The organism is Vallitalea okinawensis (assembly GCF_002964605.1).
GTDB classification, from domain to species: Bacteria; Bacillota; Clostridia; order Lachnospirales; family PQDH01; genus Vallitalea_A; species Vallitalea_A okinawensis.
Map to the genome: position 1 here is coordinate 519,045 of NZ_PQDH01000002.1, position 57,671 is coordinate 576,715.

46 protein-coding genes (1 of these 46 only partly in view) are annotated in these 57,671 nt (G+C 33.4%); 8 read left to right on the forward strand and 38 right to left on the reverse strand.

The window, feature by feature from the left end:
• Both C1Y58_RS07430 and C1Y58_RS07435 read right to left on the reverse strand, forming a co-directional pair.
• Positions 1 to 791, reverse strand: partial view of an MFS transporter gene (locus C1Y58_RS07430; protein ID WP_105615380.1) — the 5' portion only. It extends 553 nt beyond the left edge of the window; only the first 791 of its 1,344 coding nucleotides appear in the window; it begins with the start codon at positions 789 to 791; its stop codon lies off the left edge, out of view.
• A gap of 3 nt (positions 792 to 794) precedes the next feature.
• Entirely contained in the window at positions 795 to 3,023 is a 2,229-nt protein-coding gene (locus C1Y58_RS07435; protein ID WP_170311548.1) for a beta-glucosidase, read from the reverse strand.
• Between the two features lie 103 nt (positions 3,024 to 3,126).
• Between C1Y58_RS07435 and C1Y58_RS07440 the strand changes: the two genes are divergently transcribed.
• The gene (locus tag C1Y58_RS07440) at positions 3,127 to 4,329 is read left to right on the forward strand and encodes an AraC family transcriptional regulator (protein WP_157950004.1); all 1,203 of its coding nucleotides are present in this window, start codon (positions 3,127 to 3,129) and stop codon (positions 4,327 to 4,329) included.
• A 132-nt stretch (positions 4,330 to 4,461) separates the two neighbouring features.
• Here the strand turns inward: C1Y58_RS07440 and C1Y58_RS07445 are convergent, their stop codons facing one another.
• From C1Y58_RS07445 to C1Y58_RS07500, 12 genes are all read right to left on the reverse strand, one after another.
• Positions 4,462 to 4,731, reverse strand: coding sequence for a YcxB family protein (locus C1Y58_RS07445; protein ID WP_105615383.1), 270 nt, complete (start codon positions 4,729 to 4,731; stop codon positions 4,462 to 4,464).
• A 17-nt stretch (positions 4,732 to 4,748) separates the two neighbouring features.
• Positions 4,749 to 4,994: a hypothetical protein gene (locus tag C1Y58_RS07450; RefSeq protein ID WP_105615384.1), complete on the reverse strand. Its 246-nt coding sequence runs from the start codon at positions 4,992 to 4,994 to the stop codon at positions 4,749 to 4,751.
• A 45-nt stretch (positions 4,995 to 5,039) separates the two neighbouring features.
• Positions 5,040 to 5,567, reverse strand: a complete 528-nt coding sequence (locus C1Y58_RS07455; RefSeq protein WP_105615385.1) for a YehS family protein — start codon at positions 5,565 to 5,567, stop codon at positions 5,040 to 5,042.
• A gap of 224 nt (positions 5,568 to 5,791) precedes the next feature.
• Positions 5,792 to 6,799 (reverse strand): acyltransferase family protein, encoded by a 1,008-nt coding sequence (locus C1Y58_RS07460; RefSeq protein WP_105615386.1) that lies wholly within the window; start codon positions 6,797 to 6,799, stop codon positions 5,792 to 5,794.
• 167 nt (positions 6,800 to 6,966) lie between these two features.
• Positions 6,967 to 7,737 (reverse strand): helix-turn-helix domain-containing protein, encoded by a 771-nt coding sequence (locus tag C1Y58_RS07465; protein ID WP_105615387.1) that lies wholly within the window; start codon positions 7,735 to 7,737, stop codon positions 6,967 to 6,969.
• Positions 7,738 to 7,892: 155 nt separating this feature from the next.
• Positions 7,893 to 9,410, reverse strand: coding sequence for a response regulator (locus tag C1Y58_RS07470; RefSeq protein ID WP_105615388.1), 1,518 nt, complete (start codon positions 9,408 to 9,410; stop codon positions 7,893 to 7,895).
• Positions 9,410 to 11,179: a cache domain-containing sensor histidine kinase gene (locus C1Y58_RS07475; protein ID WP_157950005.1), complete on the reverse strand. Its 1,770-nt coding sequence runs from the start codon at positions 11,177 to 11,179 to the stop codon at positions 9,410 to 9,412. Before C1Y58_RS07475 ends, C1Y58_RS07470 begins: the two co-directional genes overlap by 1 nt.
• Positions 11,180 to 11,234: 55 nt before the next feature.
• A complete protein-coding gene (locus tag C1Y58_RS07480; RefSeq protein WP_105615390.1) occupies positions 11,235 to 12,071 on the reverse strand; it encodes a carbohydrate ABC transporter permease in 837 nt (278 codons plus the stop codon).
• Between the two features lie 11 nt (positions 12,072 to 12,082).
• Positions 12,083 to 12,958, reverse strand: a complete 876-nt coding sequence (locus C1Y58_RS07485) for a carbohydrate ABC transporter permease (RefSeq protein WP_105615391.1) — start codon at positions 12,956 to 12,958, stop codon at positions 12,083 to 12,085.
• 79 nt (positions 12,959 to 13,037) lie between these two features.
• Positions 13,038 to 14,381, reverse strand: a complete 1,344-nt coding sequence (locus tag C1Y58_RS07490; RefSeq protein WP_105615392.1) for an ABC transporter substrate-binding protein — start codon at positions 14,379 to 14,381, stop codon at positions 13,038 to 13,040.
• Positions 14,382 to 14,542: 161 nt separating this feature from the next.
• Complete coding sequence (locus C1Y58_RS07495; protein ID WP_157950006.1) at positions 14,543 to 15,478, reverse strand: glycine betaine ABC transporter substrate-binding protein; 936 nt, start codon at positions 15,476 to 15,478, stop codon at positions 14,543 to 14,545.
• Between the two features lie 104 nt (positions 15,479 to 15,582).
• Positions 15,583 to 17,895, reverse strand: coding sequence for a helix-turn-helix domain-containing protein (locus C1Y58_RS07500; protein WP_105615394.1), 2,313 nt, complete (start codon positions 17,893 to 17,895; stop codon positions 15,583 to 15,585).
• Between the two features lie 244 nt (positions 17,896 to 18,139).
• Here C1Y58_RS07500 and C1Y58_RS07505 point away from each other — a divergent pair, with 244 nt between their 5' ends.
• From C1Y58_RS07505 to C1Y58_RS07515, 3 genes are all read left to right on the forward strand, one after another.
• Positions 18,140 to 19,099: an ABC transporter permease gene (locus tag C1Y58_RS07505; RefSeq protein WP_207655724.1), complete on the forward strand. Its 960-nt coding sequence runs from the start codon at positions 18,140 to 18,142 to the stop codon at positions 19,097 to 19,099.
• 12 nt (positions 19,100 to 19,111) lie between these two features.
• Positions 19,112 to 19,987 carry a carbohydrate ABC transporter permease gene (locus tag C1Y58_RS07510; protein WP_105615395.1) on the forward strand — a complete coding sequence of 292 codons (876 nt, stop codon included), beginning with the start codon at positions 19,112 to 19,114 and terminating at the stop codon, positions 19,985 to 19,987.
• A gap of 129 nt (positions 19,988 to 20,116) precedes the next feature.
• Positions 20,117 to 21,712, forward strand: a complete 1,596-nt coding sequence (locus C1Y58_RS07515) for an extracellular solute-binding protein (RefSeq protein ID WP_105615396.1) — start codon at positions 20,117 to 20,119, stop codon at positions 21,710 to 21,712.
• 77 nt (positions 21,713 to 21,789) lie between these two features.
• Here the strand turns inward: C1Y58_RS07515 and C1Y58_RS07520 are convergent, their stop codons facing one another.
• From C1Y58_RS07520 to C1Y58_RS07580, 13 genes are all read right to left on the reverse strand, one after another.
• Positions 21,790 to 22,764 carry a DUF4003 family protein gene (locus tag C1Y58_RS07520; protein ID WP_105615397.1) on the reverse strand — a complete coding sequence of 325 codons (975 nt, stop codon included), beginning with the start codon at positions 22,762 to 22,764 and terminating at the stop codon, positions 21,790 to 21,792.
• A 99-nt stretch (positions 22,765 to 22,863) separates the two neighbouring features.
• Positions 22,864 to 23,283, reverse strand: coding sequence for a permease prefix domain 1-containing protein (locus C1Y58_RS07525; RefSeq protein ID WP_105615398.1), 420 nt, complete (start codon positions 23,281 to 23,283; stop codon positions 22,864 to 22,866).
• Positions 23,280 to 23,609 (reverse strand): PadR family transcriptional regulator, encoded by a 330-nt coding sequence (locus C1Y58_RS07530; RefSeq protein WP_105615399.1) that lies wholly within the window; start codon positions 23,607 to 23,609, stop codon positions 23,280 to 23,282. Before C1Y58_RS07530 ends, C1Y58_RS07525 begins: the two co-directional genes overlap by 4 nt.
• 95 nt (positions 23,610 to 23,704) lie before the next feature.
• Positions 23,705 to 24,310: a DUF6320 domain-containing protein gene (locus C1Y58_RS07535; protein ID WP_105615400.1), complete on the reverse strand. Its 606-nt coding sequence runs from the start codon at positions 24,308 to 24,310 to the stop codon at positions 23,705 to 23,707.
• The gene (locus tag C1Y58_RS07540) at positions 24,307 to 25,584 is read right to left on the reverse strand and encodes a condensation domain-containing protein (protein ID WP_105615401.1); all 1,278 of its coding nucleotides are present in this window, start codon (positions 25,582 to 25,584) and stop codon (positions 24,307 to 24,309) included. The genes C1Y58_RS07535 and C1Y58_RS07540 overlap by 4 nt, the downstream gene beginning before the upstream one ends.
• A gap of 8 nt (positions 25,585 to 25,592) precedes the next feature.
• On the reverse strand, positions 25,593 to 26,261 hold the full coding sequence (locus tag C1Y58_RS07545) for a hypothetical protein (protein ID WP_105615402.1): 669 nt from the start codon (positions 26,259 to 26,261) through the stop codon (positions 25,593 to 25,595).
• A 373-nt stretch (positions 26,262 to 26,634) separates the two neighbouring features.
• Positions 26,635 to 27,267 carry a flavodoxin family protein gene (locus tag C1Y58_RS07550; RefSeq protein WP_105615403.1) on the reverse strand — a complete coding sequence of 211 codons (633 nt, stop codon included), beginning with the start codon at positions 27,265 to 27,267 and terminating at the stop codon, positions 26,635 to 26,637.
• A gap of 148 nt (positions 27,268 to 27,415) precedes the next feature.
• Complete coding sequence (locus tag C1Y58_RS07555) at positions 27,416 to 27,757, reverse strand: winged helix-turn-helix transcriptional regulator (protein WP_105615404.1); 342 nt, start codon at positions 27,755 to 27,757, stop codon at positions 27,416 to 27,418.
• A gap of 307 nt (positions 27,758 to 28,064) precedes the next feature.
• Entirely contained in the window at positions 28,065 to 30,380 is a 2,316-nt protein-coding gene (locus tag C1Y58_RS07560; protein ID WP_105615405.1) for a glycoside hydrolase family 31 protein, read from the reverse strand.
• 1 nt (position 30,381) lies between these two features.
• A complete protein-coding gene (locus tag C1Y58_RS07565) occupies positions 30,382 to 31,752 on the reverse strand; it encodes a sulfatase family protein (protein WP_105615406.1) in 1,371 nt (456 codons plus the stop codon).
• A 36-nt stretch (positions 31,753 to 31,788) separates the two neighbouring features.
• Positions 31,789 to 32,655 (reverse strand): carbohydrate ABC transporter permease, encoded by an 867-nt coding sequence (locus C1Y58_RS07570; RefSeq protein WP_105615407.1) that lies wholly within the window; start codon positions 32,653 to 32,655, stop codon positions 31,789 to 31,791.
• 15 nt (positions 32,656 to 32,670) lie between these two features.
• Positions 32,671 to 33,564: a carbohydrate ABC transporter permease gene (locus tag C1Y58_RS07575; protein ID WP_105615408.1), complete on the reverse strand. Its 894-nt coding sequence runs from the start codon at positions 33,562 to 33,564 to the stop codon at positions 32,671 to 32,673.
• Between the two features lie 110 nt (positions 33,565 to 33,674).
• Positions 33,675 to 35,117: an ABC transporter substrate-binding protein gene (locus tag C1Y58_RS07580; RefSeq protein WP_105615409.1), complete on the reverse strand. Its 1,443-nt coding sequence runs from the start codon at positions 35,115 to 35,117 to the stop codon at positions 33,675 to 33,677.
• Positions 35,118 to 35,326: 209 nt separating this feature from the next.
• On the opposite strand from C1Y58_RS07580, the gene C1Y58_RS07585 reads away from it, so the two are divergent.
• From C1Y58_RS07585 to C1Y58_RS07595, 3 genes are read left to right on the forward strand one after another with little or no spacing between them, the layout of a single operon-like run.
• Positions 35,327 to 36,646, forward strand: coding sequence for a response regulator (locus tag C1Y58_RS07585; protein WP_105615410.1), 1,320 nt, complete (start codon positions 35,327 to 35,329; stop codon positions 36,644 to 36,646).
• A 5-nt stretch (positions 36,647 to 36,651) separates the two neighbouring features.
• Complete coding sequence (locus C1Y58_RS07590; protein WP_105615411.1) at positions 36,652 to 38,406, forward strand: sensor histidine kinase; 1,755 nt, start codon at positions 36,652 to 36,654, stop codon at positions 38,404 to 38,406.
• 35 nt (positions 38,407 to 38,441) lie between these two features.
• Complete coding sequence (locus C1Y58_RS07595) at positions 38,442 to 39,407, forward strand: cache domain-containing protein (protein ID WP_105615412.1); 966 nt, start codon at positions 38,442 to 38,444, stop codon at positions 39,405 to 39,407.
• 127 nt (positions 39,408 to 39,534) lie between these two features.
• On the opposite strand, the gene C1Y58_RS07600 is transcribed toward C1Y58_RS07595, so the two are convergent.
• On the reverse strand, positions 39,535 to 40,320 hold the full coding sequence (locus tag C1Y58_RS07600) for an SDR family NAD(P)-dependent oxidoreductase (protein WP_105615413.1): 786 nt from the start codon (positions 40,318 to 40,320) through the stop codon (positions 39,535 to 39,537).
• A 102-nt stretch (positions 40,321 to 40,422) separates the two neighbouring features.
• Entirely contained in the window at positions 40,423 to 40,815 is a 393-nt protein-coding gene (locus tag C1Y58_RS07605; RefSeq protein WP_105615414.1) for a hypothetical protein, read from the reverse strand.
• A 202-nt stretch (positions 40,816 to 41,017) separates the two neighbouring features.
• Between C1Y58_RS07605 and C1Y58_RS07610 the strand changes: the two genes are divergently transcribed.
• On the forward strand, positions 41,018 to 41,668 hold the full coding sequence (locus tag C1Y58_RS07610) for a TetR/AcrR family transcriptional regulator (RefSeq protein WP_105615415.1): 651 nt from the start codon (positions 41,018 to 41,020) through the stop codon (positions 41,666 to 41,668).
• Positions 41,669 to 41,873: 205 nt separating this feature from the next.
• Here the strand turns inward: C1Y58_RS07610 and C1Y58_RS07615 are convergent, their stop codons facing one another.
• The 9 genes from C1Y58_RS07615 to C1Y58_RS07655 form a co-directional block, all read right to left on the reverse strand.
• Positions 41,874 to 43,628 carry a sensor histidine kinase gene (locus C1Y58_RS07615; RefSeq protein WP_105615416.1) on the reverse strand — a complete coding sequence of 585 codons (1,755 nt, stop codon included), beginning with the start codon at positions 43,626 to 43,628 and terminating at the stop codon, positions 41,874 to 41,876.
• Positions 43,625 to 44,293 carry a response regulator transcription factor gene (locus tag C1Y58_RS07620; RefSeq protein WP_105615417.1) on the reverse strand — a complete coding sequence of 223 codons (669 nt, stop codon included), beginning with the start codon at positions 44,291 to 44,293 and terminating at the stop codon, positions 43,625 to 43,627. Before C1Y58_RS07620 ends, C1Y58_RS07615 begins: the two co-directional genes overlap by 4 nt.
• 159 nt (positions 44,294 to 44,452) lie before the next feature.
• The gene (locus tag C1Y58_RS07625; RefSeq protein ID WP_105615418.1) at positions 44,453 to 45,613 is read right to left on the reverse strand and encodes a copper amine oxidase N-terminal domain-containing protein; all 1,161 of its coding nucleotides are present in this window, start codon (positions 45,611 to 45,613) and stop codon (positions 44,453 to 44,455) included.
• A 34-nt stretch (positions 45,614 to 45,647) separates the two neighbouring features.
• The gene (locus C1Y58_RS07630) at positions 45,648 to 46,694 is read right to left on the reverse strand and encodes a hypothetical protein (RefSeq protein ID WP_105615419.1); all 1,047 of its coding nucleotides are present in this window, start codon (positions 46,692 to 46,694) and stop codon (positions 45,648 to 45,650) included.
• 165 nt (positions 46,695 to 46,859) lie between these two features.
• On the reverse strand, positions 46,860 to 47,765 hold the full coding sequence (locus C1Y58_RS07635) for a PhzF family isomerase (protein ID WP_105615420.1): 906 nt from the start codon (positions 47,763 to 47,765) through the stop codon (positions 46,860 to 46,862).
• 212 nt (positions 47,766 to 47,977) lie between these two features.
• A complete protein-coding gene (locus tag C1Y58_RS07640; RefSeq protein WP_242985356.1) occupies positions 47,978 to 52,951 on the reverse strand; it encodes a DNA repair ATPase in 4,974 nt (1,657 codons plus the stop codon).
• Positions 52,952 to 53,034: 83 nt separating this feature from the next.
• The gene (locus C1Y58_RS07645) at positions 53,035 to 55,056 is read right to left on the reverse strand and encodes a flotillin family protein (RefSeq protein WP_105615421.1); all 2,022 of its coding nucleotides are present in this window, start codon (positions 55,054 to 55,056) and stop codon (positions 53,035 to 53,037) included.
• A gap of 5 nt (positions 55,057 to 55,061) precedes the next feature.
• Positions 55,062 to 55,607, reverse strand: coding sequence for a hypothetical protein (locus C1Y58_RS07650; RefSeq protein ID WP_157950007.1), 546 nt, complete (start codon positions 55,605 to 55,607; stop codon positions 55,062 to 55,064).
• A 494-nt stretch (positions 55,608 to 56,101) separates the two neighbouring features.
• Entirely contained in the window at positions 56,102 to 57,664 is a 1,563-nt protein-coding gene (locus tag C1Y58_RS07655; protein WP_207655725.1) for a BCCT family transporter, read from the reverse strand.
• Positions 57,665 to 57,671 lie beyond the last annotated feature (7 nt).

The following is a 57,671-nucleotide window of genomic DNA, read 5'->3' on the forward strand; positions in this document are numbered from 1 at the left end:
CCAAGGTTATATGTGGCATAATAAATTGAAACAGCTGTAACAAGACCATCTACAATTGTTATAAAGATTTGACTTAACAATATTAATAATAAGGGTTTATTTATCAACAGAGATCTTAATATGTCCTTGACCTTTAGAGCTCTACTATTATTGTGAACTCGTTCTCTTGTTTTCAAAAACATTATAATCATACCAACAGCCATTATTCCAGCGTATAGCATGCCAACATAGCGAAAAGTTTCTTCCCCCCCTCCAAATACATCGAATAATGGTACAGTTATTACTGTTACCAATACGAAGCTTAATGGAGCAATTGCTTTACCTAAAGATATTATTTTCGTTCTTTCATAAGGATATCTCGTCATACTTGAAGTAAGACTCCAAAGAGGGATATCAGATATAGTATATATCATTCCAAATAGAATATAGGTTATATATGCCCATAAGACTTCATTTTTGAAAGGACTCGTTGTGAACAGTAGAAAAACACTAAAAAACATAGGTATTGCAACAAATAACAAGTAAGGACGAAACCTTCCCCATCTACTCTTAGTTTTATCCGTTACAATCCCCATGATAGGATCGTTAACTGCGTCCCAAAGTCTTGCAACGAAGAAGATTATTCCTACAGTGGTTGAAGAAATACCTATGTAGTCCGTGTAATAGATCATCACATAGGCACTTATATATGCAAATACAAGGTTCTGAGAAAAAACACCAAATACAAATGATCCCTTTTCCCCTTTACTCACTTCATATTGATTATCCATCCCTAGACTTCTCTCTGTCATTATCTAGCACCCCCTATGTTTTAATTGAACATTCAATTCGTAGATTAATTGATCTAATTGCTCATCCGAAACAAAACCTTTGGTAGCTTGACTTATATTCCTTAATGGCATATATTTTATAGAGTTTTCCAATTCCCGATGGTTAATTATATCTTCTTCATTGACCATTAATTGGCTACTAAGTTCATTCATTGTATAATTAATTATATCCAGTAGTACAGGTATTTGAAGTAGTGCGCCAACAGTAGTATTTCTTGTTACAACAGGGTATTTATAATCAAATGCATCGATATCTACTCTTTGCTGATAAACAATATTTCTTGAAGATTGACCGATATATATTGTATTTTCACCTGTAGCATATGCCCACTCATCTATATCTGAGTTAAAGTATCTAAAATCACTCAATGGAAGCTTGCATTGAAAATGATAGGTCTCATTTTTCTTAATAGTTACTTTATCGAAGTACTTAAGCTGTTTAACAGGCTGAATCGCTTGTTGTACATTAAGTCCTATATATATTTGTACGACCTCTGCTCCATCATAATTACCAGTATTTTCAATCTTACATGTTACGGAAATACTCTCTTCATCTTTTTCAATATCAAAATCACTGTATTGGAATTCAGTGTAACTTAAGCCATATCCAAATGGGAATAAGACTTCCAATTCTTTTTTATCATAATAGCGATAACCAACGAAGATTGATTCATTATACTCAACCCTTTTCTCACTACCACGGTGTAAGTAGCTTGGAGAATGTGCTAATTTAATTGGATAAGTCTCATTTAGCCTTCCACATGGGTTCTTTTTACCTAATAAAATATCTGCGATAGCTTTTCCTGTACCCTGCCCTGAGAGATTAGCTTGTAATATTCCATCAATCTGATTAACCCACGGAATTTCTACCACAGATCCTGTTTGTAAGACTAATATTATTGGTTTATTTAACAATATAAGTGACTCAATGAGATGTCTTTGACATAAAGGTAAATCTAAGTTCTCTCTATCATAAGATTCTGCTTCATCATTAGAGAATAGTCCAGTAAAAACAACGATTTTATCCATTTCTCTTGCTTCATCTAAAACATCATTGATCATTTTCTGATTAACTTCATGGTTATTTAGGGAATAACCTGGTAGATACTTGATTCCCTCAACTAAGAAATCACTGATAGAATCCATAAACATTGGATTGACTCTTGATGAACCACTTCCCTGATAGTTGTGCTTCTCCATTAAACTGCCTACATAAAGAACTTTATCAGTGGATTGTAGTGGCAACCTTTGATTTTCATTTTTCAGCAATACAATAGCTTCTGTAGCTACATCTCTAGCGAGTTCATGGTGCTCCATATAGTTAACGGGCTCTACTGCTTTTTTGATTGGATTATCACACCGTTCTCTTAATGTGTTGAGATTATTAAATGCTCGGTTGATTGCGTCTTCGCTAATATCACCTTGTTCATAAGCATCTTTTAGTTTATTGTAACTATAGTCACCTACGGTAGGCATTTCTAAATCCATACCATTAGCTATGCTCTTAACGATATCATTAACAGCAAACCAATCAGAAATAACTAACCCCTCATACCCCCATTTTTCTCTTAAGGTTTCTGTTAAAAGCCAATGATTCTCACAACAATGGGACCCCATCAACCTATTATAAGCACTCATTACTGTCCATGGATTAGAGCCATCAATAACATCTTTAAAAACTTTTAAATAGATTTCTTCTTGAGCTCTTCTATCTATTATTGTATCTATTGACATCCTATAAGCTTCTTGATTATTCCCAGCAAAGTGCTTTAACGATGAACCTACCCCATTCTCTTGCAATCCTTTGATATATTCACTACCTAGTTGACTTGCTAAATAAGGATCTTCTGAAAAGTATTCAAAGTTTCTGCCACATAATGGATTGCGTTTAATATTCACTCCCGGTCCTAGTAAAACATCTACTCCTTCACAAATGGCTTCTTTTGCAATAGCAGCTGATACTTGTTTAACTAGCTCTCTATTCCATGTGCTAGCAAGTGCTGATGCTGTGGGAAAACATGTAGCCTTCTTGCTATCAGTCATCCCCAAATGATCGCCTTTACCTTCTTGATACCTAAGCCCTGTTGGTCCATCTGAAAATACAATTTCAGCAATCAATTCACCATAGGTACGCCATTCATCTTTTCCATTTAACTGCCTTATCTTTTCATATATGTTAGTTTGACTACTCATTTTACTCTCTCCCTTCATCTACTACTAGCATACATAATTTATTCGTGATACTATTGTATATATCAACCGTTTATAGAACAAATCCATCTCCATGGAGGTTTTTATGATTAACTCTCTTACAGAAATACAAATGACTATAGAATTATTTTGGTTAGCCACAGGTTTACCTATCAGACTTTATAATGAAGAAAAACTACTAATTACTGAAAAACTACTTCCCTCCCAACAAAGCATATATGGTAAGTGTTTTGATGAAGTTTTAGAGCACTTTTTTTCATATAGCAAAGACATTCAGTTTTACACAAATCTATTTGCTGAACATTATATCTATCAGAACTTTACCTTTCAAGATAAAACTTATCATCTTGTTTGTGGTCCAGCCATCAGCCATAACTATGATGACCAATTTATTATGCAAACTTTGGAGAATGAACAGGTCTCATTTGCAAAACTTCAAACGTTGCGACTTTACTTCAACTCCCTGCCAAAATACTCTTCCATTGCTATGAGAAAAATTCAACCTTTGCTTTATCATCAATTAACAGGTAACTATATGACTTTAGATGACCTATTTAAAAGAGAGAGTATTCTGGATAAAATTGAGTTTCAGAATACATCCACTACAGATTCTCTTGGCTATCATCACTCTAGTATTAAATCTTATCTTATCCATGACGCTATAAAAAATGCTGATAGAGAGGCTCTTCATGAGATACTGCTTCTACCTGATGACGGTCCTTTCGGTATACTTTGTAAAAATAACCCACTTCGCTCCTATAAGAATCTTTTTATTACAACGGTGACCGAAACAACTTTAGCTGCTATAAGCGGTGGTGTGGATTCAGAAAGTGCCTACACTTTAAGTGATACTTTTATCCAATTTGTTGAAGAAGTAGAAACTTATGAGGAAGTAACTGACTTGTTTATAGATATGCTCAATGCATTCATTGATTTAGTAGAAAAAAGTAAACGCCTTACCTACTCAAAACCTGTCTATCTCACAGTTGATTACATAAACAAATATTATTCACAGAGGATAAGAATCTCAGAACTAGCTGCAAAAGTACATTTAAGTGAAAGTCATCTTCTACGACTATTTAAATCACAACTAGGAGTCAGTATAAAGGATTATATAACTCAGACAAGAATTGACAAAGGGAAAAAGTTACTTAAATATACCCAGTATAGTATAGCAACAATTAGTAACATGACGGGCTTTAATGATCAGAGTCATTTTACTCGAATGTTTAAGAAGCAAACTCAGTTAACCCCCAAAGCATACAGAGAATCTATTCAAGTAATTTGAATCTATCGCAACTTATTTGCAGTACAAACGTGGCTATGTTACCCTATCAAGTATATGTAGGAAAATATGATTCCTTGCGAGTAAACGTAGTACTTTTCCTCAATATAAAAACAACCCCTCAAGTCCTTACTTTTAGGGTTGTTTTGATTCACTATGATACTTTTCTATGTTCCTAATTAATTTTTCTGTTTCCACATCTGTACTAAGAGCAGACAATGGTATAATAATGGCACTGATGGCACTGTCGTAAACTAATATATGTTTATCAGATATCACAACTCTATCAACAGTAGTCCATTTTATAGCTGTTTGCTCATAGTCATTTGAACGATTAATCCCCTCTTCATTTACTAATAAAGTCGTCTCTGCTAGCAAGCTTCTATTATTACCTTCTGATAACATTTTTAAAACCTGCTTTCTTAATCTTTTTCAATAATTTTAGGGTAAAATATAAACCACAAAATACTGGTCACACTGAAAATAATACTCCAATACCATAATGGGATTTTTGTAATCTTATACACAGGATAAATCCCTATCAGAAATACAATAGGACCTATTAATCTCAGCAATAAAATAGATCTTTTTAGGGTCTTTGATGTTTTCATATGATAACTATTGAAATCAATAAAATCCTGCTCCGTCAATTTAAATATTATTTCCATAATCACGCCCCCTTTTAAAATAATATTGTAATTAACCACTCATATTTAACCCCTATATTTTATCGTTAATCCTTTTAAGAAATTTCTAATGTATCTATCACCACATACTCTATAATTCCTATGTTCTTTTTTTCTAAACAATGCACTTAATTCGCTCTTTGTTATTGAAACACCGGCTGATTCTAAGATCTCACTCATATCTTCACTGGTCAAGGATAAGGCAATTTTCAGCTTCTTAAGTAAAACATTATTTATACTTTGACCTTCTTTTGTTAGAAATTGTGGTCTATCTGCTTGTCCTGGCTTATTATCTTCTCTTCCTCTCTTAAAGATAATAAGACCATTTAAGAATGATTCTAACATAATATCATTACATTCTATATAGTTATCGTTGTCAACTATATCAGCATGACTATTAACATCAGAATGACTACTTTCTTCTGATTTTCTTAGTATTTTAAGTAAATCCTCTTTTGTCGTTTTAAGATTTCCAAGTTTAAAAATCTCAACCATTTCACTATCTTTTATATCGAGAGCATATCTCAGTCTTATGAGTATATCATTATTGTTCATACAAAAACCTCCAGTTACTATCTTTAAATATCATTTCATTATAGCATATTATGCTACATATTACGTAGTTTAAATTATTGAATGTTTTTGACTTAATTCATGAGATACAGTAAAAGCTGTACGTTATGCGTACAGCTAAACCGACTCCCCGTCATTATAATTCCCTTCAATGAATTAATGCTTTGTTGTATTTTTGCTTTTATCTATATTTAAATTGAGTTAATCTAAATTTTAGGAATCAACCGTCTTATTGAAGTGTATTTTATTAATACGTGAGTCAATGCAAGGACAATAAACCCTATCATAAGTGCTACAAAATCAATTTGCTCATTAGCACCTATTAGTAGCATGCTCCATCCATATATAACCCACTGAATGATATAGACATCTGTAACATTTTCACTCCAATAGAACAATAGCTTAGAAATTCTATTTTCCCTCATTATGGTTATCTTATTTATAAGAAATTCACAAACTAATAACCATAGAAAAACGAAACTTATAATCATAAAACTTGCTCCTAATCCATATCTGGAATAATCCGATGCTGGGAAAAGATCCAGTGTAAGAAAGCCAATGACTCCTATTGCAATACCCCAAACAAGCAAATGTTTTTTTGTTTGATTAGATAATGATACATGCAATAGGTGTGGGCTCAAATACATGCCTAACATTGGGTATATGCACCATGAAAAGAATGGAAAAGCTACATTACCGCCTGCACCCCATAAAAGGTCAAAGATAACGTTTCCACTCCCCCATAGATATGGTGAGACAAGTAAAATTACAACAATTAATACTGGGAATATAAATTTATTCTTAGCAAACTTTCTTAAAAAAGCCGCCATCATGAAAGAAAGTCCTGCAAGTTGTAAAATATCCACACCAAAAAACATTGATATAGCTCCTTGTTCTCCAGCTATTAGCATAGGAAGTGTAAAACGAAGTAAATTTAATGCATACCCCAATCCTAAAAGCTTAACTCCTCTTAAAAAGACATCTTTCGAACTTTTTTTTGATTTCATTATAAAAAGACCCATAATAAACATAAACACGGGAGCTGCTGGAGCAGTTCCTAAAAGTATAAAGATGTTCCCAATGATTGTATTGCCTTCTCCCCCAGTAAGTTCATGTATAATCATAGTATGTTGCATGATCATAAAGAATATAGCCAAGCCTCGCATAAAATCCAAATAATAAATCCGATTAGACTCTTTATAATTTCTATTCAAATTCCTTACCTCCTAGTGTACTGTAGTTAGTTACTTCATTTATTGATTATAAACCCTAGGTCAGACCTAGAGTCAATACTTAACTATTAACCTATTGCTATAAATGAAATCAATACAAAAAAAGAACAATTCAATTTTTAATATCGAATTGTTTATATATAGTCTATTTAATTTTCATTTATTAAAGCCTGTATTTCATAATATATGTGATGGTTATAGCATATGGAAAGCATGGTATTATCTTGAACAATAAGCTTCCCAGTAAGATTAAAACCATTATTATAAGCATATTTCAAAAAATCCCTTGCTACTTGAATGAAGACTTCATCCTTGTCTGCAAGAAAAGAATAACATAGATACTTTCCATCTTTTAGTTTATAAGAAGTTTCAGGACTATTCTTATCTACTTCCATACATATATATGCCCTATTGTCATCATAAAGAGTAATCATATCTGTTTGATATAAACTTGTAAACTCCTTAAAGTGATCATAGAATTCCTTAACTGTTGTTGTATCTTCATAATTGATATCATAGACTTGTTGAATATTTCGTTCTTCCATTTCTCTAATAATATAATCCTCTTTTGAGTTGCGCATATTATTTAATTTATCAACGAGATCCATGGTGAAATCTCTTAAAGTAGTAAGCTCTTTTATTTGCTCATTAAGATCAGTTACTTTAGAATTTAATAAATTAATATAGTCTTCTTCTTTATAATTTTTAAAACACTTATCAATATCAGCTACTGAAATATCAAATTTTCTTAAAACCAAAATATGAGCAAGTCTATATATTTCGTTGAATCCGTATAATCTGTATCCATTTTGTTCTACTCTTTTTGGCGATAGTATACCTTTTTCTTCAAAATATCTTAATTGATGGATAGATACATCCATCAATTTAGCAAGTTCTCCTATAGTAATTAAATCTCTCAAAAATACTTCCTCCCCAGATATACTCAAAACTTACTAAAAGTTAATTACAGCATATAGTATAGGTAAAACCATGTCAAGACACAAAAAGTAAAACTAGTAAATGATCTCTTTCAAAACAAAATCATCTACTAGCTTTAATAAACATCTATATTTGTTTAATTCCTAGTTTTATAGTTACTTGGACTCATCCCAGTTGATACTTTAAATGCTCGACTGAAGTAGTGAGGATCATTGTACCCTACCATAGCACCAACTTCACTTAAGCTCAGGTTAGGTTGGTGCATCATAATCTCTTTAGCAAGTTCAATTCTTTTCTTTGTAATGTATTTACTCATAGAAACACCTGTCATTTTTTTAAACAGGCGAGATAAATAAGTGTAATTATAATTAAAGCGCTCTGCAATATCTTCTACTCGATCTATGGTTATAAAATTAGTGTTAACATAGTCCAGTATTTCCTCTTGGATATTGTCACTATGATCAGTGGCTTTTCTAAAATAGTTATTCAAGCAAACCATCATTTTATCTTTTATATCACTGTGATCTCTCGTATAATGTAGTTTTCTAAAAAGCTCTATCCTTAACTTATCAGCTTCTTCTGTATCAAAGCCCTCCAAATATAACTCTAACACTTGCAACATACTAACAAGTGCTTTTTCATAGTGTTTCTGACTAATCTCAGCTTTTCCCATGTAATCGATGATGCCTAATAGTTCTTCTTGTATTTTGCTATAATTCTTGGCCTTTACTGCGGTTTTAAAATTTTGATCAATCCGTGATTTAATACTGTAGCGCAATTCGCTATCTACCACTTTTTCATCTTGCTCAAGTATAAAGAAGTTTACCTTTGTTGGTACTAATCGTTGATGTAGAAGGTTGCGTAAGCGCTGAGTATATCCCCATATCTCTTCTCTCACAATACCTTCTTGATGAGTACAAACAGTAATGGGCATGTTCCATAGCTTCTTTTCAATTTTTCTTATTATCCTTCTTGCTAAAGCTTTTGGATTGCAATCATGATCTTGACCCACAACAATAACTTTTTCGTTACTATAATACTCATCTACCAATACCCAATTAGGTAGATGAAGTTCTTCAAATAGCTCTTTCCAATCAGAACTGTTTATGTGATCATCATAATAACGTCTTATTTCTTCATCCATGGGATCATGGCACAGATTATTTAAACATATCAAAAAAACACAGTACTGAGAGTTGTTTAAAGAATTGTCCCCATTTTCAGGTATAATAATCTCTCTTTGACTATGGCTTCTTATAGTTGCTATTATATTTTTACGTATTTCTGCTATAACATCCACAATCTTCTCTTTAGCAATAGGCTTAAGTAGGTAGTTAAAAACACCATACTTTATGGCTTGTTGAGCATATTCAAAATGTGAAAATCCACTGATAATAACTACATATATGTTTGGAAATTGCCTCTTTATCTCCCTAGCCAATTCTAACCCATCCATCTTTGGCATCTTTATATCTGTAAAAACAATATGAGGTCGATGCTTTGAAATTAATTTTAAAGCATCCTCCCCATTATATGCCGTAGCTACTATCTGTGTGGCATCATCCAATGATAATATACTCTTTGAAATATTTTGAATGATTCTTTCTTCATCATCGACGATTATTATCTTTAATGGATAGAGCTGGTTCATCATTATCGCTCCACCTTTCCACCTATTTCAATACAACTACCCTCTTCTACTTCTTTATGAATCCTAAAATACATGCTTTCTCCATAAAGAAGTTGTAGACGAATATAGATATTCGGTAATCCCATACCATCAATTTCTAGACTCACTTCCCTGTAATTTTGCCCCATTTCCTTATTGAGTTCCATAATGTAGTGAATCGTATCATCATCAAATCCATTCCCATCATCCAAGACCTTAATACGCCAAAAATTATTGATTAAACTCCCGGAGATTTTTATATGAGCACCTAGGTCTTTTTTATACTTTAAACTATTCTCTACTAAAGGTTGAAGTATTAACTTTGGCACATAAATGTCCATCATCTCTAAAGGTATATCCCACTCAACATCAATCTGGGAAAACCGTTCTTTCATAATAGTCACATATTGATCTACATGTCTAACTTCTTCTGACAATAAGACTAAATCATCGCCATCAGTGGATATATATCTCAACATACTGGTTAGAGAGTGACATACGTTAGAGACTTTATCATGTTCTTGCTCTTGACTTAAAGCATCAATGGTCATGAGTGTATTATACATAAAGTGGGGTTTGATCTGAGATTGCAACGCTATAAGTTTTGATTGCACTTCAAATGATTCTAATTGTATAATTTCCTCTAAGGACGCTCTAAGCTTTTCTTGCATATTCTTTAGTGTTTTTTTCAATACGTCGATTTCATATATATCTGTATTAATGTCTTTAAAATTATATTCTTCTTTTTTTAAGTCTAATTCAATACGATCTACTTCATTGCAGATAGCATTTAAAGGTGTAGTTATTTTGATTGCAATACGATAAGTAATAAACATAAGCAATAGATTTAGAAGTATAAAGACACAAACAGCTATCATTAAGTACTGCTTCAAAGAAGTATTCATAAAGGTTCTTGGTGTTGAGGTAACCATATACAGATTAGATGAAAGTAATGAACTAACATAAATCATTTCATCCTCTTTTCTATAACGACCTAGACCAATGCCTTGACTGTCTTGAAAATCATCTAACTCTATAAAGTCATCTTTACCATAAATAACACGTCCATTTTCATCAAAAAGATATACCCTTATGTCTTCTTCGCTCTTACTCACAATATCTTCTATAATTGTTACTAACCTATTATAGGGTGCATGGACCTCAATATATCCTTCTGGTTTATGAAAAAGATTATTGATATTAATGGTTCGAATAACAGCAATGGTATCAGTTTGTTCATTAGATACAGTTTGATCATAGGACTTTACAATAGGATGCTCAGTAATATGATCTATATTTAATTGTCCATAAGGTGTGTACTTCTTATAAAAATGATGATCTTTATCCGTTTCAGTTATGAAGTAGTTATTCCCTAGCCAAGTGAAGTGACCCTCATTATCATAGATACCAACTTGATATTCTTTATCAATCATCTTATATGCCATTAAATAAAGGTCTTTAAAATAACCACTTACACTTTCTTTATTAGAATAGGCATCAGGTAAGTCCCTAATGGTTATCTCCTTAAATTGCTTGGAATTCACAAGAGTCATAGAGAAATCATTCATATCTACAAAGAAATTTTCTATATTTTTATTCATGCTTTCTAGGAGCTGTTCCTGCGTTACTCGCAATTTTTCATTAATATTATTGCCTATGTAAAATCCGAATACAATTAACAAGGTAGAAAAGAATAAACTATAAAAAATGATATATACTTTAAATAACTTTGTTGATAACGTCATCTTTTTCATAGAACCCTCACCTACCATAGAATAGTTTCTTTAAATATCTATTATAACATATTCTCTAGCCTTTAACAGCACCAGCAACCATTCCAGAAATGATATATTTCTGTCCAATTATATAAACGATGAGAATTGGTAGTATAGCATAAATAATCGTTACACTTACTAAGTTCCACTGAGCAGTAAAAGTCCCAAAGAAATTATAAACTTGCTGAACAATAACCGCTTTATCTGGGTCTGGCAATAGATATAGTGGTATAGTAAAGTCATTCCACGTACTTAAAAAGTTAATCATGATAACTGTTACAGTTACAGGCTTTAGCATTGGAAAAATTATACTGAAAAATATTCTGTAGCCACCTGCCCCATCCATTATCGCTGCTTCATCTAACTCTGTGGGAATGCTATTAATAAAACCATAATAGAGAAAAACACTTAAGGGTATAATTAACGCTGTAAATAGGATGATTACACCTAAACGTGTATTGTACAAGCCAAAGATACGCATAACTTTTACAACTGTCACCATATTGACTGGGAACATAAGTCCTAATGAAAAATATATATAAATCCAATGATTAATTCTTGTTTTATTTCTAGCAAGTACAAAGGCGCATATCGTTGAAAAGAAAACACTTAATGTTACAGAAGATACACTCAATATTAAGCTATTCATATAGGATCTTGGAATATTTCCAATTTCCCATACTGTTACAAAGTTCTCCCATTCAAAACTACTGGGCAAACTCAGACTCATGTTAAGTGCAGCATAATCAGTTTTGAATGCATTTAATACAACTATAGTAAAGGGGACTAACACTACTAAGGTTAAACACCATGCTAATAACTCTTTGACTATAAGGTATAATTTTCTAGCTAATTGATAATGTTGTTTCATGATATCCCCTCCTAGCTATCCACATCTTTATTAGTTACTTTTAAGGCAATTAATCCAAATATGGCTGTAATAACAAATACAATAACTCCATAGGCTGCAGACATACCGTAAAGTTTTTTACCAAACTCTTTGAAGACAATTGTATTAATCAATTCTGTTGATCCAGCTGGCCCACCACCTGTTAATACAAAAATGATATCAAAGGCTTTTAATCCTTGTGACAAGTTGAGTAGTAGATTAATTGCAAATGATGGTAGCATTCTTGGTATGGTAATATGAATGAGTTGTTGAAAAGCAGAAGCTCCATCGATAGAAGCTGCTTCATAATACACTTTATCAATGAGCTGTAAACCTGCTAGATAGATAACCATGTTAAAACCAGTTTGACGCCAGATTTCTACAAACATGGTTGTGCCTAATGCGGTTGATTTTGTCGTAAGCCAAGGAACTGTAATATGCCCAAGCCCAATACTCGTTAATAACTGATTAACAAAACCATTAGACATAAATAGAGAACCGAATATTAATCCAATAATTAATGGCGATAACATGGAAGGTAAAAAGAATATGGATCGCAATGTATTCTTTGTCTTCAAACCCTTATTAAAAAGTAACGCAAGATTGAATCCAATGACATTCTTAAAGACTGTTGTCACTAAGCCAAAATAGATTGTTCTAAATATGATAGCTGTTAAGGTTGGCGTTGTGAAAATCTTTTTAAAGTTATCGAAACCAATAAATTTTGCTACCTCACCTGATAACTTAATGGCATTCCAGTTTGTTAAGGAATAATAAAAGCCAAGAATTACTGGGAGAATAAAAAATACGCTGTAAAAAATCAATGCTGGAGCTGCAAATTCCCATCGATATATTTTTTTCTTCATCATTTTGTAGTTCCACTCCCAATCTATTTAGAAAAGTTTGTAAAAGAGAAGGGGATATTTCCCCTCTCTTCTCCTCTTAATCTTAGTTTGCAGCTGCTTCAAATAGAGTTGCTCGATAAGCATCCATATTGTCAACGAATTCATCAACAGTCATTGTTCCCTCAGCAAAGCCTTGGAAATATGAGTAAAGATCCGGATCCCAATAAAGTATCTCTTTCAACATCATGATAGGAATAAGTCCCTCTGAGCGATCAGCTATTTCAGCAGTGGCTGAGGTAGGTTTAACTGCTTTAACATCTTTGAATGCTGAACTGACAAGATCAGTTCTTGCAGCATAATAAGTCTCTAGATTCTCAGGTTCAGCAAGATAAGCTAAGAGTTGCTTACAAGCTTCAATATCGTTACTATGTTTGTTAACGTATTTAGAGATTCCACCACCATTAGAAACCCCCGTCTTGTTTCCAGCAATCGGTAATGGGAACATTCCCCACTCATCTGAACTTCCATTGGCTTCTAGTTCGGATACATATGCGCTATAAGTAAACATCATTACTGTATCACGATTCTGTAAGGAAATATAACTACCAAACCAATCTTCCGCTTGACCATCATTAGTATAATATTTAGGCTTTCCACCTTCCTTAGCGCCTAAAAAATCTTTCAATTGTGTTAGACCTTCTCTAAGTTTTGCACTTGATGCAAACTTATTATCAGGTGTTTCATTTAACTTCTTAATAAAATCGGGGTCTTCTTTATAAAGTACAGGTGTCATAGCATATAACCAACTTTGTGTATGCCAAACACCATTTATGTTTTCATATAAAGGTACTTTACCTAAATCTATTATTGTATCGCATAAAGTAACAAATTCGTCCCATGTATTTGGAATTACTAAACCATTTTCTTTAAAAAATGATTTATTATAAAGGACACCCTCGTAATCAACACCCCATGTACTAAAACCATAAAGCTTATCTCCTTCTGTATTAGCTGCAACAGCCCACTCCTCTAAATTAGCCACCCATGGCTCATTAGAAAGATCAAGAGCTACATCAGGAATACCTGCTGATACCATTTCAGAACCTGCTGGATACATGAAAATATCCACGGCACTACTTCCACCAGAAAGAGATGTTCCTAATAATGTTTGATACCCATTATCTGGTGTCAATAATACTTTAACTTCAATCCCCGTTTCTTCTTGAAACATATTGAAAAGTTCACGATCAACATCTTTGATCCAGTTTTGTGATGCCATCAAAGTAATTGAACCAGGTTTATCAACCTCTTTGACTACCTCTACTTCTTTAACAACTTCCTTTATTACTTCCTCTTTCTCAGGTGTAACTTCTTCACTTGTACATCCAATAAACATCGATGCGAGAAGTGTCATTACTATCAGCAAGCTAAAAAATCGCTTTGTCACTTCTAACTCCCCCTTTTGTTTAATTTTATAGCTTTATTCTAGCTTAAGCAATCTCTTATTTCCATACACAGGTTTTACCTCATAGGTGGATATTTTTTACCTGACAAAATTCTCCCAGAAAAAAGTATAAGAAAAGAGCCTTACGGCTCTATAAAAATTAATTATTCAACTAATCCTTTTGATTGAAGATACATTTTGGCAACTTCTTTTTTATCCATGTTTTCTATATCAACTAAATAGTTTAATTCAGTTATATCTTCAGCAGTCATGACACCTCCTAAACGATTAAGGGCATCTTTTAGTTCTGGGTGTTTTTCTAGTACATCTACGCGAATAACTGTGGCAGGTTCAGCAATTGGAAAATAGCTCCTATCGTCATCTAGTACTAGCAAGTCATACTCTTCAATAAAACCATCTGTTGTAAAGACAGGAATAACGTCCACTTCATCTGAGATTATGGCATCGTATTTATCTTCAAAATCTAAACTCACAGTTTTCTTAAAATCAAAGTCATACATTTCTGCCAGACCAGGATACCCCTCCTTTATGTCATAGAAATCAAATTCAGCTCCAAAAACTAGGTCTCTACCCTTCAAAGCTAAATCACTATAAGATAATATGCCTAATTCTTCAGCTTTAGATCTTTTCATGGCTAATCCGAATGAACTGTTATAGCCATAGCGATCTAACCATTCAATATTAAGTTCCTCCAAATATTTCGCTTTTACTCTATCATATAATACATCTGCGTTAGCTATTTGTATTTTTTGATCAAGGATATTGTACCATGCGTCACCCGTAAACTCGGGATACATATCGATTTCCTTATTTACTAATGCTGGATGAACAGCTAAAAATTCTGGACCAATTGCTAATTTCTGCTCCACATTAAGATCCGTATATTCTTCAATCAAGAGAGTAAGCATCTCACCTAGCAACTGCCCCTCAGTATTGGGTTTTGAGCCTACTATTACTGTATCTTCCACAGAATTTGATATTGATCCTACAATAACCATACCTTTTCTCTTATTGGCACAGAATAGAGTTGCTATAATCAATAGACATAAAAATACTAAGTAAAATGGTCTTTTATCCAACATAACACCCCTAAAGAACTTAATGACATGTTTGCATCAACTCTTAAATCCCTTACTTAATATTATTTGTAAAAATCCCAGATTATGAATGATCGAAAATAACATCATGAATTATCATTGACTATGGTTTTAGCTTTACGGTACATCCCAGGTGTCATATCGTACATTTTTTTAAAGCTTCGTATAAAATTCTGAGCATTATTATATTGTAGAGCCATAGCTATCTCAGCTATCTTCATATTAGTTGTTTTAAGCCATAGTTTTGCTTGTGCCATACGGTAGTTTTTAAGATATTCACTAAAATTAACACCCATTTCTTTTTTAAAGATTCGTCTCAAATAATTCGGATGATAACCTAATCTATTAGCACACTCTTCAATTGTTATATCTGTTTTAAACTCATTATTAATAATGTTAACTAATTGTTGGTAGATTTTTATATTTTTGTCCTTGTTATTGTTCTCTAATATTTTTATAACGTTGAAAACAACAGATCTTGATAGCCAGTCATTCATCTCTTTCTTATTTGTGAACTTATTGGTAATTTCAAAGATATCACCTTCTAGGCTGTTAAGAAACTGATCAGCTACCCCTATATTCTGCAGCATATTTAGGATTGCAATGACTAATCTTATGACATTAATTTTTAATTCAGTTGAATGTTGATCACCACATAAAATAGTATTAATAAACTCCTCAACATGAATAATAGAAGCAGTATAATCCTCTTCCCTAATAGATATAAGCAGTTGTTCTTCTAGTTTGGTTGGATAGTCAATATGACGCTTTTCAGTACGATGAACTTCATGATTAAATAATATTGAACTATAACCATATTGAATTTGGTAAAGCAATGCTTCCTTAGCCTCACTATATGCTTTATAAATATCTTGATAAGAATGATATGCATTACTTATCCCAAAACTAACCTGTATACCCAATTCCCTTAATATTACTTGTTGAATGTAAGTAACCCTGTTTTTAATTGAGTAATTATGATTCTTCACTGTTGGAGTATCACTTTTAAAGATAGTCACTTGATTAAGATCATCTACTATTGGTATTAGCATAATATGATCTTTTAATATTCTAGATATGATTTTGTTGATCATAAATAATAATCTATCAGAATCAATAGGTGTATAACCTGTATCTTCAAAAGTATCAATAGTGCAAACAACGATACTCATTAACTTCAATTCTTGATCATAGCCATATAAAGTCATTTGATTCTGTATTTCTTCTTCAGCCATGCGACCTTTTAATAATTTGATTATAAAATACTCTTTTAACTGACTTCTCATATTAATCAATTCTAATTCCATCGCTTCATTATTCGACTTGAGCAAACTAAATTGAGTATCAATCTGTTTTATCTCATCATATTTTCTGATGGATATCCTATTCTGATCTTCATCAACTACTGTATGCCATAGATTATTTATGGGTAGGTAAATCTTTTTTGATTCAATAAACGTGACGATAATAATTAGGATCATCATCATAAATACTAAAATGGCAATGGTTTGTCCTAATGTCTTTGCGTCCTTTGTCAATAATCCAACATCTGTAATTGATAAATATGTCCAACCATTATAAGCTGATTTAGTGTACTCAATACTGTACTGCTTTCCATTAACTTTCATCACATATGCGTCACTGTCTTTGTCAATGCTATTAAAGTCAATCTGTGATATAACATACTCATAAGATCCATAGCCCATATCACTTTGGACCGTAATAATCGCGTTATTTTCGTCTAAGAGCAGTACTTGCCTTCCTTCTGTACCATTACCAAGTAATTTCCTTAAAAAGCTGTTTGGAACTTCCAAGGCTAATAGACCAAAATCTCGCACTGCTGTAGGTGGTGTTTTTTTAATCAGAATGACACTGTTATTATCCTCATTTTCAATTTCAATATTGGCATGATAAGTAAATGGAAATCTACCTTTGTTTTGAACCCACACCGAATTGGATCCATTCAAAAGTTCATTAGCCGCTTGTTCCCAATCTACACCATACCCATCATCAATTACTCCCCTTGACGTCATCATCCAATTATGATTAACACTTACAAATGCAACATTCTCGACACCTGTATCTGGTATTAAAAGTGCTGACATTTCTAGACTTGTTGCATTAAGTTCTTCAAACAAGTTATAGTTGACATCATTTATAAGTAGTGACTGGAGATCTGGTCTCTGCACGAAAGGTAGTAGTGAACGATCAGCCCGAATAAGTACATCATTAACCCTCATCATTGTTTGATTGAGTAGAAGGTTATTATTTCGTGTAACTTGCTTCAAAATGATATTAGAAGAAAATACATATAATAAGCCTGCAATGACCACTGTTGGAATAATCCCCAATATCAAACCATAGTAGACTAGACTTTTGAAATATTTAGACTTAAACACTTTATTCCTCCCCCCCCAGGATTAACTGCACCTAATTAAATACTAACACCAAATAATCATAAGGCACAAGTGTCAAAAATGATTATGCTGGTTTAAAAATGACTATAAAATAGGCAAACTCTTCTCCCTATAAACAGGTATAAAAATGATTATATACAGTTATAAACTGCCTTGATATACTTGAAATACTTCAAAGCAATTTTTTCTAAATAGTACTTATCATATAAAAATAATAGGAGTGATCATGATTGTGATAAAAATGAGGGAAGTTTTAAGAGAGACAAACTATACTAGAATATCAAATTCATATTGTAAAAGCATTTATAAAGAGAGATGGATGTATATCATGCTGATTCCTGGAATTATATATTTTCTGTTATTTAAATACGGACCCATGTTTGGTCTCGTTATGGCTTTTGAAAACTATCAGCCTTACCTCGGCTTTATTAATAGTGAATGGGTTGGTTTTGAGCATTTTATACGTTTCTTTAATGAACCTGCATTTTGGTTACTTTTTAAAAACACCCTTATATTAGCTATCCTCAATGTTGTTTTTTTCTTCCCGACTCCCATTCTTTTATCTCTTTTACTTAATGAAATACATATTACTTGGTTTAAAAGGTTAAGTCAAACATTAATCTATATACCTCACTTTCTATCCTGGGTCGTTATAGCAGCCATCACCTATACATTTATGACTGTTGATGGTGGTATCGTTAATAATTATTTAACTTCCAATGGATTGGAAAGTATCAGTGTTTTAACGAACCCCACAGCCTTTCGCCCTATGATTTTGATTCAAGTTATTTGGAAAGAAGCTGGTTGGGGAACAATTATTTTCTTAGCAGCTATAACAGGTATTGATCCAGAGTTATATAGTGCTGCAGATGTTGATGGCGCAGGTCGCTTAAGAAAATTGTGGCATATAACCCTACCAGGAATTCGCTCGACAATTATTATTATGTTAATCCTTCGTATGGGCGCATTTCTCAATACTGGGTTTGAACAATTACTACTAATGGTAAATGCACTTAATCGAGAAGTTGGTGAAGTATTTGATACCTATGTATATACAGTTGGTGTTCAACAAGGTCAATTCAGTTACACTGCGGCTGTTGGTTTTTTTAAATCATTTGTATCCTTACTATTAATTATTAGTACCAATAACCTTGCCAAAATGTTTGGTGAAGAAGGCATCTATTAGGAGGGAATATTTATGGCATTAATACGTTCACTTGTATCAAGACTTTTTGACATATTTAACTACATATTACTAGGAACTATATCATTAACTGCGGTATTACCATTTGTTTACGTCATTGTAGCTTCATTTACCCCGCCTGAAATACTAGCAAAAAATCAGTTTATATTGATTCCCAAAGAAATTTCATTTGAAGCATACGAATACATATTTTCCACTAGCACCATTACAAGAGCTCTTTTAGTTTCTATTAGCATTACTATAATAGGTACATTTTTTAATATCATTATGACAGTACTCATGGCTTATCCACTAGCTTATAAGCCACTAAAAGGTCGTAAAATATTATTATTTATGATTACCTTTACAATGATGTTTTCTGGAGGAATTATTCCCTCTTATATGGTGATTCAAAAGTTGGGGTTAATGAATAGTTATGCAGCATTAATTTTGCCAAGTAGTATCAGTGCATTCAATCTTATAATTTTTAAAAACTTTTTTCAAGGATTACCTAACGAACTTTCTGAATCTGCAAAGATTGATGGATGCAATGACCTATTTATTCTATTTAGAATTATACTACCCATATCATTACCACTTATAGCTACATTTGTTATTATGTACGGGGTTGCTCATTGGAACTCATGGTTTGGTGCTGTCTTATATATGAATGATAGTAAAAAATGGCCTATCCAGGTAGTTCTACGACAAATCATAACTTCTGCATCAGGAATTGGTGATAGTGAATCAACAGAAATGGGGATAATTGTTCCTCCTCAAAGTGTCAGAATGTGTACGATTACAATAGCAACAGTACCAATCCTATGTATTTACCCTTTTTTACAAAAATATTTTACAAAAGGACTAATGATAGGCTCTGTGAAAGGGTAGTAAAACTTTACAAGAATCAAATAAATATTTATACTAATGTACATCAACTTAACTTTTGGATTTGAGATGTAGATGAGTATTGATATAGAAAATACCTGATGTATTCAGGTTGAAAATGGAGGGGTAAGAATGTTTAGAACTAAGGGCGTAAAGAGATTTTTATCTATTTTATGTACAACGATTTTACTTGTTATTATTTTGGCAGGATGTGGAAGTACAGATGAACAAGTCTTAGGTACATCTGATCAAAAAGATAATGGTACAGTTACAGAAACAAAAACGAGTGAAAAAGAAAATGTTGCACCTGAAAAGGCATCTATTATGATCCCACTATATTCTGCTGAGGCACCACCAAAAGATAGTCCTATATACGGAATGATTAATGAGATTACCAAAGCAGAATTAGATATTCAATTTATACCATCTGATTCTTATAATGAAAAAATAAACGTTGCCATAGCTTCGAATGAGTTACCTGATACCTTTGTTATAACTGATTTTAAGGGATCTACTTTTGTGAATGCAGCTCGTTCAGGTATGTTTTGGGATATGACTGATTATCTGCCTCATACACAATATCTATCTAAAAATTATGATGAAGTAACTCTATATAATGCTTCACTTGATGGGCGTCATTATATGTTACCACGTAGTCGAGTATTGGTTAGAAATTCAGTTAACTACCGAGTTGATTGGCTGGAGAAATTAGGCTTAGAAGCGCCTTCTACACCTGATGAAATCTATGAGGTAGCTAAAGCTTTTGCTGAACAAGATCCAGATGAGAATGGTATAGATGATACCATCGGATTTATTACTGGTGTCAGTCCTTCTAATTCAAGCATCGGAGGACTATCAAACATTGTAGTAGCTTATGGTGGACCATTTGTTTGGGGAGAAGATGACAATGGTGAGTTAAAACCAAACTTTTTCTTTCCTGCATATAAGGATGCTTTAGAGTGGTATAAAAAATTATACGATGAAGGTCTTTTAAACAAGGACTTTGCAGCAGTATCAGGTAACCGTATATATGAAATCATGAATGCAGAACAAGCTGGATTGAATATAGCCAATTGTGACGAGCTTGTTAATCGCTTTGATCCACTCTTAAAGCTTAAAGCAAAAGATAATCCCGATATAAAACTTGAAGATATTTTTGGTTTTACAGCTGGTCCATTAAGTAATAACGGTGGTGAGATAAAATTACCTGCAGGAAGAGGTTTTTGGGGTGGTTTTGCATTCCCGAAAACAACGTTAGAAACAGAAGACAGAATGTTAGAAGTTCTAAACATTGTCGATATGTTTGACTCACCTGAAGCTAAAGATTTGCTTCGGTGGGGTGTTGAGGGTATCCACTATGAACGAGTAGATGGAAAAGCAAAGCAAACTGATGACATTCCATTATATACAAAAGAGGTTGACCCATTTGCTCAGTTACTTGTTACTGGTAGATTAACACCAAACACCCCTGGTATATTACCATTTATGAGTGAGAAAGTTGAGATATATTATGCTGATAATGCTAAACATGCACTTTCTGACCTTACAGGTCCACTCATTTCAGATACAGCAGCACAAAAAGGTGCTCAACTTGAGAAAATTGTAAACGATGCTAGCATTAAATATATCATGGGGATTATTGACTTAACAGAATGGGAAAAGAGTATAGAAGAATGGCAAAAACAAGGTGGAGATGATATTATTAGAGAATATAATTCGCAAAAATAAATTTAGAAAGGCTAATAAATATGAAAACCATCCTAATCCAATAATTAGGATGGTTTTTAATACTCTTCATCTAGTATTTAATTTGATGCTGCCGCAACAGTTGCTGCTGAGATGGCAGTGATCATTGCCGCCTGTTGCGCTGCTATGATAGCTTCTATTGAGATGCTAAGTGTTGTGGATACTAACGTGTCGTTTGACTTATTCTCAATGTATTCACTCGTTATGATTGCTGAAGCAATTAATAAGTTCATGCCTTTCCCAAGCCACTTATAACCCTTTTGATTCTTTATAAAATTTAATACTTCAACGAGATCATCAAGTATTTCATCTTTTTCATCATCTAAGAGGCTTATAACACCTAAAGCAGGATAATATTCACTGTATACCTTCACACCTTGACTTTTTAAGAAAGCATATACTTTCTCACAACGAACTACATTATCTCTTATATCTTTGTCACTGAAAGCGAGTATATGGGAGAGCATCTGTAACCCATTACTTTTTCTAAACCCAAATTCATTAAGCATATCATAATACTTTTCTAATGCATTTAGTTGACGGTCTGCACTGGCTAGTAGTATTGCAAGCGCATAATCATCACCACTGGTGAGGAAAGGATGGTTGTCCTTCATCTCTCGGTAAATAGTCATCGCTTTTTTAGAAAAGTGATTTACATCTACTCCATCATATACATTTTCAAGGGTATATAGAGCAGTTGGTAGGTAACTCGAATTCTTAAAACCAGTAGATTTAAGTATTTTCTCGTTAGCTAACATGGAGTTAACTGCTTCAGTTGGATTTTTTTGACCAACACTGAGTAGTCCACTAATTACATAGCTGCTAACCCCTCTAAAGGGAGAAAACATCCCTGTTTCGCTCTTAATATACGATTTTATATCTTTAATCTTTTGTATATCCAATTCTTTTCCTCTTATAGCACAGTTTAGCGCAATGAGATGAGAGGCTAGGTCATGCTCCCACTTAAAAGCATTACGTAACGACTCAAAATTAGACATCATCAACTCTATCTTTTTTTCATACTCTAATTTCATTTATACCAAACCTCCAATTTTCGCTACATGATGACTCTATTTACTATTGTACCCTTACATCATAAATAATTTCTATTATTATACGTACATGAAAGCAAACTATTTCATATGATTATGTCGTTGCTCATACCAACGGTAGAACATAATAAATGGCCACCATATTATAACGAATAGTGGATATACAAACCAAATAACATTAGGTGTATAATAGAAATTCATGAATATCAATAATGAGATGATAAGACCTGCGGCGCAGATTGAGAACATGAGTCTCATAGAACTTTTAGTTGGACTGTTCTTTGTTGAGTATTGATCTATTAGTTCTTTCTTGATATCATCGATATCACCAAAGTCAATAAGTGCTTTATTAATAGCATCCTCTTCATCTTTTCCTTCATCCATCATATCCATAACTTTCTCTTCCAAATTCTGAATGATTTCTTCTACAATGCTCTTTTTGGTTTCACTATCTGGGATTTCTTTAAATAATTTATGAACATAAGATTCTATACGTTTCATTCCCAATCCTCCATAAAAATATTGATTACTTTTTTAGTTGTTTCCCACTCAATGATTTTTTCTCTATAATATGCCCTACCAAGTGTTGTTATGCGGTAATATTTTCTCTTCCGCCCATGGGTCACATCTCCATGATAACTTTTAATTAGATCTTTTTTCTCTAAACGTTGAAATACCGCATAAAGTGTGGCTTCTTTTATTTCAAACATATTCTCAGTACGTGCTAATATCTCTTTAGATATCTCATATCCATATCTATCTTTCTCGATAATCAATCGTAAGATGATTGCATCTAGATGACCTCTTATAGTATCACTACTTAACATACTTCACCTCCAAGCAAATTACTCCATCTGTTATAATTATTCTATCATCAATTACTCAACCTGTCAAAGTAATTAATAGTTTACTATCTTCTTGCCTAGACATGTAAAAACTTCTCTAATACTAATGTATAATCTCTACCAAAAATCATAGCCATCAGTGCAAGTGTACCAATGCCCCACACCAGAGCTACTATGCTTGGCCATGGAGTTTGGGATATATTTATCATGAACATAATATTTAAGGCTACTGCTATAAGTACTGTGTATATCTGTAAACCTACATATTGTTCCCATCCCTTATGTTTTATTAACATTGCTATAATAATGCAAGTAATCGCACCAATCAATAATAGAGGGATAATATAATCAATTGACCAATTTAATCTGCCGTCTCCCAAGTCTATTAGAACTACCATACCCATCATTACTAATACAATGAAGAATAACTTACTTGACCTCTTGCGATACTCATGTTGAACAATTTGCATGCATATACTTATTCCTAATAAGCCAGTAGCTACATATATATACCATGGAAAAATAGTCGTTAATAATAGACTAATTCCTAAAAACATACTTATTAATTTCAAGAGTGGGTATCTTATTCGTCTCTCGCAAAAATCCTGTTCATACATAGGGTACAAACACTCATCATATTTTTTGATATTAGAGTTATAGATTTGATTCTGATGTGATTTCATTTGTTCTCGCTCCTACCATTTGAATAAAGTTCTACTGTTAATCCTGATTCCTTTGTTAAGTAATCAAAATAATAATCAACAAGGTTATGTTCCTGCATTGCCCTAGAGATAGATACGACTAAATGATCATTGTAGGAACAGACAGCTGTATTGATATAATGAGGTTTTGATGCATATAGTACGCATTCAAAATGTTCCACATATGCTTTCATTACCTCTGGCATATGAATTATTCCAGGATTTGTTAATGTAGTGGTAACGACTTTCTTGCTTTTATAGGTACGAACCTGCTTAAGTAACAGATTTTTTATAAAATTTGGAGTTAGTCGTAAAACTATATTTTTTTCAAAACTAACGTTATGATGTATATGAGTATAGAGTGTTTCTTTCTTTAGACCTTCTTTCATCTGTTTTTTAATCTGCTGAATAATCTGATCCAGTGTCAAGTTATCTGATGGCTTTACTACCACATTAACAAAGTATGAAAAATTCCTCATAGTCTCTGAAGGAAAAATGCGCCTTAAGTTAACCGGGACAGCTACAACAATTGGTCGCTGCACTTTCATTCTTTGTTTATTCATATTATTTATGGTCATGATTAAAATAGCTGTCAAGTATACGGTTATGGTAGCTCCTCGCTTCTTAGCAATTTGATTCAACTGTGAGGCACTCATTCTTCCATGACTTACTATTATAGTATTTTCCCTCATTGGAGTCCCCACAATATGTTGAGCACCGACATCTCTTGGTCTAGGCTTAACCTGAATATCTGATTCATAATATGCTTTAAAACTATCTTCTAACTCTTCTCGATTAATCTGCTCTCCAGCCACTTTAATCATCTTATCTGGCTCCATATCTGGATACTCATATTTTATATATGCAAACACGAGTGCTTTCAGAAACTCTATCCCACCATAGCCATCTGTTAAAGCATGAAAACACTCCACTGCAATTCTTTTTTTATAATAAAATACTTTGAATAAATAACCATTATTTTCTTCTTTATCAATTGCCCTACATGGACTCGCTGATTCTAAATGGACCAATGGTTTATTCGGATTGGGTTCAAAATAGTACCAAAACAACCCTTTTCTCATAGACACCGCCATAGAAGGAAATCGTCCCATAATAGACTCCAGGGCTTTCTGTAATTGTTCTGGATTAATATTATCATATAAAATGGCAGCCAATCGAAAAGTAGCTGTATCTTCCTTTGTGGCAAATGCAGGATAGATTTTTGCTGCATTATCTAATCGAAACCATTTAGGCATATTTCTACTCATTTAATCATGCCTTTCTTCTTTGTAATGTGGTCATCTTTATGTTTCATATAACCAAAGCAATAGGTAACTAAAGGCCACCACATAGCAGCAAATATTGGATATATTGCCCATATTGTTGAGGGTGTTGATATCCAGTTAACAAGGATAAAAAATACTGATATTAAGAATGTACCAACTAGAGAAAAAAGCATATATCTTTTTTTAATCACACAATACCGAATCAGAGGCCACCATAAAAAAATAAATGTTGTGAAAATAGACCAAGGGTATCCTGGTGAAAGATATACATTAAGTACAATATAGTAAGCAATAATACTAGCACTTGATAATATCGTAAAACTGATTTTGTTACGCCATTTACCAGCATACATAATTATAGGCCACAACAGAATCGGATATGTCGCATAGAGAAACCAAAGATGTGCACTCGATGTCACATAATTTATGATTACTAAGAAAGTTACTAGGGATAATGCACTCACAAGAGATAAGGCATTATATTTCTTGGTGGCATAATGATAAACAATGATGGGCCAAAATATAACAACAAAACTAGGATATATACTCCAATGATCACTAGGGTTGACTATTTTGTTGATACTAATTAAAAAACCACTAATTAATAATGCTCCAACAATCGAAAAAACTACCTTAGATTTATTCATTTCCATCGACTCCATTTCAATATTTAAGAAAGTAATATTAATTACTCTATCTGATATAGTTATATTATCACTAATTACTCTATTTGTCAAAGTAATTTATATTTACTTCATGATTATTTCTACATAAACCCACTTCTTAATGGGCTTTGTATAGATAAATTATTATAATTATATTATTCTTTTATATATAGTAATTTAATTTTTATTACTCTTCCTCTTATAATTAACTGACTAATATAAGTTTTGACATTGACAAAAAAAACCCCTAAGCAGTTGAGCTAATTTTTATTAATTAGACCGTCTACTTAGGGAGTATCATATCAAAACCTTCAACTAACCCTCACTCTAAATAATAAGTGAGGGATGGTTATAGCTAGCGTATAAAATTAGTAAATGTTTTCTCTTCTTTTTCAGGTGATTTTATAGTACCCTTACCATTGTCAATCAACTTCATAATCCATGCCATATTTTTACCAAGTACTCTCATAATTTGAACACCTTCATCATCTTGCAACGCTTCTCCTGGTCGAGTGCCATGAATAACATTCCAGTAATTCGATGTAGGCATAATCATCTCTGAATAATTGATATAATTATTCAACTGATCAAAAGTAGGAATACCACCTGAACGTCTAACAGCAACAACAGATGTTCCTACCTTATGTCTTAACATTCCACCATTAACACCAGTAACATAAAAGGCTCTATCTAGAAATGATTTCATAGTGCCACCAATAGCTGAATAATGAACAGGAGATCCTAAAATTATCCCATCTGCATCTTTCATAGCTTGAATCCATTCATTAACCTCATCATTAATTGCACATCTTTCATTTTTGTTCTTCCAGCAATAGCCACATGCCATGCACCCTTTAATGCCCTTATTACCTACATGAATAATTTGGGTTTCTATCCCCTCTTTTTCAAGTTCATCTGTAACAATTTTGATTGCATGATAAGTATTTCCTTCTTTTCTCGGACTTCCATTAAATGCTATAACTTTCATTTTTTTCCTCCTTATATATCGTCAATCCTAAACAATAACGAATTCTCCGTTCATTCATCAATTATAAATTGTAGTAAGCATACATACAAGTACGCACTTTTATGTAAGATAACTTACCAAAAGGTTTGAATTGTTATAATCTTTAACTTTACTCTTCATCTTTACAATATAAATCATAGTGCTTTGTTGTCCAACTTTCAATCATCTTTAAAGCTGGATACAGCTCCTTTCCTTTTTCAGAAAGGTAATATTCTACTCTTGGAGGTACTTCTGGATAAACCACCTTTTCTATTAAACCATCAGCTTCTAAACTCCTCAACTGTTGATTCAATACTTTTTGACTTATACCATCAATTATTCTTTGAAGCTCTAAAAATCTTTTTGCACCATTCCCAAGGTGACATAGTATAACGACTTTCCATTTTCCCTTTATAAGATTAAACCCAAAATCTAATGCACAGACATATTCTTTACCATTATAACTGATCATGCTATCTGCCTACTTTCTGCCTACTCTCAATACTTTACCTTATTCTAACACACATACAATGAAATGCAAATTACTTCATGATAACCTCATACTATCTGAATGGTTTGATTGTCTATAGTACTATAAGTTTATGTTTTATTATTGAAATAAGCATATCAAGTATTTAATGTTTAAAGCTGAAAAACCCATGACATTATGTAATATCATGGGTTTCTTTGGTATAATAAAATATTAATTATTGAATTCAGAGTTAAGTAATCTTCATTTTTGACCATACTAAAATGATAACTGATGCTAATCAATATTCTTAATTATATCGAATAATCTCTGACAATTTAACTTTAACATAATGAATATCTTGATTTATCATTTCGCAATAGCTACTTTGTAATTCAAATATTTCATTATTTATTCTAAGTTGCTTATCGAGATGGTTGATGATCTTAATCTCTATATACTTATAATCTGATGTGAAATTGCAATTAGATACTTCTACATCTACAGTAAGTACGTTATTAACATAACACTGCTTTACTTCAATTAATTCATGTTTCTCCAAATAATCTATAGACATACCATCATCTTCATACTGAGAAAAACGACATCCCTGTTGGCTAGGGAATAGATAGATATCTAATTGATCACAATTACCATCGGATACATGATTCTGACTATCGTCTTTCATCGTTAAGATACTTCCTTCTTTCATAAACAATGGAATAGTCTCAAGGGGTGCATTCACATCTACTGTTTGTTGCTTTTCGCTATCATGAATTACTCCATTTCCTAGTTCCAACCATTTCCCTTTTGGTAAGACAACCCTTCGTTTATAGGTATCTTTTTCATATACAGGCGCTACTAATAAAGCATCTCCAAACATCCACTGATCCCAAATAGTTGCTAACTCCTTATTTTCACTATATGCCATAGCCATAGGTTGTACAGGTGGTACGGCTTTGGTATGCATCTTCCATATAAGCGAGTAAATATAAGGCATTAATCGCATTCTGAGCTGAAGGATATCTCTTGCAATGGATTCAGTAGATGTACCATATAACCAAGGCTCTTTTGGAAATCTTCCATGTGTTCTTGCTACGGCAATAAAACATCCGAATTGTAGCCAACGGATAAACAGATCTTTCTTTGGCTCTCCCTGAATACCACCGATATCCATCGTCCAAAATGGTAAACCTGACATAGACATTTCCATTCCCGCCATGATCTCAGAACGCAGATCTTCCCAGGTACTTTCATGATCACCAAACCACACCAAACCATAACGCTGACTTCCTGAAGTTGCAGCTCTTGTTAAGCCAAACATCCTCTCATTAGGTTTAGCTTCTCTCATAGCTTCAACTACCGTCTTATTGTACAGTAATCCCCATATATTAGCCATTTCCTCAGGATACATACCATTATAAAACTTCCCACCATAGACATTCCAGTTCATGAAATTTTCATTCATGCCCTTACCTTCACCACCATCAACCATGAATCCTTTAGTTCCTTCATCTATCAATGGTCTTATCTGATTTTTCCAGTGTTCTATATGGGCTGGATTACTAAAATCTTTAGCTTCAATATTGCATGTGGTATTAACATGTGTAATCAGCTTTATATTCATTTGATCCAGTTCTTCAATCATGGCTATAGGATCTGGGAAACATTCATAATCCCACGTAAGGTCTGTTACTTCATTAGGTCTATATACCCCTCGCCACATGAGGTCAAGAAAAAGAACATCGCATGGAATATTTTTTTCTCGGAACTTTTTTGCATTATCTAGAACCTCTTCCTGTGTTCTATAACTATATCGACCATTCCAATACCCTAGTGACCATTTTGGCGGCATAAAAGGCATACCAGTTAGCTGATGATAGCTATACAGGACTTCTTTATAATCACCAAAAAATAAATAAGCATCCAACACATCAGATTTAGGTACTATGATTTCCACTTCATCACCGTTAAAATTGAAGGAAGTATCCCATTGTGATGTATTTACAAACACCCCATAACCTTGACTACTCATATAAAAAGGAACAGATTTACCATCCCATGTATTTTTTTCAATCTTATGCAGAATAGTATTCTCATTTAATGGATAACATCTCCTGAGTCCAGTTCCATAGAAATGCTCTTCACTCTTTTTGCTCATATCCCAGAACAGTTCTCTCTCATTCCAACATATAGTACTACCATCAAGAATGCAGTATGTATTCCAATCAAATTTATCTTCATCTTCTTGCATTACAACTTTTAGGTCAAAATTATCTTTAGATATGCATACTAAATATTTTTCAATTTTCACCTGAATTTCTTCGTTATTATCTTTAATAATTTCAAATTCACATTCTTTTAGGCACGTATTCTCAATCATATACGGCTGATTCTCACCTAAAGGATAAGGTTGACTTTCCTGACCTGTTGTTGATAAATATAAGTGCACTGAATCGTTCACTAAAAAATCCATTCTTCCGATTGCACCCGAACTACATGTAAAGGATAATCCTGTTTTAGTCACTTGACTATCAACAATACTCCCAATTTCCTTTATACTAAATCTCTCTCGTTTAAAAGGTGTACTTATACCTACACCTTCAAGCACGTCAATTACAGCCATCTTAAACCTCCTTCGTCAATTCTGGTAAATCAAAACTGTCTTCCGTATCTGTAATCCATTGTTGTAGTCTATCATTCAGTTCTATTCTTTTTTCTATAAATTTTGAGTTATGAGCAAGGTTGACCTGCTCATAAGGATCTTCATTAAGGTTAAACATTAACCATGGTGTTCTTTTGAAGCAAATATACTTCCAACCATCTTTAGTCACGATTCCTCTCCACGGTCTATCTACACTGTTATGATGACCCGTCGGTATAACCGATTGTAAATAAGCACTGTCCGGCTCCTCATCAATCCTTCTACCTTTTATACGATAGTGGGCATAATCCGTTCCTTCCATCCAATCAGGTACATCTAAACCACAGAGTCCTAATGTTGTTGGTGCTATATCCACATGATTAATCGGTACATGGCAATCTCCATTTAAGCGACCATTATACCTTGCAAGTTCTCCACCAATGATAAAGGGTATGCTAATCGATTCTTGCATAGGTGACATTTTAAGGTACTGTCCATGACTACCATGCATATCTCCATGATCACTGAAAAATACAATATGTGTATCATCAGTTAAGCCAAACTCATTTAATGCCTCTCTTATTCGACCTAAATTATAATCCAAATTCTCAATTTGAGCATAATAACCTGCTAAATCTTCTCTGGCCTTTTCCTGAACATTCTTGATATTGGGAACATTTCCTCTTAACTTGATACGTCCTGGTGTATAATTCTTTTGAAATTTTGCAGGTGCTACATAAGGATTATGTGGTGGCTGTACTGAAAGAACAGCAAAAAATGACTCACCATCTTCTTGTTTTTCTTTTAAATAATCAATTAACATATCCGATAAAACATCTGTTTCATAGCCATCTAACTTAAATGACCTTGTTTCATCACCATCTCCACCATGTACCCATGTATCCCATGGTGAGTTGTTATTATCATAACCAATCCATCTTTTAAATCCACCACGACGTTCTGGCGGAACAATATGCATAGCTGCACGTCCGTCATGAATTTTGTCATTACAATCCTTCAAGCGCATATTAAACTCTTCAAATCCATCTAAGTGCCATTTACCAAAATAAGCAGTATGATAACCTTGATCATTGAAGGCATGAGCAATGGTCTTATGATTAGTATCTAATGGATATTCATGACCCGGAACACACTTATGTGGATATTTACTTGTTAACAAAGAGCCTCTAAATGGACAGCAAAGCGGAAATCCAGATACAGCATTTTTAAAATTAACACCTAGGCGTGCAAGATTATCAATATTAGGTGTGTAAATATTAGGATCGCCATTAATTCCTAGAGCTTGACCGCGGTGCTGGTCTCCAAAAATCCAAATTACATTTTTCTTGTTCATTTTTTATTCCCTTCTTTGAACGTTTATAGTTTTGAATTAACCTTTTATGCCTCCTAATTGAATACCATTTATCATATTCTTTTGAAAAATCGAAAATAAAATAACTGGAGGTACGATTGTAAAAAACAGAGATACTACTATATAATCATCAGGAAATGTTGACATACTGAATAATTTAACCATAACTGTTTTAACATTTTCTTTTCTTAATATTAAATAAGGCATCAAGAAGTCTGACCACGCAGCATTAAGTGCAAAAATAGTGATAACAGTGTTAACCGCCTTACTCATTGGCGTTATGATATGGGTGAATATTTTGAGTTTGGAACAACCATCAATCCGAGCTGCTTCAATGTAGGACTTAGGAATTGCATCAAAAAATTGCTTATAAAGTATACAAAAATATGCATTTGCACCGACGCCCAGCATTAGTGGAATATAGGAGTTTAGCAACTTCACATCAACAATATTTTTGAATAAAGTCATCATACTGACTGTGGTTGGTATCATCATACTCATGACAACCAGATTAAATACTACCTTGCTCCCTTTTGGTTTCAGTATAGATACAGCATAAGCCAACATGCCATTAAATAGCATTGCGCACACGACACTACCAAACACAACAATAAGGGAATTGATAAAATATTTAGTGAAACCAACAGAGTTCCATACAATCCATAGCTTTTCTGGATTAAAACTACGAGGTATAATGGTTGCTGGTATACCATAAAACTCCTTCGTATCTTTTAAACTTGATAAGATCACCCACAATGGTGGAAAAATGCATAAAATAATAATTAAAAATCCAAATACCATAATGAAGCTGTAGAGGATCTGTATTCTTTTTTGCTTTAAATCGATTTGACTAATGAATCCATAATTTTTATTCTCAAAAAACACAATGGTTCCTCCTTTCTAAGCTTCTTTATTTTTCGTCACCTTCATATAGATGAAAGAAATGACAAATAATAAAATACCCACCAAACTACCTACAGTTGCTGCCATATCAATCTTATTATATTTAAATGCATATTTATAGGTTAGTAACAGTAATGACATAGAGGAATTTAAAGGTCCCCCGTCTGTCATAATTAAAGGTTCCTGCATTACCTTGAAGACGTTGATAAACTGAAGAATCAACATCATTTTAGCTAAAGGCATAATCTTCGGAATAGTTATATGTCTAATTTTTGTCCATATACCACCACCATCGATAGCAACTGCCTCATACAAGTTCTGATCCACACTTTGTAGAGATGCCATGTAGATTAAAACTGCTCCACCAAAAGCCTTCCATGTCATAGTCATGATAATCAATGGTATACTATACCTAGGATCTTGAATCCACATGAATGGTCCTAAACCAAACCAACCAATGATTGTATTGAAAACGCCACCCTCTCCTGGTGCCATCAACATTTTCCACATGAGATATGCAGCTAAACCTGGTACAATATTAGGAAAATACACTCCCAATCTAAATACACCTTTAAAATGAACCAATTCATTGAGAAATATTGCAATAATAATGGGCGCAAAATATCCAATAATAATGGACCAAAAAGCATATGAAAATGTATTATTCAAAGCATTATAAAAATCTGAACTACTTAAAACATTTATATAATTATCAAAACCTACGAATTCAATCATTTTGAACCCATTCATTTTGAAGAAAGAGTAACGAATTCCAGATAATAATGGATGCCAAATAAAAAAAGAAAAGAGTATGATACTAGGTATTATAAATAACCATGATGTAAAATTTTGCTTAAAACTTATTAACGCTCCTTTTTTCAAATCTTTCACCAACTTCCCATAATAAAGAGGTAAGCAGTTTTCACCACTTCCCTCTTATATTCAGTAATACTTATTGCATTATAACCTTTTCGGAGCACAATTAAGGCAACAGTTGCTTACTAGTTTAATGTATCAAGATAATCCTTTTGGAACTTCTCATCAGCTGCTTTAACAATTCCTTCAATATCAGAGTCTGGTGATGCTAAAGTAGCTTGAATAACATCATCAAGAGTAGCGTATAATTCTTGTGTGAAAACTGGCTCTTCAGGTTTTAAGATATTTGGTGTCACTTCAAAATAATCATTAAATAGTTTCATGTCCACGTTTGTATATTTTTCAATGATTTCATTTTCCGCTTTAACTCTATCTTCATCAATCCAGACTGGAATGGATGTTGGTCCGACTACTTCACCATTCTCAGCTTTTGTACTGTAAGTATTGTCCCAAGAAGTTTTTAGTTCTTCACTTATATTAGGTGAAAAACCTGTTATCTCCATAAACTTAAGACATGCATCGATTTGCTCTGGGGTTGCATCAGCAGAAAACATATAGATATTACCACCTGTCAAAGCATATTGACCTCCTGGACCTTCTGGCATAGGAGCAATTGCAATGGCATCTTTATTCATGCTGTATTGTTGAACAGGATTATTGATTGCATCTACAGCCGCTAAAACCATACCTACATTATCTGTACCATAGTTTTGTACCCATTCCCCCCATGCTAACAATGCATCAGGTAACAATACATTTGAATCATATTTCAAAGATCGAATAAACTTTAAAGATTCAATAACTTCTGGTGAATCAATATTACTCATCCACTTACCATCTTCTAGCACTTCAAACTCTGCACCAAAATTCCATGCTAAGTTTGTGAAATGCCATCCACCAACATTACTATTTGTCGCAATATACATACCAGCCTTACCTGTTTTTTCAGTAATTATTTCAGCAGTCTTAACCAACTCATCATAAGTTTTTGGGTATAAAGGCATTCCCTCTGAGTCAACTAAGCCGGCTTCTCTAAATAGATTCATATTCATCAAAAGCCCTAAGCCATAACCACTATATGGAAGACCATACAATCGACCTTCTTTTGATGTAATCTCCAAAAATCCTGGATTAATTTTTTTATCATAGCCTGTTTCCTGGATAATTTCTGTAATATCAGCTACATAGCCGCCTTCAATTAATTTCTTAGGTTCAGTAAACCAAGTACTAAATACTGTTGGTGTCTCACCTGCTAAGGCCATTGGTAAAAATGTACTTTCATCGTATTTATAATAGTCTGGAATAACCGTTATGTACGGGTATTTTTCTTCACAAATTTTCTTATACTCTTCAAACTCTACTAATTCATTTTCTCTATCTTCAGCTGGCCAAAAGCCAATACGTATCTCTACAGGTTCTTGATCACTCATATTGGTTTTAGTCTCTGATTGATCAGAACCCGTTGTCGCATTGGTTGTGTCACCATTTTCAGAGTCAATACTCCCACAACCAACTAATAAAGAACTAATAAGTGTTATGCATAAAAATAAACTTATGATCTTTTTCATTGCTGTAAAACCTCCAACATTTATTTATTTGATAATTTCACTAATGTGCTTTTCCGGAACTCACATCTATATTATAACAGGCATCATAGAAATAAAAAATCGATAAAACTATCAAATGGTTTGTAATAATATCCACTTTCTTTACCCACCTATTCACCTATGTTATACTAAAGAAAAATTACTTAAGAAAGTTCTAGGATGTGAATGCTATGTTAAAACTGATTATTGTTGACGATGAATATCTTGTTAGAAAAGGACTTATATCGACGATAGACTGGATATCTATGGATATGGAAGTGGTTGGTGAAGCTGAAGACGGTGAAGAAGGTCTTGAATTAGTTAAGATTCTACGACCAGATATTATTATTACTGATATCCGAATGCCTAACATGAACGGTATAGAATTCATGGAAGCCGTACGTCAATTATATTCAGATCAATCGGATTACTATGCTCACTTTATTATACTTAGCGGCTTTGATGAGTTTGAATATGCAAAAAAAGCTATTGAGAACGGAGCCCTAGCTTATTTATTGAAGCCAATTGATAACGAAGTTATTTACGATACAATGAAAACAATTATTAAGAAAATAAAAAAGCAGCGTAGCACTCATAATTATTACAATAAATTGCAACAAGAATTAACAAGTATTAAGCGTCAGTTTATTTATAATCTCATCCAAGGATCTATACATGAATTAGATATAATCCAAGAAAAAATAAAGTTTTTAGATTTGCCATTTAGTGAAGACAATCAATTGATTCTCTTTTTACAGCTTGATCAGCGCCATCGAGTTGGGGAGTCTTTAACAATAACAGAGCGTAATCAATTTCAGTATTTTTTAGAGAAAAATATTTCTCATCAGCTTCTCTTAGCTTCTGAGTACTATGGACTATTTGTTCAAATTGCTCCTTTTCAATGGGCAATACTACTCCAATCCATGGTCACAGATAAAGAGCGATTACATCATCAACTAAGGATAGCTTGTAATAGTTTTTTTAAGCAAACAGAAGAAACTATAGACAGAAAAGGGATGTCCAACCTTCCTAAACACTTGACATATTCCATAGGTATCAGTCAACTGAATCAGTCCATGTTGGAACTTAACCAACAATACAAACAGGCTATACAGGCTGCTGATCACAAGTTGATTTTAGACGCATCAACTTTAACTTTTTATGATGATTTATTTAACACTCGTTATCGACCAGAGATACAAAATGCAATCCATTATATTCATAAACATTATCAAGAAAATATAACCATCAAAGAAGCTGCTGAAGCATTGCACCTAAGTGCGTCACATCTCATGAGGTTATTTAAATCAGAAGTATCTGTAACCTTTAACGATTATCTTACCAACTACCGCATCAAACTTGCAGAGGAATTATTAATGCGGGGTGAATACAAAGTCTATGAAGTAGCTAATAAAGTCGGTTATTATGATGTTAAATATTTTAGTCAGGTATTCAAAAAAAGAACAGGATTGACCCCTAGAGAATATAAACAAAAGAAAGGGAATTATTAGTTATCATGAAATCTAAATCTACAAAAAGAACTATTCATCTATTTCAGAAATTCAAGATTCGATATACTTTTTTGCTTCCGATGATTTTATGGATTATGGTCTCTTCTATTGTTTTATCAACGATAGTTTTCTTTGTTTCAGGAAAATTTATAGAAAATGAAAACACTAAATTTATTCATAAGATACATGAAGAGACTGGTAGCCAATTGGAACTTAATTTTAATCGTCTGAGTATTTTTAGTTCAAATCTACTTAAAAACAATACCTTTCATAAATTACTACGAGATAATTCTAAGACCTTTGATGAAAAATCAGAATCACTTAGTCGTATTTTTGGTGATATAGGTTATGAGACTTCAGTTATAGGCTTTATTAAGATCATCACTAATGATTTGATAATCTATAACCATACCCTAGAAGATATTCAGTTACCTACACCACCAATTGAAATACTGAACCAGTATTTATCAGAAAAATTCATATGGCAATGGGGTGAAATGGTTCATGATCAGAATGGTAAGGCTTACTTACCCTATATACTAAAAGTGCATAACCTTTCGACTATGAAAGATAGTGGCATAGCTATCATCTACCTTAGAGAAGATACCTTACATGCTAGTTATAATAATTTATTGCCACAAGGAAGCGAATCCTTTATCCTATCTGGAGAGAACTACGTCATCTCTCATTCTAAGTCGGATTATATTGGCTATAAGCTCTTTGACAATAATCTCTATATGGATACAAACTCCTTTTCATCCAATCGAGTCAATCAATTTGGTAAATCTGATGTTATTGTCGCAACTAACCTAGATGACTATATAGGAGGGTATCATCTGAACTGGACTATCATTACGAAGATTCCTACTTATATCCTATTCAAAGAGTTGGATCAGATTCGAACCAGCATTATTATCATAACTATATTGACTGTAACATTAGTTTCTCTAGTGATTCTTTCATTGTCCAAAACTTTATCAACGTCCATCTCCAACTTCAATCAAAGGATTCAACAATATATAAAGGGAAATGTTACTGAGACCGAAAAGGGATCTGTTAGTAATGAAATACTGGAGTTAGAGCATGCGTATGATGCTTTGATACAAAGAATCCAATACTTGATTGAGACTAATAACCAAGAAAAAGAGAAGCAAAGAGATTTGGAATTACAAGCTCTCCAAGCCCAAATTAATCCTCATTTTCTTTACAATACTCTTGATGCCGTTGCTTGGATTGCTAAAATGAAAAATCAAAAAGATATCGTTGATATTATTCTCTCTTTAGCTACCTTTTTCCGCTTAAGTCTTCATAAAGGTGACAAATACATTACTTTAGAAGAAGAACTGGATATAGTAAAAAGTTATGTAGCTATTGAGAAAATCCGTTTTCCAAATAAGTTTGAGTTGATTACTGACATTGACGAGGACTTATTGGACTATACAGTATTAAAGCTTATTTTTCAGCCCTTTGTTGAAAATGCCATCAAACATGGTATCAGTAAGAAGAAAGGTCCTGGGACTATTCACATCTCAGGTTTCTTAAAAGAAGGTACTTTAATCTTCCAGATTTCTGATGACGGTATTGGAAATGATGATATCAGTGCATTTTTTAAACCTGCCAAGGTTCAATCAGGGGGCTATGGTATCTTAAATGTTCGTGAACGTATGCGCATTGAATACGGTAAAGGCACTGATCTTTCTATAACTTCAGCTGCTGGTAAGGGCACTCTCATTACAATAACAATACCTATGATTGATTAAATTGGACAATATTTTATAGAAAGGAGTAGATCATCATGCTGAAAAAATTGAATCTTAAATACAAGTTTATTCTTTTTCTCATATTGTCCATACACATCTTATTAATAGGTATTTTTTGTTACTATTATAGCAGAGATATTATCAAGAAAAATTATCTATCCTTAAGTTCTTCTAACATTGCTCAAAAAGGAGAAAACATTGAAACCTATATGCAACTAATAGAAGGAGCATTTGAAAAAGTAGGAAAAGATGAACGTTTATTAAATCAAATAAATACTTATGCATATAATGACCAGCTAGACCATCTCCTACAAAATTACAAACTGACTATACCGGGTATCTTTAAAATTAGCTTAGTTAGTAAGAGTGGTGAACTCTATGTAACTGACATAACTGATACTGTCTATAAACCTAGTTATACGATACCACCTCAATCAGCTCTACTAAAAAAAGGGTGGTCCATAAGCTCCCCTCTATTAAACGAAGATCAAACTTTTCTTCATTTTACTCAAAATCTCGAGTCATCTAATGCAATTGCTGAAGGTAAGATAATTCTACAAATTGATACTAAATATTTAGGTAACATTATCCACTCTACAAGTACAGAAGACACTGACATTCTATTAAACAATATAGGTCAATCCATTACCTTATTTCATTCGACTAATGAAATCAATGACCCCCTTGAAGCTATTAAGACTGATATGCGTAATGGTACACTTTATAGTAACCCATATCCCAATGGTAATGTGGATATCTATGATATTAACACTAAATATGTATTTATATATGATTATGACAATTATCCTTTTCAACTTATAGCTGTTCAACCATCTACAGCCATTAATGACAAGTTAACCTGGCTAAGATATGTTATCTTATGGACAAGTATTGCTTTAACATTGATTTCTTTCGTTATTAGCGTTCTTCTATCCAACATGGTATGGCATCCCTTGGAAGCTATCCTTAGAAGGTTTAATTCAGATTATCAAGATAAGTAACTATATACTAATAACTCTTAATCAATAGTAGCCTAAGCAGACAACAATTGATTAAGCCGAATCTCTGGACAAATCTATTATAAGTAGAAAACCCGAAATACATTGAATATTTCGGGTTTACTATTCTTTAATTATTAACTTCTTGCATTTGACGAATTTGTTTCAACATCATTTTCTTCGGCATCACTGGAGCCATTCCCATAATCATTCGTTGACCGAATGAAACACCAGCAATAACATTAAGCTTTCCTTCAACCATACCATTATACCCGTCTCTTGCTACATCATTAGCACTAAAGGTATTCTCAAATAAACTTGTTTTATCCATTCCTGATGTACTTGCAAATTCTGTCTCAGTTGCTCCTGGTAAAAGAGCTGTTACTGTAATATTGGTATCATGTAACTCTTCTGAAATAGCATTACTGAATGAAGTTACATAGGCCTTTGTTGCATAATAAACCGCTTGTAAAGGGCCTGGCATCAGGGATGCTGTAGATGATACATTTAATATTTTTCCTTTATTTCTCTTAACAAAATCGGGTAAGAATAATCTAGTCAATGTTGTTAATGCAACAACATTCAAATTAATCATAGCTAAATCCTTCTCCCAATCTCTTTCATGGAACTTACCTCTTCCACCAAAACCAGCATTATTGATCAAATAATCTACTTTGATTCCTGATGCTTTTATTTCATTGTAGATTTCTGAAGCAGCTTCTGGCAATGTCAAGTCCTTGACTATTACCATTACCTTTACATGGTGTTTCTTTTCCAACTCACTTTGTAACGCCTTAAGCTTATCTTCACGTCTTGCTACAATGATCAGATCGCCACCTTTTGAAGCATGGATGCGTGCAAATTCTTTTCCAATACCACTTGATGTACCTGTGATAAGCGCTGTTTTCTTTCTCATCATTGACCTCCTTCATATCTTATGGTTATTAAATTCCTAAATCTAACTTATCATATACTATCAATTATCTCTGAAATTTATAACATTACCATATAATCTAGATTAACTGTTTATAAAATCGTATACTTCATCAGTTAAGTCGCTAAAGAATGCTCTGCTAAAGCTTGAAATATTATTATTCCTAGAAATTCGATTAATCTGCATTGATGCAATAGCGCTATTCGTAAGTGTAACTACTTTTTTGGGGTTATTGGTATCAATCCCTTCAATATCACTCCAAAGCTGATTGATGTCTTGTGCCCAAACTCCTTTAGCTTCTCTATTATCGATAATCAATGCTCTAGTTGTAGTATCACTAAAAGCATGTTGCAATAGTTCTGCGATTGCCTTACCTTCTTCTAATGTTACATGAAAGCTTTTATGCTTTACAAAAAACATTTCATTTTCTTTCCAATAACTTGTTGTTTTTGGTAGCTTATTATCAAAACTGTTCATTTGTATTCACCATTCCTCCACAGATTTTAACTGACAATATGTTTCTTATGTATCTCATTATAAGTAACACATTGTTATTTGTCAAGATAATATTATTACTTTTTTGAACTATAATATATAGTATCGGCTTTATAAATATCATAGTGTTGTCTATTTTCCATCATTATGCTATAATATAGAGCAATAAAAGCGAGGTGATTATATGGCATTTGAACGGGCTCGAAATGAAGAAAATAAAAAAATCCGCTTGCAACAGATTAAAGATGCAGCAACAAAGTTATTTGATGAGATGAATTTCCACGATATTTCATTATCTAAAATCGGGAAAGAAATTAATTTCACCAGAGGTAATCTCTACAAATATATTTCTTCCAAAGAAGATATTTATTTATATGTTTTACTTGATGAAATGGCTGCTCTGGTTGAGGATCTAGAATTTAATCTAATAAAAGAAGAAACGTTAGATACGAAAAATTTAGCTTATCAATGGGCAACTATCCTCGCAAGGCATCCTAGATATTTAAAGTTGATGTCATTGCTATTCATGATTTTAGAACGTAATTCCAATTTAGACACACTGATATATTTTAAAAACAATTTGTTACCTATTCAAGTTCGAATGCTGGATGCTATCAAACATAATATTCCAGAATTCAATCAAGAAGATAGCTCTAAGTTATTAGAGTTGTCAATGTCGCTTGCTATAGGTAAATACCCACTATGTAACCCTTCTGAAATTCAGAAAGAGGCCACTGAACTTTCAAATATAAACTACTGCTTTCCAAATTTTATTGAAAGTTATTCAGAAGCTCTTGTGCTTCTAATCAACGGGATTAAGTTATCAAAAATGTAGTAATAAATAGGAGAGCATCTAATTATCATTGATGCTCTCCTTCAACTTTATATATATTATTTACCACTAAAATAATAATACATGTGATTATATTTACACTTTTCACCATATCAAATCAACAAAAACACCTACCTCTTACAGGTAGATGCTTTCTTATGATTAATTTAGTTTTTAGAATCTTATTTTAAACTGGTTGAAAAGATAACTAGTATGAAAACCAAAAAACAACACCGTCATTGACATTATAAACACCATATTTCAACTCATGTGCCTCAATTATACTTTTAACAATAGAAAGTCCAAGTCCTGTTCCATCGACCTCTCGATTATGTGAAAGATCTTTCTTATAGAATTTTTCCCAAACTCTGACTTTATCTTCTTCAGTAAATGACTCACAGCAATTTTCAATTTCAAACTTATGTTGAGTATCATACATGATGCTCCGAATTTTAATGATACTGTTATCATCAGCATATTTGATTGCATTGCTCATTAAATTTTGGATAGCACTTTTCATCATCTTTTCTTCACAGTTTATATGACCCCATTCACCTGAGAAATCAATGAGTAGTCCCCGATCTGATAGCATATGTTCAAAACTCTGTATTAAGTTAAAAACCATGACTTCTAGGTCCATATCTTCTTTAGTTAATTTGTTACCCAAAAGATCAAATTTAGATATTTGAAGCATACTCTGTACTAAGTCATCCATTTTTTTACTCTCTTCCACTATAGCATCAACATATTCTTCGGTATGATCTTTTCCAACACCATCTCTAATGCCTTCCGCATAGCCCCTTATGATACCTATAGGCGTTTTTAATTCATGAGATGCATTGGCAACAAACTCGTGTTGTGCCTTTTGCCTTCTAACTTCTAAATCATAGTCTTCTTGTAGTTGATCTTTTGCCTTTGTTAATTCATTGATAGATCTTTCTAGACTTTTTGACATAGAGTTTAAGCTCCTTGATAGCTGCCCCAATTCATCACTACGTGATTCCTCAAGCTTAATGTCAAAATCTAGATGTGCCATCTTATTAGCAGCATTATTAATTGTAATAATGGGTCTACTGACCCAGAAGGAATGTATAAATGCAAGAATTAAGGAAGCTATTAGAGAAAACAACAGCATGTATGGATAAAAAGATGTTAGTACGCGGACTGTTTCACTAATGGGTTGTAGTGATGCCAAGACATATAAGTACTTGTCACTACCATTAATTCTTATCGCTCTTCTCAGCTCAACTTGTCTGATATCTGTATGGGGAATTTCACTGATTGTATAGATAACATCACTTTTGGACCCTGTTTCTTGTATAGAGAAGATCTCATCTCCGGTCTTACTTGGAAGGGTTAAGTTTTCTTTAACACTAATAATCTGAGCATATATGTTTATGATATCGCCTTTAATATTTTCATTATTATTGACATCCATCACAACGGAGTTCATATGAATAGGTGTTATGACATCATTTTCACCGATTACTCCTTCAAGGTCAATCCAGTCTCCCTGCTGAATGTTAAGGTTATCATATTCTTCAGATGTAATAAATAGATCATAATAATTGTTATCACTTTCCACAATAGTCAATAAAACATATTTCGCCTTTTCATCATTATGACTTTCTTCAATACCATCTATTTCTTCCTCAGTGTTTTTGTCCTCTTTCTCTCTTTCTTCTCTTTCTTCTCTTTCTTCGTTAACTTCATCTGCAACTGATATGGTTACATTATTATTCACAGAAAATAAGTCTAGTTGTCTATAAAGTTCATCATTCGACCAATTGTTCAGTTCATAGTCTACTTCGAATTGATTAATAGCATTTATAAGTTGATTGATTTTAGCTTGCTCATAATACTGACTAAAATATATATTTAAAGCAATAACTAAGACAGCGATTAGTAAGATAAAGCCAACAAATATAGCACTGAAAAGCTTATAACTAATGGACTTTTTCATTCCGTCACCTCAAACTTATACCCTTTGCCTACAACAGTTATGATATACTTCGATGCTTCTTTTAATTTTTTTCTCAGCATTTTAATATTTGTATCCACTATCCTACCATCACCAAAATAATCATACTCCCATATCAAATTAATTAACTTATCTCTAGAATAAACATACCCTTCATTATTAACGAGTTCTAGAAGAAGATCATATTCTCTAGCAGTTAATGTGATTGCTTCTTTACTAACAGTTACTTTTAATTTATTAGTCTCAATGGTTATGATGCCTTTACTTATGATATCTTTATCTTTGTTACGGAAAACTCTCTTAATTAAAGCATTCACTCTAGCCAACAACACTTTTGGGCTAAATGGTTTTACGACATACTCATCTGCACCATACTCAAACCCCATCAATTTGTCATCTTCTTCACTTCTTGCACTAACAATGACAATAAGTACATCAGATTTATTGCGTAATCGACGACATACTGAAAAACCATCCAGTTTAGGTATCATAACATCTAAAATCACAAGATCAATATTTTCCTCATCAAATATAGTTAACGCTTCTTCGCCATCATAGGCAGAAAAAACTTTATATTCTTCTTGAAGTAAATAATCTTTTATAAGTTTATTCATTTTTTTATCATCTTCAACAACTAAAATATTCATATCATCACCTAAATCATTAACTATGTATTCATCATTAATATCATCCTATATGTATAGTAAAAAGTATACAATACCTGTTTTATTGTGGCAAGGTAATATCAAATCCTTTTTGTTACTTGTGTAAAAAGCAGTCACCCTGACTGCTTTTTAACTCATCTATTAATCATTTCTACCTTCAGATCCCTCACTTCCATGAGATTCTCCGCTCTCTTTAGATTCAGATGTACCCTCTCTTGAACCTCCACTACTCTCTCCAGATTCAGTAGACGTACCGCTTTCTGCATTTTCACCATTCTCGCCATTTCCAAATTCTGCGTGAGTTACCCATGTGTTAAAACTCTCGTTAGTTGGTAATGATAAATTAATGTTTTCTCCTACTGCCAAGTTAACGGGTGTTGTTGGACCAAGTTCTGTTCCATTGTTTAAGTGTATTTCCACTCTTGCTCTTGTTAATACCTGATTACCCACATTTTGCAATGTTCCTTCAAAGGCTTTTTTTGAGCTGTTATATTGAAGTACTAATCTTGCACCATTCTTTGTCACATCATAGGTTTCATTTTTTGCTAAGGTCATTGCTCCTGTACTCATTCCTTCTTCACCTGACTCTGATCCTTCTCCACTATGGGATTCACCAGCTTCACCGCTTCCCTCTACTCCTTCTCCAGTCTCTTTACCTTGGCCTTCTGCTTCTGGGTGTATTTCCCATGCATCAAACTGTACACCTTTTGCTTCTGGTTCTTTGCTAACTAATAATTCTACAGTAACTTTTTCTCCTGGTTGTAGATCCCCTACTGGTTCTGGTCCAAGTTCTACCACAGTTTTTGCTCCTGATTTTAAATTTAACTCGATTAGAATACCATTAATAACTTGATCCGTTACATTTTCAACGATTCCATAAAATCTTCCTTTGGCTTGATCATATTGCATGTTTGTACGGATACCATTGACTACGCCATCCCAACTTTCATCTAATTGTAAGATAGGGCTTGATGGATCTCCACTTTCGCCTTCATCATTTTCAGAATATCCTTCACTACCCTCTGGATGGGTAGCTCCTGATTCATTACCTTCGTAAGAAGCACTTGTGATGATGACAGAGTTCGTATTTTCATCCCACTCCACTGTAGCTCCAAAATTTTCAGCAATAAATCTTAATGGGACCATCGTCCTTCCGTCTATTATTATGGGTTCTATATCACTTTGTATTTGATTTCCATCAATAAATATGCTCACTGGATTTATAGTTGCGCTAACTGTACCAATACTTAATATCAATACTAAAACAATTGTTATTATTATACTTTTTCTATTTCTTTTCATTTTTTGTTTTCTCCTTTCGTTCTTCACCTATTATTTAGTTGCTACCATTTTCATTATGGGATTCACTTGCTTCACCACTTCCACTTTCACCTGAGGTACCATGTTCTGAAGCTTCACCACTCTCCCCGTTTTCACCACTACCAAATTCAGCGTGTGTTACCCATGAACTAAAGTCCTCATTAACTGGTAAAGAGAAATTAATGGTTTCTCCTGCAGCCAAGTCTACTGGAGTTGTTGGGCCAAGTTCTGTTCCACTATCTAAGTGAATTTCTACTCTTGCTCTTGTTAAAACTTGGTTACTTACATTTTGCAGTGTACCCTCAAAAGCTTTTTTTGAACTATTATATTGAAGAATCAATCTTCCGCCATTCTTCGCTATATCATAAATTTCATTCTTAGCTAGAGTTAACGCTCCTGTACTGGTTCCTTCCTCACCTGACTCTGATCCTTCTCCACTATGAGATTCCCCAGCTTCACCGCTTCCTTCTTCGCCCTCACCACTTTCACTGCCTTGGCCTTCAGCCTCTGGATGTATTTCCCATGCATCAAATTTAACTCCCTTTGCTTCTGGTTCTTCACTTACTAATAATTCTACATTAGCTTTTTCTCCAGGTTGTAGATCCCCTACTGGTTCTGGTCCAAGTTCCACTACTGTTTTTGTTCCTGATTTTAAATTTAACTCAATTAAAATACCTTTAATAACTTGGTCGGTTACATTTTCAACGATTCCGTAAAATCTTCCTTTGGCTTGGTCATATTGCATATCCGTACGGATACCATTAACTACACCATCCCAACCTTCATCTAATTGTAAAATTGGACTTGATGGATCTCCACTCTCACCTTCGCCGCCTTCTTCTGAATGCCCTTCGCCTCCTTCAGTGTGAGTTGCTCCTGACTCGTTACCACCTTCTGCCTCACTGCCTTCACCATTCTCATTTTCTTGATGTGATTCTGCAATTTCATTGTTACCATTTTCAACATCAACATTAGGTGAGTCTGAACATCCTACCATTAATGCTATTGTCAGCATACTCACTACCCCTAAAATCAAGAATCTCTTCATATATATCTTTTTCATAATCTTTAACTCCTTTCCTTTAATCAAAATGTAATGATCATGAACATATTTATACTATAGCAGTTGCGTGTGAGGATAATGTGAGTCTAAGATGTTAGATAAAAGAAAAGAATCTCCTATATAAAGAGATTCTTTTCTTATGTTAAGATCCATATGTACTTTGAGTTATATCATCAATTCTGATTGAAAAACATTTACTGCTTCTCCGGAAATTTTCACTTCAACAGGCTCTTTATTTTCTATACTAACTTCAACTTCAATAATACCAGACCTACCAATAGCCTCTCCTTGCTTAGCTTTGAATTTGAAAAATGCCCCCTTGTGTTTTACCAGTTTATGATGAACAAGGTAAGCCCCTAGAGGTCCATTAGCATTTCCTGTGACTGGATCTTCATTTATACCGATTGCAGGAGCGAACATTCTACCTTTAACAAAGATGTTTTTACTTGGGGAATCCAGTGTAAAAACATAATATCCATTACTTCCTATGATTTCACTCAACTTAGAAAGAGCGTTGTAGTCTGGTCCTAGATGATTTAACTTTGTACTGCTTCTTATGCCTATCATAACTTTAGAGTGACCAGTTGATGCAATTTGAATAGGACAGTTTTCTAATAGATCTTCTTCACTAATACCTATAGCCAATAATAAAGCTTCCTTGTTCACACCCTCAATATAATTACCAAATTCAATTTTTCCCTGGGTCATTACAATTTTATAATCATCCTTTGTCTTGATGATATCAACTGGAAGAATCCCAACACCTGATTTTTGTTTGATTCTTGTAGTATTAAGATTATTTTCTACAGCACGTGCATAGTGTGCAGCTATAGTAGCATGCCCACATATTGGAACCTCATTTACAGGAGTAAAATAACGTATATAAACATCATGGTCAGTTGAATCTGAAGAAAAAATAAAAGCTGTTTCAGAGTTGTTTAACTCTCTTGCTATTTTCTGCATCTCACTTTCACTTAACCCATCAGCGTTTGTTACAACACCAGCCGGATTTCCAGTAAATTTTTCCTTTGTAAATGAATCGATTTGATATAAACGATATTTTTTACTCATGTTTTCCTCCTTCATATTAGGTCTTACTCAATATTTCCATATCATATATGATTTAGATTCGCATCTGTTTATACTTGTTTTCCCCTTACAAGTAGCTAGGTGAACTACTTAGTTTCAAAGTAAATTGCTATACTATGAAACAAATCTCATAGTATAGCAATAAACAATCCTAACTTCCAAGTCATGATCTTTTGGTCGTAATCAATCCCTATTTAAGATCTCCCCTTAGCTAGTATATCTTTGATCACTTCTATATTCTCAGTAAGATTACTTAAAACCATTACTGCCTGACCTAGCTTATCATCACCCTTGACTAACTTATTTTTTACAAATATCTTCTTAATCTCATCCCAGCGTTGTTGTTCTTCACCGGTTAGACGACCCACTATCTCTTTCCACTTAAGCATATTTGCCTCTGCCCCAGTTGTTAATGTCTGTGAATCATTTTCATAGCTTCCAAGAATGACTTGGAACAGCTCTTCTTCATTCATAACAGAAACAACTTTCTCAGCAATCTTGTTCATATTTCTATAAGAACCTTGAAGCTTAAAAGGTGGTTCACTCCTATACTCATCAGCTTGAGCAGCAGAATAGATATATGCCATATTCACTTTCAGAACAATATCTCTCACATGAGATAACTTTTCGATAACACCAACATATTCATTAAGTTCATCGATAGAGTAATTGCTCTCAAAGTTAACATTTTCTCTTTCGGCTCCACTAGCCATTTCAATAAGACCGTAAAGATCCTTTTGGCTTCTACTAGATAGCTTACTCAGTACGGTATTAGAAGTTAAGCTATTTTCAATATAACTAAGTTTAAATGCTTCTTCATTTTCTCTAAGCATATCTCCAAGATTATAGACATCAGCTCTATTAGAAAGCATATCTGGTATCTTGAATTTTTCACCACTTTCTGTGTAAGGGTTCCCAGCCATAACAACGGCTACCTTCTTACCTCTTAAATCATAGGTCTGCCCTACACCATTGTAAACCCCTTCTATCTTTCGTTGACCATCGCATAATGAAATGAACTTTTGTAAAAACTCTGGGTTACAGTGTTGAATATCATCAACATAGATCATAACATTGTTACCCATCTTTAAGGCTAGATTCAACTTTCTCAGTTCATCTCTTGCACTGGTATTATTAGCTTTAGCTGGGTCTAATGATGTCACTTCATGACCTAGGGAAGGACCATTAACTTTGACTAAAATAATGCCAAGTCTGCTTGCAATATACTCCATTAAAGTCGTTTTACCATAACCAGGCGGAGAAACTAATAGCAACATCCCCATAAGGTCTGTTCGCTTATTCTCTCCAACAACACCGATTTGTTTAGCAAGATTATCTCCTATTAAAGGCAAGTAAACTTCGTCTATTAACCTATTTCTAACAAATGAGGTGAGTACTTTAGGTTTAAAGTCATCTAAATGCAGTTCATCTTTAAAGCCTTGTATAAGTTCCTTCTTAATTTCCTGAAACTTCATATAATCTATAGCTATGACATCATCATAATGTACTAACTTATTCATAAACTGAGTATAAGCTAGTTTATATGAACCATTATCAATAACCCTATGTGTTCCAACTAATCCTGTTATATTTAATTTAGTGTCAACGCTAATAACTCTACCCAAATTAGAGTTATTTTCAATGAGCAAAACAATAACCTCATCAAGTACACCAAACAATTCTTCCTCATCAATATTTTCAAATATACTCACATTGATATCAGAAAGCTCTTCAGATTCAGTTTGATTATTTTGTACCAAGATATCTAATCGATAAGCATGAATCCACTCTTTGATAAGATAGAATAGTCCTTCTATATCTTTTGAACTATTTTTTATGGATGCTGTGAAATCATCCATTGCCTTCTTATCCCTTAAATACATCATGAATCCATCATATATTCTTTTAGCTTCTCTACTGACAACAAATTCTTCACCTTTCATGATCTCTTTACAAAGATATTCTGCCGCGCTAGGAACATCTTCTTTATCAAAGAAAGTCATCGAATCAAATGTCTTTTCAAGCTTTTCAATAATATATGGAATGTAGCTCTCTAAATTAGGTGTTGCTTTAAAATATAAATTAACCTTTGCTAATTCCCTTAATCTAAGAAAGAGCAAATCCTTTGTTTCAGCATCAGCTAAACAATTCCAGTACATTCTTCCTAACGCCCGAACCTCGCTCTTATAGACTAGCAAATCAATGTTTTGATGTAGTTCTAGTAATGCTTTTAGAATCTTTGCTCCATCGAAATCATGTACACCTTTTGTATAACCCTCTTTGTATCTTGGTTCCATGAACTTTTGAACCACTTCAACCAATTGAGACTCAGACATAGAATATAAATTATCTATGCTTTCTAATTCTTTATTACTTGCAGCTTTAAACACTAAATAGGCAAGGTATTCAGCTCTATAAACATCTTCATTCTCTGACACGATACTCTGTCCAAACACATGCCCATACTTGTCAATCTCCTCATGATTTACTTTATCCCAGAAATCAGTTCCTGTTATATGGTAATACAGGTCGGCATCCTTTTGAACAATAGACAAGTCGATGGCTTTTGTATTAACAGAGAAATGATGTTGACCCAATTTGATAACATTATCATTTCCGACATAAAGTTCTTGCTTATCTTTTAGTTGACGAATGGCATCCTCTTTTAAGGTCTTTAATTTTGAGCTGATCTCGTCAGCTTTAACGGTATCCCCTAGTTCTCTTAAAGTAGCTATGATGTCGCGAACCTTTTCTGCCATAATGTCAGTAGCTAGATAGCCATTAATATCTTCAACAGAATCAAAATTCTTTACCCTATTGGCAATTCCACTCATAATACGTTCAGATGAGTTAAATAGAGAGGTCATCCGCTTATTAAGCTTATCTAAAAGGGCTTGTTTCTTACTTTCAAAAGCGCTATAGAGTTCTTCTCTTTTTTCACTAAGTTGAATGACATACTCATCAAATTCAGCGAACTTGCCTTCTAATTCCTGTATTTGAACCATAACCTTATTAAGGTACTGATCACATTTATCTACCGTATCTGAGACATCCAGATAATTGACTACAGCCTGGCTAAGTAGTTTCATTTGAGAATTAAACTGGGTTGTCATTTCACTTTTAGTAAATTCTTCTACCCTTGTTTTTAATCTCGCTTTAGCATTATTAAGGAGTGAGAATAGGGATGAAATTTTCTCTATGATCTCTGTTGTCATTGTAGGATCTTCTATCTTAAAGTTACTTACAATATCGATAAGAAGCTCTAAATCAGCAGAAGTGTCATCCATCTTTTCTGCAAGCTCCTTACCTTCCTTCGATTTATGAACATCTTCGATTTCATCATGTAACTTTTGTACTTGATCAGCATAAGGTTTAAGCCCTTCTGGCTTAATTAAGAACTCAACACATTTTTTAGAGAACTCTTCATTCTTTTCTCTTACTCTCGTATCAAGGGATTCAACAATATCAAGGTCTGTATACCTTAAATCTCTTAGTGAAACAATTTTACCTCGTAGATTCCGTATGTCAGCTAATACCTTGACGTATTCGTTTACTGAATCAAAGGTACCGTACTGAAGTTTTTTAAGGAGTTCTTCAGATTCATTATTAACATCAGTAATTTGCTTTTTAGTTGAATTCTTTATTCGAACTACTTTTTCAAACTCACCAATGGCGAAAGTAGAGGTCTCTTTTATACTTAAAAGAACTTCTTTTAAATTATATACTTCTTGTTTATCTAACCAGAAATACCCATCAATGATTTGCTCAGCTTCTTTAACTATATCAATATAAATACTCTGGTAACTCTCACCTTTTGTAATGAGCTTGTAGACAATTTTGCAATCAGCCATGCAGTTAACTATATCTTTATTGCCGATATTAAAAAGAATGGAATCACTTTGACCTTCTCTTACATAATTTTTACCTACATAAGGCGTTTGCCAAATTTGTATCATGTGATTCTTTCTTGGCTCATTTTCATGTTTGAATACAATCATTTCACCGTTATTAAAATGAGAGTAGCCGCTACATACGATTGGTGTCTCTATTGTTTGCTCGATGATGTTATAGGAATAGACAATGTATATACCGCTATCCATGTTATAAAAAATATACTGATAATCTTCTCCATTTGATGAAGTGACCATCTGATCAAAAACTGAATTTTCATTGGGAACATCAAATATTTTATGTTCACCATTTTGTAAATAATAGCCTTTCGGAAAAATAAGTCCATGATTCCCAGGCAATAATAAACAAGTATCTTTTATTGAATCGATTCTAACAATATTCTTTAATTTGTTGTTAAAAACAAAATATCTGAAGTCTGTTTCATTAAATGGTCGGATTTTTAATATGATCAATTGGTCTAAGTCTGCATAGTAAATCTCTGCATCGTCAAGATTCTGATCTTTGTCCTCTACAGCTTCTGAATATATGCCCTTACCAGTCTCTGTATTATCCTCAACTTTAATTGTAAGATCACCATTGATTGTTTCAACAAAAACTTTATCTAGAATAGAAACATGAGGATAAAGTCCATTGCGTTGGTCATCCCGGGTGGCTTTGATATAGTTAAACTCATTTTTATTTGTAAACTTAACCTCATGGTCACTTCTACTATCAACGTATGTGAGCTTATTGCCTTCAATCAACCATTTAAATACTTTAATATCTGTGGCACTCTTTCCAGTCTGAAAAATCATATAGAAATAGGGTTCTGTTATAGTAAATTTGGCAAAAAATGTATTCTTATAATATTTGTACAGTTCATCGAAGTCTTTTACAAACTGCTGGTCATTAATGAGATTAAGATTTTGTTTCTGAAAGGTACGATCTTTAAAGTGATAAATAGAAAATACATCACTCAGCTCAACTTTAGTTTTAAGGCCAATATGGACATTGTAACCAAATATAAAGCAATCATCTACAGGTGCCATATCTCGTGGTATACAATTGTTCTCAGTTATGATTCGCTCACTACCAAGAAGCTTTGTCTCAATGGAGCCAAAGACTTCTTTTCTCACTGTGTTAAGCTTTTCCAAACGTTCCTTTAAGTCATCTCCATGTTTAATAAGACGATTTCTAATGACCTCATAAGTACCATTTTCCATACCATCATTGTTATTTCCTTTTTTCTTTATCTCTTTATCATCTCTAACGTCCAATATTATCTACCTCATCTATATACATTGAACTAAGATTTAATACAGCTCTCAATCTTAGTTCAATATATTTTCCTTGATTCAACTTATTTAAGTTTAGTGTCAATCATTTTTGCTGGTAAATTACCTACTCCTGCCTTATCAACAGTGTCCAACAATTTACCTAGCATTGTCTTATCTTCTCCATCAGCATTTTTCATCATTTTATTAACAGCACCAGCTATGGATAGGTTTTTCAAGTCTTCTGATGTTAAGTTAAATCGACTAACTAAATCCTGTAACTGTTTTTGGAAGTACTCTGGATCACCAGTAATAAATGTCTCTTTAATGTCTGAAAGTACTTCACTATTATTAACTAGACGATCATAGGATTTACCTTGAGCAATTGAACCAATGATCTTATCAAAGAACATGGTTTCTCCACCAACGATATCAATTTTAGCTGACTTAAGTGCCTCTCTAATAACTGAAGCTTGTGATTGAGCAATTTCTGTCTGAATATTGATATTAGCAAGCTCAATTTCTTTCTCTTTTTCAAGTTGAAGTTTGAACTCTTCATGACCTCTGCCCACTTCATCTAATGCCTTCATACTATTAGCTTTCTCTTTGATACCTTCTGCTTCTGCAAGGTATTTTTTCTTTAAGACATCTGCTTCAACGGTTCCTTCTTTTTCTTTTACCTCAATCTTCGCTGTATCGCCTTTCGCCTGCGCTAAAGCTTTTGCTTCAATAACTTTTGCTTCAGCAATACCACTGGTAGACTCTTCAAGAATATTAGCATCTACAATAACCTTAATTGCTTCTGCTTCTTTTTGTGATGCTTTTAATTTTGCATCTGCATCAATAACAGTTTTTTCTGCATTTCTTTCAGCTGCTTGTTTAGAAGCCTCTGCCGTTTGAACCTTGATAATAAGGTCTTGCTCTGCTTGCTCCTCTGCCTTTTTAATAGCCACAGTCTTATAACGATCTGCCTCAGCAATCGCACGAGTATCTTTGATCTTCTCTTCTTCTACAACTGTATCTTTCTCAACAGCTACTCTTTCTCTGATGACTGTCTGAATATTCTTCTTTTCAACTTCTACTTCTTTTTCTTTCGCAATAGTAGCAAGCTCCACTAATTTATCTTTCTCGGTTCTTTCAAGTAACCTTTTTCTATCAACTCTTTCAGTTTCAACAGCGTCTGTACTTTCTTTTGCTTTCTGAGCAATAATTACTTGTCTCTCTTTGTTTTGTTCAGCAACTTCAATTTCCTCATCAGCCTTAACTCTTGCCATCTCTGACTTAAATCGCTCTTCTTGAGCAACCTTTTCAGCTTCTGCAGTTTCTCTAGAATTGATAATAGAAACCTCACGTTTTTGCTTTGCCTCTGCCTCTGCATTTTGCTTCTCAAGTTCAAGTATAGCTTCTCTTGCTGTTACATCCTGTTGCTTAAGTGTCTTTTGCTCATCTCTTTCTATTTGGTTAGCTAAGATACGTTGCTCTGCAGTAAGCTCTGTGATTTTCTTAATACCTTCTGAATCTAAAATATTATTGCTATTTAATAGATTAACGTCTGTTTGTTCTAGATAATCGATAGCTGCATCATCCATGACATAACCATTTAAGTCTGTTCCAATGATCTGGAGAATTTCACTTTTAAAAGTCTCTCTTTCAGTATAAAGCTGAACAAAGTCAAACTTTTTACCTACTGTTTTTAAGGCTTCTGAGAACTTTGCATCAAAAAACTCCATTAAAGTAGTAGGATCGGATGCCTTTTGGCAACCTAATGATTGTGCTACTTTTAAAACATCCTCACTGGTTTGGTTTACTCTAACGAAAAAAGCAACTCTAATATCGGCTCTTAAATTATCCTTACAAATTAAGCCATCTTTACCTTCTCTGGCAATCTCTACTCTCTTTACTGAAATATCCATCACTTCATATCTGTGTATGATTGGTACGACAAACATGCCGCCAAAACTTACGATAGGACCACCAACACCATTTCTAACAATGACCTTACCTTGCTCAACTTTATGATAGAACCTTGAAAACAGCGCTAATAATCCTACAATGACAATAACCGCTACCCCAATACTGACTAAAGTAACTTGACTTAAAAAATCCATTCTTATCACTCCTCAAATTTCACGATGTAATATATATTCTTATCGGTGTCTTTTCTATTAACGAATGCAACTTCACCTTTTACAAATGAATCTCCATCATATTCTGACTTAACATTAAAGATTAAGGGAGCTCCATCTCTTTTTATTTCTGCCTGTCCTATTCTCCCACTATTGACATCACAAATAAGTACACATAGTTGTTTGATTACTTGATTACCTCTATTATCTTGCATATTGCTATACTTAAATATACCTTTTAACGGTTTTGACTCAAACTTAGTAATGATCATACTCACGATTAAAGCTGGTAGTAGCAATATCCCTTGTATCGCCCCTCCAGCAGTTATGGGTAAGTAATACATCATCATAGTTACTATCCAAAAGTTGAGCATCCATATACTAAAAACCAACATAAAAGGCAACTCAGCTACATTTAGAAAGGCTAATATAGCATAAAAAGGTCCTGATTGATCAGCAGCATCAAGGTCTATATCAAAATCAAGAAAATCAAAATCTAAAGTACCAACAATAACACTGATCCAATAAAACAATACTAACCCTAACAATACAGTAGGTATAATATTAACCCCTGTAACAGCATATTGTAATAACTCCGTCGTAACAACCCCCTAACTCTATATATTATGATTATATCAGCTCATTTCCTTATTATAACAAAAAACATCTTGGTAATAAATACCTGTAATCATAAAAACACCAAAATATATTATACTTGTAATTTTATTACCACCTCTAAAGATAGTCAAGGTAAATTGCTTATAGACATAATAATCTTGCTTATCTTATACATTTTAAATCATAAAATCGCAGATAACTATTATAATTCGACATATATACCATGCTAATAATACTCTTAGCTTTTTTCCACTATAAAAGAGGAGGTAACCCTCCTCATAAATTATAACTTCTATTATCATCACCAATATCAGTACAGAAATGCTTCTCAAACAATTCTTACTACGATTCTTTTGCTTTCATAATTACTGAACTTAGTTTTATCCTCTCTAAAGAAGTTATCTTGCATTTATCCGTCCTTGGAAACCACATCGTACTTGTCTGATTTTTTCATCATCAGTAACAAAGAAACTATGCTTAAGACACCTAAGAATAATGCTGGAAAACCACCTAGATATGAAAGCATTTTTATTCCATCAATACCAAGGGTTGCAATGAAAATTAAAGATACTGCACCGATGATAATTCCCCAAACTACCTTAATTAATAATGGTGCTTCTTGGCTTCCATCTTTAATGCCAGAAGTACATATACTTGCCATAGCATTGGTTGTTGAATCTGTAGCTGTGATAAAAGAAATCATTACCGCGATCAAATAAATACCTATAATTAAACCTGAAAGAGGTAATTCACTGAGAACAGCATACGCTGCAGCTGCAGATCCTTGCTCATTCATCTTAGCAATTACATCCACTTTTCCTGTCAATTGAAAATTAATAGTTGTACCTGAGAGTATTGTCATCCAAACAGTACTAAAAATACTAGGTACAATGAAATTCATCATAATAACTTCCTTAATTTTGTAACCATAAGCTATCCTTGCTAGAAATACAGCTGAAACAGGAGCCCATGCCATCCAGTTAGACCAGTAAAACATTGTCCAACCTGAAGCCCATGAATCTCCAGAAGATGCACCTGTAAACAAAGCTTTAGAAAAAAAGTTATCAATAAATCCTCCAAAAGCTTCAGTACCCAAACTCGAAAAATAAGTGAAAGGACCCAGAAATAGCAATGCTGCAATTATGACATAATAAAGATATACATTAACATCGGATAATACCCTAATTCCTTTCATTAAACCTGTACCAGAAGAAATGATAAAAGCTATTGTACCCATAATGGTGATCATTATCCAAAGGGTTTTATCATTATCCATACCAAAAAGGGCGTTTAATCCGCCCCCCATATTCATAACAGCAGTACCGAATGAAGAAGATATCCCCGCAGCTACTGTAAAGAGAACAATAGCATCTATGATTCCGTTTATTTTTCTTTGATTATTATGCGATATTAGAGGTGATATTTGAGATCCAACACTAAATGAACGCTTCATATTATAATAAGCAAAAGCAAATACGATAGTTGGTACTGCATAGATTCCATAAGGTATGAAAGTCCAATGAAGAAACATGGTCTCCATAGCAAATTTGGCTGCTTCTGGCGACATAGGAGCTATTCCTAATGATTCTGGTGGATAAGCTAAATGCCACATTGGTTCAGCTGTACCCCAAAAAAGTATGCCTGCTGCTATGGTTGTACACAATGTTATGGCAAACCATGATGATTTTTTTAGCATTGGTTTCGCGTTTTTTCCACCAAGTCTCACTTCCCCTAGTGGTGAAAAATACGCCAAGACAATGACGATGACACACATTACTCCAACAATACTAAACACCCACCCCATGTCAATGACCATGAAATCTTTAGCTAATGTTGTTATGCTTAAAAAAGCATCATAGTTCACAAAGTTCAATACAATTGTCATAATCAGCAAAATAAATGCTGGAAAAAAAACAAATGGTCTAATTTTTGCTAATAATGATTTTTCAGTATTACTATTTGTATTATTCAAGATAAAG

Excerpts from the sequence above, each read along its gene's own strand:
- C1Y58_RS07480 (WP_105615390.1), bottom strand. The coding sequence starts at position 12,071 with ATGAAACAACATTATCAATTAGCTAGAAAATTATACCTTATAGTCAAA.
- C1Y58_RS07635 (WP_105615420.1), bottom strand. The coding sequence starts at position 47,765 with ATGAGTAAAAAATATCGTTTATATCAAATCGATTCATTTACAAAGGAA.
- C1Y58_RS07510 (WP_105615395.1), top strand. The coding sequence starts at position 19,112 with ATGGCATTAATACGTTCACTTGTATCAAGACTTTTTGACATATTTAAC.
- C1Y58_RS07435 (WP_170311548.1), bottom strand. The coding sequence starts at position 3,023 with ATGAGTAGTCAAACTAACATATATGAAAAGATAAGGCAGTTAAATGGA.
- C1Y58_RS07615 (WP_105615416.1), bottom strand. The coding sequence starts at position 43,628 with ATGAAAAAGTCCATTAGTTATAAGCTTTTCAGTGCTATATTTGTTGGC.
- C1Y58_RS07440 (WP_157950004.1), top strand. The coding sequence starts at position 3,127 with ATGATTAACTCTCTTACAGAAATACAAATGACTATAGAATTATTTTGG.
- C1Y58_RS07485 (WP_105615391.1), bottom strand. The coding sequence starts at position 12,958 with ATGATGAAGAAAAAAATATATCGATGGGAATTTGCAGCTCCAGCATTG.
- C1Y58_RS07515 (WP_105615396.1), top strand. The coding sequence starts at position 20,117 with ATGTTTAGAACTAAGGGCGTAAAGAGATTTTTATCTATTTTATGTACA.
- C1Y58_RS07450 (WP_105615384.1), bottom strand. The coding sequence starts at position 4,994 with ATGGAAATAATATTTAAATTGACGGAGCAGGATTTTATTGATTTCAAT.
- C1Y58_RS07585 (WP_105615410.1), top strand. The coding sequence starts at position 35,327 with ATGTTAAAACTGATTATTGTTGACGATGAATATCTTGTTAGAAAAGGA.
- C1Y58_RS07590 (WP_105615411.1), top strand. The coding sequence starts at position 36,652 with ATGAAATCTAAATCTACAAAAAGAACTATTCATCTATTTCAGAAATTC.
- C1Y58_RS07540 (WP_105615401.1), bottom strand. The coding sequence starts at position 25,584 with ATGCCTAAATGGTTTCGATTAGATAATGCAGCAAAAATCTATCCTGCA.
- C1Y58_RS07605 (WP_105615414.1), bottom strand. The coding sequence starts at position 40,815 with ATGAACAGTTTTGATAATAAGCTACCAAAAACAACAAGTTATTGGAAA.
- C1Y58_RS07550 (WP_105615403.1), bottom strand. The coding sequence starts at position 27,267 with ATGAAAGTTATAGCATTTAATGGAAGTCCGAGAAAAGAAGGAAATACT.
- C1Y58_RS07600 (WP_105615413.1), bottom strand. The coding sequence starts at position 40,320 with ATGAGAAAGAAAACAGCGCTTATCACAGGTACATCAAGTGGTATTGGA.
- C1Y58_RS07475 (WP_157950005.1), bottom strand. The coding sequence starts at position 11,179 with ATGAAAAAGATGACGTTATCAACAAAGTTATTTAAAGTATATATCATT.
- C1Y58_RS07645 (WP_105615421.1), bottom strand. The coding sequence starts at position 55,056 with ATGGATTTTTTAAGTCAAGTTACTTTAGTCAGTATTGGGGTAGCGGTT.
- C1Y58_RS07520 (WP_105615397.1), bottom strand. The coding sequence starts at position 22,764 with ATGAAATTAGAGTATGAAAAAAAGATAGAGTTGATGATGTCTAATTTT.
- C1Y58_RS07445 (WP_105615383.1), bottom strand. The coding sequence starts at position 4,731 with ATGTTATCAGAAGGTAATAATAGAAGCTTGCTAGCAGAGACGACTTTA.
- C1Y58_RS07470 (WP_105615388.1), bottom strand. The coding sequence starts at position 9,410 with ATGATGAACCAGCTCTATCCATTAAAGATAATAATCGTCGATGATGAA.
- C1Y58_RS07505 (WP_207655724.1), top strand. The coding sequence starts at position 18,140 with ATGATTGTGATAAAAATGAGGGAAGTTTTAAGAGAGACAAACTATACT.
- C1Y58_RS07565 (WP_105615406.1), bottom strand. The coding sequence starts at position 31,752 with ATGAACAAGAAAAATGTAATTTGGATTTTTGGAGACCAGCACCGCGGT.
- C1Y58_RS07545 (WP_105615402.1), bottom strand. The coding sequence starts at position 26,261 with ATGAATAAATCTAAGGTAGTTTTTTCGATTGTTGGAGCATTATTAATT.
- C1Y58_RS07535 (WP_105615400.1), bottom strand. The coding sequence starts at position 24,310 with ATGAAATCACATCAGAATCAAATCTATAACTCTAATATCAAAAAATAT.
- C1Y58_RS07625 (WP_105615418.1), bottom strand. The coding sequence starts at position 45,613 with ATGAAAAGAAATAGAAAAAGTATAATAATAACAATTGTTTTAGTATTG.
- C1Y58_RS07525 (WP_105615398.1), bottom strand. The coding sequence starts at position 23,283 with ATGAAACGTATAGAATCTTATGTTCATAAATTATTTAAAGAAATCCCA.
- C1Y58_RS07595 (WP_105615412.1), top strand. The coding sequence starts at position 38,442 with ATGCTGAAAAAATTGAATCTTAAATACAAGTTTATTCTTTTTCTCATA.
- C1Y58_RS07560 (WP_105615405.1), bottom strand. The coding sequence starts at position 30,380 with ATGGCTGTAATTGACGTGCTTGAAGGTGTAGGTATAAGTACACCTTTT.
- C1Y58_RS07610 (WP_105615415.1), top strand. The coding sequence starts at position 41,018 with ATGGCATTTGAACGGGCTCGAAATGAAGAAAATAAAAAAATCCGCTTG.
- C1Y58_RS07455 (WP_105615385.1), bottom strand. The coding sequence starts at position 5,567 with ATGAACAATAATGATATACTCATAAGACTGAGATATGCTCTCGATATA.
- C1Y58_RS07530 (WP_105615399.1), bottom strand. The coding sequence starts at position 23,609 with ATGTTAAGTAGTGATACTATAAGAGGTCATCTAGATGCAATCATCTTA.
- C1Y58_RS07620 (WP_105615417.1), bottom strand. The coding sequence starts at position 44,293 with ATGAATATTTTAGTTGTTGAAGATGATAAAAAAATGAATAAACTTATA.
- C1Y58_RS07630 (WP_105615419.1), bottom strand. The coding sequence starts at position 46,694 with ATGAAAAAGATATATATGAAGAGATTCTTGATTTTAGGGGTAGTGAGT.
- C1Y58_RS07580 (WP_105615409.1), bottom strand. The coding sequence starts at position 35,117 with ATGAAAAAGATCATAAGTTTATTTTTATGCATAACACTTATTAGTTCT.
- C1Y58_RS07555 (WP_105615404.1), bottom strand. The coding sequence starts at position 27,757 with ATGATCAGTTATAATGGTAAAGAATATGTCTGTGCATTAGATTTTGGG.